Genomic DNA, 55898 nt, shown 5'->3' with positions numbered 1-55898 from the left:
GCGGGCGGATCAGCGTGCGCTCGACAATTCCGGGCACACCCTTTTTTTGCAGCATCGAGGTGACAGCTTCGCCGACGCCGACTTCACGAATTGCTGCCTCGGTGTCGAAGGCGGGGTTTTCGCGATATGTCTCCGCGGCCAGACGCAGATTTTTTCGATCCCGTGCAGTGAACGCACGCAGCGCATGTTGAACGCGGTTTCCAAGCTGCCCAAGAATATCCTCGGGGATGTCAGCAGGGTTCTGCGAGATGAAATACACTCCCACACCTTTGGATCTGATCAGGCGTGCGACTTGCTCGACCTTGTCGACAAGGATCTTTGGCGCGTCTTCAAACAGCAGATGCGCTTCGTCGAAAAAGAACACCAGCTTAGGCTTTTCGGGGTCGCCGACCTCGGGCAGTTCCTCGAACAACTCGCTGAGCAGCCACAGAAGGAATGTCGCATAAAGGCGGGGCGACCCCATCAGCTTGTCCGACGCCAGAATGTTGACCATCCCCTGCCCCTGTGCGTCGGTGCGCATTAAATCCGCCAACTCGAGCGCTGGTTCTCCAAACAGATTGGTCCCGCCCTGATTTTCAAGCACCAAGAGGCGTCGCTGAATAGCTCCGATCGATGCCGTCGAGACATTTCCGAACCGAAGTGACAGTTGCGACCGGTTCTCGCCGATCCAAACAAGCAACGACTGCAGGTCCTTCAGGTCCAAAAGGGGCATTCCTTCATCGTCTGCCACTCGGAAAGCTATATTCAGGATGCCTTCCTGCGCCTCACTCAGATCCATCAGGCGGGACAAAAGCAGCGGGCCCATTTCGGTCACTGTTGTACGGACCGGATGGCCCTGCTCGCCGAACAAATCCCAAAAAGTAACCGGGCAAGCGCCGTAGACGTAATCCGTAAACCCAATACGCTCGGCGCGTTCCTGAAAAGTCCGGTGAAGCTTATGAGTTTCGCTTCCCGCCTTGGCCAACCCGGACAAATCCCCTTTGACGTCGGATAGGAAAACGGGAACGCCGGCTTGCGAAAATCCCTCGGCCAAAATCTGCAACGTCACTGTTTTGCCAGTTCCCGTCGCTCCGGCGATCAGGCCGTGCCGGTTGGCGTATTTCAATGCAAGGGCCTGCGGCTGCCCATAATCCTCACCACCACCGCCCAAGAAGATACTGTTTTCCATAGATTTTCAGCCTTGATTTGAACCGATCTGTCCTCACCATACAAATTTAACATTTGCCTGCGATAGTCTAATCGCTGCCTTCGCGTTTAAGCGCGTGGGTGGCAATCTTCCTCCCTGTCGACTGGCCGCGCCTTATGGCGCGGCTTTTTTGGACAAATCACGCTTTTGAGATTAAAATTTCAGGTTAGCAGTTGACCGTTGCGCTCCCCTTTCGTAACGTCTGCGCATAACTAAGTCGGCCAGTCCGACGGGGAGAAAATTCTATGAAAGGGAGCCGCTCCACCGGCTCCCTTTCTACATCTGGTGCTGGTTTCACGATATCGTATAAACCGGCAAAAATCCGACCAGATTATCGGCTTGGTCCACCTTAGCGACTGACACTGCCGATTAGGGATGCTAGACGAGAAAAAAAGATCAATCACCTGACCGAGGCATTCATGATCAAGAACACTCTATCTTATAGCTTGCTTGCGACCGCGCTCTGGTGCGGTGCTACTTTTGCACAGGAAGCCGCGCAAGACAGCGAAACGCCACAAACACAGGTCGGAAGCGATCTGGACCTGGGCGAAGCCGGCCCGCGCGTGGGCGAGCAATATGTCAAGGAACAATCCGGCGACTGGGATATCACTTGCCTGAAGACAGAAAACGGAGACGATCCCTGCTTGATGCGTCAGGTTCTGAACGGTCAAGAAGGGCAGCCCATTGCCGATATCACGGTCACCAAACTGCCCGAAGGTTCCGCCGCGATTGCCGGCGCAACCGTTCTTGTCCCTCTGGAAGTTCTTCTGCAGGCGCAGATTGCGCTATCAATAGATGGTGCCCCAGGCCGCCGCTATAATTACCACCACTGCAACCCTGTGGGTTGTCTGGCGCAGCTAGGGTTCACGCAAGGCGATGTCGACGCGATGAAAGCCGGAACCAAAGCCGTGCTCTCACTGGTATCTGTGGTAGCGCCGACGCAGTTGTTGGAACTAGAAGTTTCTCTGGCCGGGTTCACTGCCGGATTTGACGGACTGCAAGCGCAGCAGAATTGATACCCGATACAAAAAAGAGGCGGCTTTTCAGATCAGCCGCCTCGAATGTTTAGGGCCTTAGACCTGCTTCAAGGCCAGCACAGCGTTCAGACCGCCGAATGCAAACGCATTGCTGAGCGCGACATCAACCTTAGATTCTCGCGCCTCGTTTGGGACTACGTCCAGTGCGCATTCAGGATCGGGTTCTTCGTAGCCGATAGTCGGAGCAATGACGCCGTCGCGCAGCGCCATTATACAGGCCAACAACTCAACCGCACCGGTTCCGCCGATCAAATGGCCATGCATGGACTTGGTGGATGAGATCATCAGATCATCCGCATGCGGGCCGAACACATCCGCAACCGCCGCGCATTCTGTTTTGTCATTTGCCGCTGTTCCGGTGCCGTGGGCGTTGATATATCCCACCTGATCCGCGTTGATACCCGCATCGGACAAAGCACCCGAAATCGCACGTGCAGCCCCTTGTTTGCTGGGCATGACGATATCGGCCGCATCCGAGGTCATGGCAAAACCGACCACCTCGCACAGGATGTCAGCGCCGCGCGCACGTGCGTGTTCGTATTCTTCAAAGACAAAGACGCCCGCGCCTTCGCCTTGGACCATTCCGTTTCGGTTGGCACTAAAAGGACGGCAGGCATCTTTGGACATCACCCGCAGCCCTTCCCATGCCTTGACCCCGCCAAAGCATAGCATGGATTCCGCGCCACCGGTCAACATCGCCGGGGCCGCTCCGCTGCGGACCATCTGAAACGCCAACGCCATGGCATGGTTGGACGATGCACAGGCTGTCGATACGGTAAAGCTGGGCCCCTTAAGGTTATACTCCATTGAAACATGGCTGGCTGCCGCGTTGTTCATCAACTTGGGCACGACGAATGGATGAACCCGGTTTTTACCATCCTCATAGACCGAGCGGTAATTGTCATCCCAAGTCGATACACCGCCCCCAGCGGTTCCCAGAACAACGCCTGAACGCGCGGCCAAGTCGCCGTGGAACTCGATGCCAGACTGTTCTATCGCCTCTTTCGCAGCGGTCAGAGTGAATTGCGTGAACCGGTCATACAGGCTCATTTGTTGACGGTTAAAACGGCCCTCGGCCTCGAACCCGCGGACTTGACCGCCAATTTTGATGGCCAGCCGTTCGACGTCACGAAACTCGAGATCCGAAATTCCGCAACGCCCTTCGCGCATCGCCTCAAGCGTCGCGGGAACGGAATGGCCCAACGAGTTGATCGTTCCGGCCCCGGTAATAACAACGCGTTTCATGATCCTGTGTCAGACCTTTTCCGACACGAGTTTTTCAATGCCCGCAATGATTGCCGCCACGTTCGAGATGTCAAAATCGCTGGCCGACGGTTCGTTCGCATTGAACGGGACCGAGACGTCAAACTCTTCCTCGATGGCGAAAATGCTCTCGACCAGTCCAAGGCTGTCGATTCCCAGATCCTCGAGCGTACTATCGGGCGTCACATCCGAAGGTTCCAGCACGGCCTGCTCGGCGATGATGGCGATGACGCGGTCGGTGATGCTCATGTCGATCCTCTGATTATCACATTGAGGATGATTTAATCGCTCGGCGACTGTTTGAAAACAGCCTTTTTCAGCGCCTCGACGTCACGCGCCATGCGCGGTAAACGCCGTTGAGCTTTGTAAACGTCCGTATGAGTTTCCATCTTGATACCCGGATACCCCATGATCACACGGCCTGCTGGTACGTTGGACAAGATTTTTGTACCGCCGCCTGAGATCACCCCGTCACCGATAAATATGTTGTCGACAACGCCGGTCTGACCGCCCAGAACCACGTTATTTCCGATCTCAACCGATCCAGATACGCCGGTCTGACCGCACAGAAGGCAATCGCGACCAACCCGCGTATTGTGGCCGACATGCACAAGGTTATCCAGTTTTGAGCCATCGCCGATCCGGGTGTTCCGGATTGTGCCATTGTCCACGGTGCAATTCGCTCCGACCTCGACATCATCCCCAATCTCGACGGCACCAAGCGAGTGGATGCGCAGCCAGCTTTGCGCGCGCGCATCGCCCTTGTCGCCCATAGTCTTGCGTACGTTTTCGACGTCCGAGACCTCGGGGGTCACAAAGCTGAACCCGTCCCCGCCAATCCGTGCACCTGGTTGCGCGATAAAACGGTCCCCAATGACAGCACGGGCCCCTATGCTGACCATCTCGCGCAGCAAGGCGTTTTTGCCAAGAACAGCGTCCATACCAATGACGCAATGGCTGCCAATCACCGAGCCTTCGCCGATCTTCACACGCGCTCCGATCACTGCAAGAGGGCCAACCGATACATCTTCACCCAGCTCTGCCGACGGGTCGACAACGGCTGAGGGGTGAATGCCCGGTTCAATCCCCTGCCCGCGATCCAACATCGCAGTAATACCAGCCATGGCCATACGAGGGCGTGGAACAAAGATCGCGGCGGACAATCCCAAAGCCTGCCAATCGGCTCCTTCCCACAACACCGCCGAACGGGCCGCTCCGACACCAAGTGCCTCGGCATATTTGGGCGACATTGCCATTGCCAGATCATTCGAGCCCGCATCTGCGGGTTCCGCGGCGCGTTGGATCGTCAGCGATGTGTCGCCCTCGCAGGTCGCGCCCAAAGCGTCGGAAATCTGCTGGATGGTATAGTTCATGTCGGGTTCCCCGGATTAAGGATAACCCGGTGATTACCCCTGAACGTCCGGCAGGGCTACCCCTGCTTTCTGCAGAGCCTCCCAGATTTTCTGATCGCGGCCGTAAACGTCACGGCGATACTGCACATCCCCTTTCGGGCCGATATAGGCTGTCCGGTAAATCAAGTGAACCGGCACGTGCTGTTCGAGCGGAACGGTTGTTTCCTTACCGGTGGACAAAACACGTTGAAAGAATGCCTTGGGATCTTCTTCCTGCTTGGCCAGCAACGCATAGGCAAACTCGAACGGTTGGGCCAGTCGGATGCACCCATGCGAGAACGCGCGCGTTTCCCGGGCAAACAGGCTTTTCTGCGGCGTATCATGAAGGTAGATGTTGTACTGGTTGGGGAACATGAACTTCACCAAGCCCAACGCATTGCTTTTGCTGGGGGGTTGACGCATCGCGAATGGGAAGTTCCGTGCCGTGTATTGCGAAAAATCAACTGCTCCACGATCGACCTGACGACCGCTGCGATCTGTAATGTGGATATGATTAACTGCATTCGGGTTGGATTGCAGTTGCGGTAAATATTCCTTGGTGATGATCGAGCGCGGCACATACCAGCTGGGGTTGATCACCATATGCTCCATCTTATCCGAGAATTCCGGGCTCCGACGATCGTGAACATTTTTGCCAATAACTGCGCGGGTTTCGAAGGTTGCCAGCCCATCATCCACAATTTTGGCGGAAAAATCCGCCTGATTTACCAGGATGTGACGCTGTCCCCGCTCGCGGGGCAACCAGCGTTCGCGTTCGAGTGCGACGTATACGGATTTCAGACGGTCTGACGCGCTTCGGTTCAACTCGGTGATCGTGCCCTGCCCGACCACCCCATCCGATGCGAGACCATGCGCGGTTTGGAAAGCCTTCACTGCTGCAAGTAGTTCTTTGTCAAACTTGGGGCTTGCCGACGGTTTCATATACCCCATCGTGATCAGCCGATTGCGCAGCTTGATGACGTTTGGCCCGGTGTCACCGAATTCCAACTTGTCGATGGGCACACCAGCGCCCCATCCGCCCTGATCAACCAATGTCTGCAGGGCTAGCTTTTGCTTCATCAATGCGCGGTATTGCGCAGTCTGGGGCGGCAAACCGTCTATATAGGACGCACCGCCAGCAATGACGCCGCGCAAATGATCCTTGGTTGATCTTCTCTGGACTTTACGCACCAGACCGTCGTCAATTTCGGAAGGGCGCAACGCCCCCGAGTGCATGTCATTTGCATAGCGAACAAAAGCACGGGTCAACGAGATCTCGATCGCGCCGATTTCGCGCAGAGAACGAGCATCTTCCATTTTGGCCATAAGGCCCTGCGCGCCATATTTATCTTCCGGCAACCCGTGTAAATGCACCGAAGACAATGCCCGCATCAAATGCGCGCGGCGCGCTTGGTGTTCTTTCGACGTCCCTGTCCAGATTGGCGCGAACCCGGTTTCTCGATAGAAGTCCGCAATACCAGATCCCGCAGGTGCAAACTCGGCAACGGCCATTTGAAAGCTGGTCGCGGGCGCACGTTCCGCATGCGCAAAGCTGACAGATGCGGTGACACAAGCCGCGATTACTAAACCGGTACAAGTACGAAAAAACGTTCGCATGGGATGACCTTGACTAAACAATGACTTATGCGTCGCACTGGACGCGTTCAGACAATATGGTTTTCCTCATAACCTTATGTCCATTCACAAATACCTCAATTTGACGCTTCTTTATCCGCGTGATGCGCGTTTGCATCGGACACCCAAAAACCGAAGTAACCTGCCCTAAGTTTAAACAGAAAAGCGTCATCTGCGCAAAAAACTGCCGAAAATTCCCCCTTGAAAAGATGAATATGAAAGACTTCTTGGCGCTCTTCCGCGACTGTGCCATAAATTCGCCACCTGGGATGGGAAAAAATTAAGAACGCGCGCGTAACATCGTGTGCAGGCAGGAACAGTACGGGACGAAACATAAAATGACGACGAGCAGTTCCTCGGGCATGACCCGGCGGGCCCTATTGGGCGCATTTGCGGCAACAGCAGTAGTTGCAGCACCGACATATTCAAACGCAGCAGGTTTCCTCCGCGGTGGCGGCGATATTCGTCGTATCCGTATGTATTCCGGTCGCACAGGCGAGCGGATTGATATGATATATTGGGTTGATGGCAAGTACATCAAGGACGCTGTCAAAGAAGTGAATCACTTCATGCGTGACTGGCGGACGGACCAAGTCAAAGACATGGACCTGCGCACTATCGACATCATGGCCGCTTCGCATAATCTACTGGACGCAAACGAACCTTATATGCTGCTGTCGGGATACCGGTCGCCACAGACTAATGCGATGCTGCGGTCTCGCTCGCGTCGCGTGGCAAAGAATTCCCTTCACATGAAAGGCCAGGCTGCAGATTTGCGTCTTGCTTCTCGGTCGGTTTCGCAGATGGCGAAGGCTGCGATTTCATGCCGTGCGGGCGGTGTCGGTAAATACTACCGTTCGAACTTTGTTCATATGGATTGCGGCGAAGTCAGGTCCTGGGGCGGTTGATACCTGCTAAAGACCATGTCTTCTCTAGCTGGCAGGCGCGATTCTTTCGCGCCTTTGTCTTTGCCGGGTCATCCAACCGAGATACCGACCAAGTGTTTGGCCTAAGTTGTTCTGGTTGACGTAAAACCGGCCCCGTTGAGCCTTTTTCGACGCTACAAACAAGTTACTTGCCGATGATTCAGCGCGGGGGTGCTGGAATCTGCACATCGAAAACCGGCCACCTCTCGCAAAAGGTTTCGACAAAAAAACGGCCGCAATTTCTTGCGACCGTTCGGAATTCGGGGTTCGAAACGATTAACGTTTTGAGAACTGGAACGAACGACGAGCTTTTCGCTTACCGTATTTCTTACGTTCCACAACGCGGCTGTCGCGGGTCAGGAAGCCAGCGGCTTTCAGAGCACCACGCAGCGAGGGATCGTACAGTTGCAGCGCTTTCGAGATGCCGTGCTTGACCGCACCGGCCTGACCGGTCAGGCCACCGCCTTTTACGGTTGCGACAACGTCGAACTCACCTTCAACACCAGCCACCTGGAATGGCTGGCGCAGGATCAGCTGCAGAACGGGGCGAGCAAAGTACTTGTCCTGATCTTTGCCGTTCACGGTAACCTTACCGGAACCCGGCTTGATCCAAACGCGGGCAACAGCGTCTTTACGCTTGCCGGTGGCGTAGGAACGGCCCAGCTCGTCACGGACGGGCTCGCGCACGATGACTTCCTCAGCCACGGTTTCAACGCCTGCGACGGCGCTCAGCTCTTCGAGAGTATTGATCTGATCAGCCATCGGTCATTAGCTCCGGGTGTTTTTCTTGTTCATGGACTTCACGTCCAGAACTTCGGGCGCTTGCGCCTCGTGGGGATGCTCGGCACCAGCGTAAACGCGCAGATTGGTCATCTGCTTGCGCGCCAGACGGTTGCCCGGCAGCATGCGCTTGACTGCTTGGGTTACGACGCGCTCGGGGTGTGCACCTTCCAGGATTTGCTGTTTGGTGCGCGACTTGATGCCGCCCGGGTGGCCAGTGTGCCAGTAGAAGTTCTCTTCGCGCTTCTTGCCGGTCATCTGGATTTTGTCAGCGTTGATCACGATGACATTGTCGCCCATGTCCATGTTCGGGGTGAACGACGCTTTGTGCTTGCCACGCAGGCGCATGGCGACGATCGAGGCAAGACGGCCCAGAACAACGCCCTCAGCGTCGATCAGGATCCATTTCTTGTCGATGTCTGCAGGTGTTGCAGAAAAGGTTTTCATGGCAGGATATTCCTGTTTGATGTGAAAGACCGCCCCAAGTCAGAGCGGTCCGAATTCGATGGAGCGTATGTAGAGGGGAGTGTGGCGCAGGTCAACAACAGCAATGTCTTTTAAATTACGCAATAACAAAGACTTATAAAATAGGTATTATTTTACCCCAATCTAAACGCTGATTTGCTCGGGCGGATTGTCTAGTAGGTTGCGCAGGCGTTGCATTGCGTCCTCGAACCTTTCCAATGAGACATGGCCGTTCATTGCAATACGCACTGCGTTCGGCGCACGACCATCCCGTAAAGCAAATTCATCAGCCGAACGCAGTTGGATGCCTTCCCGCTCCGCCGCACGACTGAACGCTGCGGCGCGCCAACCGGAGGGCAGGTTTAGCCAGACAAAAGGCACGTCTGGTGCCCAATTCAAGTCAAACCCTCCCAAAGCATTGACAGTCACGCGAACGTATTCACCCATTTTCAGTCGAACATCGCGTGCAATGCGCCGTGTGCGAGGATCGGACAGCATTAACCGGGTCAACTCGGCAAGCGGCTGCGCAAGACCGAAATAACCGTATTCAGCCGACCGACGCAGATCTACACTTCGTTCGCGCGGGGCAATCGCAAAGCCCACGCGCAGCGCAGGTGTCAGTGTTTTTGAGATGGACGACACATGCCATCCCCGCTCGGGAGCCAAGGCACGGTAACTGGGCTCGCGTGCATCGCCCATTCGGTAACAGTCATCTTCGATGATCTGCAGATCAAAGCGGCGGGCAACCTCAACAACCTCTTTGCGCCGCTCTAACGGCGTATGCGCGCCAGTCGGGTTCTGAACTTCCGGAGATACGCAAACAGCTTGGGCTGGGTTCTGGCGCAGAACGTGCTCCATTGCGCTAGGGTCGATTCCCCACTTGTCCATCTTTACGCCGACCACTTCAGAGCGCATGAGTTCCCCGGCTCTGCGGAATCCCGCGTAAGACAAGTCTTCCACCAAAACGATGGGCTTGGGTCCCCGCAGGATGGTTTGGAAGACAAGGCAAAGGCCGTTCTGCCCCCCGTGCGTAAGTACAATGTCATCATGGGACAATGCGCCCAAGGGAAGATCTGACAACCACTCGACCACCGCCTGACGCATGGGTTTGTAAGCATCTCGGGTGGGATAGTTCAGAAACAATCCCGGATCCGCATGCGAAACTTTTTGCAAGCACTCGCGGATCAGGGCCACCTGCCCCACATCGGCCAAGCGGGGGCTGAACAGGCTGACATTTGCGCTATACTTGTCCTCGCGCAAATGCAGTTGCCGTGCCCAAACGTCGTCCAGTATCGGCGATTTTGGAGGGGCAACAAATGTACCACGCCCCACCTCGGCGTGCAGCAACCCCTCATCGGTCAGAATAGTATAGGCGCGCGCCACTGTACCCGGTGTGATTTGTAACCGATACGCCAGCTCCCGGACCGGAGGCAACTTGGCTCCGACTTCCAGTAAGTTGTTATCAATAGCTTTTCGAATTGTATCGGCCACCAGAGTATACTTGGGGCTTTTGGATTTCGGCAGTGATTCCGGCCAAATTGTATCCATTACAATTCTTCCTTTGATTTTGACACAATGCGGAATGTATCAATCACTCATACCGAACATATTACGTTTGTGTCAATACAATTTGAAAGGATACCCAAGATGACACGCGCAATGCACACCCCCGCCCTTTTGTTGCTGAACGACAGCCCTCGGCTGCCGCTGATCGCATCGCTGGCCGTGCAGTTTGCGGCGACTGTCACCAAGTGGGAGCGACAGCGCCGCAGCAGGGTAAATTTGTCAAAGCTGGATGATCGGTTGCTGCGTGATGTCGGGTTGACCCGCCATCAGGCCGACCGCGAAATCAATCGCCCGTTCTGGCACGGGTAACAAATCCCCAGTCCCATTTGGGACCTCTTCCTTGGCCGGGCTTGACCCGGCCATTTTTTATCCGAATGCTGCTGCAGCCGAGCCTTCTGGGGGCAGAGAATAAGTCATTGTTGCACGGGCCACAGGTTTATCTGAGCCCTCCGAAAACATCAGCACATCACCAACGGCCAAAGTTTTTCCAAGTTTCAGCAAGGTGCAATGTGCGATCATGTCCCGCGCTCCATCTGGTTTGCGCATAAAATCCATCGAGCAACCTGTCGTAACAGCCAGAGACTGTCGGCCTTTGCGTGCAAGAATAATCGCGTAAACGCAGACATCCGCCAGACCGAACATCGACGGACCCGAGACAGTTCCCCCCGGCCGCAAATGACGGTCTTCAACGACCAGCCGCATGGTGATTTTGTCTTCGGTCAGATCTTCGACTACGAAATCGCGATGAACTTGCGGAAAGATCTGATGCATGTAGTCGCTTAACTCTTCCCGGTTCAGAACCAATGACATACTTCCCCTCCTCGATTTGCCGACCTAGAGTTGGCCCAACATCAGATCGGAGGGCAAGATGAGAATTCTGGAACGTCGCGACACGGGTGCGGTTGCAAGGTTGAAAATGAACGCACCAGAGCGGCTTAATGCCCTGAGCGACGAAATGCTGGCCGCCTTGCAGGTTGAGTTCGACACGTTGCGCGAAGACCAGACGATCCGCGCTGTGATCCTGTCGGGCGAAGGCAAAGCGTTTTGCGCAGGGCATGACCTAAAACAAATGACTGCTGGTCGTCAGAGCGAAGACGGAGGCAAAGCGTATTTCCAGGATCTTTTTGCCAGATGCGCGCGGATGATGTTGTCGATCCAGTCCCTACCCCAACCCGTCATTGCGCAGGTTCATGGCATTGCGACAGCAGCCGGGTGCCAATTAGTGGCCACCTGCGATCTTGCCGTCGCCGCTGAAGGTACAAGGTTTGGCGTAAATGGGGTAAATATCGGGTTGTTCTGCTCGACGCCGATGGTGGCGCTCAGTCGCAATATTCCGCGAAAGCAGGCGTTTGAAATGCTGACCACAGGCGATTTCATATCCGCTGAGCGCGCAACAGAGCTTGGGCTGGTCAACCGCGTCGTCCCTGAAATGCTGCTTGAACACGAAAGTCAGGCACTGGCGGAAAAGTTGGCAGACAAGCTTGGGTCGGCGGTCAAGATCGGCAAACAAGCTTTTTACCAACAACTCGATATGCCAATCGAAAAAGCCTATGACTATGCCGGTGAGGTAATGGCGCAGAATATGCTGCATCGGGATACCGAGGAAGGAATATCAGCATTTATCGAAAAAAGACCGCCAAATTGGCAGCAATAACGCAAATGTTCTTAAGTATTTTATACACTGTTCGCATTTTTGGACTTTTCAAAAGGGCAACACTGTGGCAATGCTGAGACAAGGCTAAGGCCGATTTACTTATTTTGGGTCGCCGTAGGCGGAAGGTCCCTCCGAGCTGGTCTCTCTCACCAGCGTTGACATTCCCGCAGCGGCGACCCCAAAATTTCCCATAAAATGTAAAAACTCCGTGCCTTGAGGGTTTGCGTTGCTGTGTGCTGTGCCCTATGTGGCAGCGCATGACACAGAAATTGCATATCGTGGGCGGCGGCATGGCCGGGTCCGAGGCGGCCTGGCAGGCTGCGGAAATGGGCGTTGACGTGGTGATCCATGAAATGCGACCCAAAGTGGGCACCTTTGCGCATCAGACTGGAAATCTGGCCGAAATGGTGTGTTCGAACTCGTTCCGGTCCGACGATGATGAGCAGAACGCTGTGGGTCTGTTGCATTGGGAAATGCGGGCAGCCAACGGATTGATCATGACAACCGCGGACACTCATCGCTTGCCTGCGGGCGGAGCGTTGGCCGTGGACCGCGACCCTTTTGCCGAGTCTGTCACAGACAAGCTGCACGCCCATCCACGCGTAGAAGTGACCGGAGAAGAAGTTACTGCCCTGCCCGATGACGGCCACTGGATCATTGCAACCGGTCCACTGACCTCGGCCGCGCTTGGCGAGTCGATCCGTTCTGAGACAGGGGCCGAGTCACTGGCGTTTTTCGATGCAATTGCGCCTATCGTCTACGCAGACAGTATCGACATGAGCAAAGCCTGGATGCAGTCGCGGTATGACAAGGGCAAGACCGAGGAAGAGCGGACCGCATATCTCAACTGCCCCATGGACCGAGACCAGTATGAGGCATTCATCGACGCTCTGCTAGCTGCCGATAAGACCGAATTCCACGAGGGCGAAACGGCGGGCTATTTCGATGGATGTCTGCCGATCGAAGTCATGTCTGAGCGTGGCCGGGAAACGCTGCGCCATGGCCCGATGAAGCCGGTCGGTCTGACCAACCCGCATCAGCCCGAGGTCAAGCCGCATGCGGTTGTACAATTGCGTCGGGACAATGCGCTGGGGACGTTGTTTAACATCGTCGGCTTCCAGACCAAGATGAAATACGGCGCGCAAACGGACGTCTTTCGGATGATCCCCGGGCTTGAGAATGCCAGTTTTGCCCGTCTGGGCGGCATTCATCGCAATACGTTCATCAACTCTCCAACCCTTTTGGATGAGCAGATGCGTTTGAAATCACGTCCCAATATCCGGTTTGCAGGGCAGATCACCGGTGTCGAAGGTTATGTCGAAAGTGCGGCCATGGGGTTGTTGGCGGGACGGCTCGCTGCAGCCGAGATGCTGGGTCGCACCCTTCCGGACGTTCCACAGGACAGCGCCATGGGGGCCTTGATCCACCACATCACCGGTGGGGCCGAGGCCAAGACGTTTCAGCCTATGAACGTGAACTTTGGCCTGTTCCGTCCTGTCGACGGTCTTAAGGGCGGACGTCGGGGGCGCAAAGATCGCTACAAGGCTTATACAGATCGCGCCAAGGCGGCTTGGACTGACTGGCTCACCCAATGCTGACTGGACGTGTGACGCTGAACGAGCCTAACATGGTGATATGAGCGATGATTATCTAAAAGACGTCTATGGCCTCGACACGCCCGAGGCCACGCGCGATCACTATCAGAAGTGGGCCTCATCCTATGATTCCGAAGTCGAGGCGCACGGGTATGCAACCCCCGGCCGCGTGGCCGAGGCGCTCTGGTCCAAGCTTCCCGAACCTCAGACGCCAATTCTGGATTATGGATGTGGAACTGGCCTGTCTGGCGAGGCCCTGAACGCTGTCGGATTTCAGGTGATTGACGGCATCGACCCGACGCCGAAAATGCTGGAAGGTGCAAAGGCCAAAGGCGTTTACCGAACCCTAAGCACTTTTGATATCGCGGATCCGAACCCGCTGAAAGCCGGAGGCTACAAAGCCATCGCTGCAATTGGTGTAATAAGTGTAGGCGCCGCGCCGCCCGAGACGTTTGATATGCTGATGAATGCATTGCCCACAGGCGGTCTACTCGCATTTTCCTTTAATGATCTAACGCTTGAGGATCACACCTACACCTGCCGCCTGAACGATTGGCTTGATATGGGGGCCGCGCGGCTGCTATTTCGCGAATATGGTCCGCACCTTCCTGGAATGGACCTTAAATCCGACGTCTACATTGTTGAAAAAGCGTGACATTCACAACCAGGTTTGCACCTTCTCCGACCGGCCCATTACATCTTGGGCATGCCTATTCGGCGCTGCTGGCCAGCGATATGGCTACGGATCAGCAAGGCGTATTCCTGTTGCGGATCGAAGATATCGACCGATCCCGCTCTAGAACGCATTGGGAAAATGAGATTTATGATGATCTTGAGTGGCTTGGATTAAGCTGGCCAAGCCCGGTTCTGCGTCAGAGCGAACGCTTGCACGTATATGAAGCAGCACTTGAGGACCTCTGGTCGCAAGGCCTGCTGTATCCTTGTACATGTAACCGCAGGGATATCGCCGCAGCCGCCAGCGCACCGCAGGAGGGTGCTCCTCTCTTAGGGCCGGACGGGCTTATCTATCCCGGAACCTGTCGTAACGCAGCCATTCGGACGGGTGCTATGCCGCGAAATGTTCCTCTGCGGTTGGATATGGAACAAGCCGGTAGGGTCGTCCCCCCCGAAATCGAGATGAATTTCCTGGAAACCGGCTTTGGACCGAACCGTGAAACCGGGCAAATTTCATTCAGCCGGGCAGATTTGGCTAATACGATTGGAGATGTCGTTCTCTCGCGCCGAGATATGGGTACGTCTTATCACCTGTCGGTGGTTCTGGATGATGCCGAACAGGGAGTAACGCGGGTCTTGCGTGGGCGCGATCTGTTCGAGGCAACTCGAATCCATATTCTTCTACAAATTCTTCTGGGGCTGCCGCGCCCCTCTTATCACCACCACAGCCTGATCCGCGACGATATCGGTAAAAGACTGGCCAAGCGGGATGATGCCCGCGCTATTTCCAAATACCGGGCTGATGGAGCCAGCCCGGAAGACATTCGTGAGATGGTGGGCCTACACCATCGGTGACATCAGCTCGACCTCATCACCGTCACGAACTGCAGTGTAAAAACAGCTGCGCCTGTTCGTGTGGCAGGCCGGTCCCGTTTGTCGCACGACGACCAGCAGGCAATCCCGATCACAGTCGACGCGAAAATCAACCAACTCCTGCACATGGCCCGAGCTTTCGCCCTTGATCCAGAAGGATTGCCGGGATCGAGACCAATAAGTTACGCGCCCGGAGGACAGCGTTTTTTCAACCGCCTGCATGTTCATCCAGGCCATCATCAACACCTCGCCCGAGTTTTCGTCCTGGGCGATGGCGGGGATTAAACCGGCCTCGTTGTATTTTAAGGTGGAAGGGTCGAAGGCGACTGTTCCTGTCATGGTAAAAACCTTTTGCATCCCGATGGATGCTGACTATGTATGGGGAACAGTCAATGAGGGAAAGCCATGTCCGGCGAAAATGACCTGATCAAGCTCTACTCCGGCCGCATTCTTGCTTTGGCTTCCGATATTCCGCATTTGGATCGGTTGGAAAACCCGGATGCCACGGTGAAAAAACGCTCGCCTTTGTGCGGGTCAACCGTAACGGTTGACGTCAAGCTAGAGAATGGGCGCGTCTCCGAATTCGGGCAGGATGTTAAAGCATGTGCTTTGGGCCAAGCCTCTGCTGCTGTCGTCGGAGCTGGCGTTATCGGAGCCACACGGGCACAGGTCGAAACTGCGCGCGATCAGTTGTCGGCAATGTTGAAGAAAAACGGCCCTGCCCCAGACGCGCCATTTGATGGCCTAGAGGTTCTGATCCCCGCGCGGGATTACAAGAACCGGCATGCCTCAATCTTACTGGCGCTGGTTGCCACCGCCGAGGCAATGGAACAGGCCGAACAAGCCAATTGCGCCTAAGCGTAGCGTTTTCTTGTGATCCGGTCTAACTTCCTGTGAAATCAGCGGAGCGACCGATTTGAATAATCTGCTCGAACACTTTGTGACGCTTTGGGTCGTTATTGATCCCATCGGTACTATTCCCGTCTTCATCGCAGTCACCGCAGGGCTCGAGGCCGCGGCTCGGCGCAAAATGGCGCTGCTAGCGTCAGTTATCAGTGCCGGTGTTCTGCTGTTCTTCCTTGTCTTTGGCCAGTTGTTGATTGAGGCGCTGGATATCGGCCTTAATTCCTTCCAAGTGGCCGGAGGGATCATCCTGTTTTTATTCGCACTCACAATGATATTCGGCGAAAGTAAGCAGGACGTTGAACAGAAAGCGGCCGAGGACGACGAGCAGGACAAGTTACATCAGCACAATCCCGCGATATTTCCTCTGGCAGTTCCATCTTTGGCCTCGCCTGGCGCGATGTTGGCTATCGTCATTCTAACCGACAATAACCGCTACAGTGCCACGGATCAGGGCATCACTGCGCTGGTCATGCTTTCAGTTGTAGCGGTTGCGTTTGTGCTGATGTTGTTGGCCGAGCCTATTATTCGCCTGATCGGACATTCCGGAGCAGCGATAATCAGCCGCGTAATGGGCATGATACTTGCTTCGGTCGCGGTGAATTCCGTCCTGTCGGCGATGTTGGAAATCATGAAAACCGGTCAGCTATAAAAAAGCCGCCGCACCTTCCGGGCGGAAAGGGCGGCGGCAGACTGTGCGTGTCTCATGTGGGGTCCGGAGGTCCGCGCAGGGCCGAGGCATGGCCCTTCAAGGGAATTGGGACAGGCAGGTCACCCTTGATTCAGATGGGGATGACAGCGCGGGATATTCGGCACGAGATCGCAGGCAGAAAGGGTCAGAATACTGCAGGAAGGTGAAGAGCGACCATCAACATGACCACCAAAGACACCGCACCCACCACATCTTGCAGTAAAGTTGTGTGCGAGCGGCTTATCGCGGTCTTGATCTGGGTCAGCATGGGTCACCTCCGGTCGGGGTTTTAATCCTTTGTTGACCTTTTGTTCCCATATTTCCCCGAGTCGGTAAAGAACTTTTTGAGAACATTTGCGAACTTTATTGTTAACCCACTGAAATTAAAAGGATCGCTTCATCCTGCTTCATTAACCACAATAGAACGCGAACGGCATTGCCCCGTTTAGTCGTAAGTTTTGGATCCTTACCCAGTAAATTCCGGGCATCGCTTTGGGCGATCGCCATCAACCCGGCTTGCCGCTCAAGATCGGCAATTCTGAACTTAGGCAGACCAGACTGCGCCGTGCCGATCAGATCACCGGCGCCGCGCATTTGCAGATCGGTCTCGGAAATTCGAAACCCATCTTCTGTCTCGCGTAGTACCTCTAGCCGCTTGCGTCCCCCGTCGCTCAGCGGCGCTTGGTACATCAACAAGCAAGTCGAATCCGCCTCTCCTCGCCCGACTCGACCCCGCAACTGATGTAGCTGGGCGAGTCCAAAAATTTCAGCGCGCTCGATCACCATGATCGAGGCGTTCGGGACATTCACCCCGACTTCGATAACAGTCGTCGCCACAAGAACTTTGGTGTGACCCTCTTGAAAGGTTTTCATCGCGGCGTCTTTTTCGGCAGCGGGCATCTGGCCATGTACCAGACCGACCACATCTTCACCCAGTAGGTCGCGCAGCCGCTTGAACCTTTCTTCAGCCGCAGTCAGGTCTGAGACCTCGGATTCGTCTACCAATGGACAAACCCAATAGCATTGACGACCTTCGTCGATGGCACGGCGCAGATGGCTGACAACTTCCTCCATCCGATCGGTGCTGACGATGGCGGTTTTGATGGGCTTTCGACCCGGTGGTTTTTCGTCAAGAACCGAAACGTCCATGTCGCCATATTGCGCCAAAGCAAGGCTGCGCGGGATAGGGGTGGCCGTCATGACCAATACATCCGCGCCCTGCCCTTTCTCAGACAGTTCCATTCGCTGACGCACCCCAAACCTGTGCTGTTCATCCACAATCGCCAACCGCAGCGCGTTGAACTCTACATCACTTTGAAACACCGCATGTGTACCAACAAGGATATGAATGTTCCCCTGTTGCAGCGCCGCCAACTTGGCGCGCCGCTCGGCCCCTTTGTCGCGTCCGGTCAGGATTTCAAGCACGATACCAGCCTGTTCCGCCAGCGGGCGCAAGCCTTCCAGATGCTGTCGCGCCAAGATTTCGGTCGGTGCCATCATGACACCCTGACCACCGGCTTCGACGGCCACCAACAACGCCATGAACGCCACCAGTGTCTTCCCGGCTCCGACATCGCCTTGCAACAGTCTGTTCATACGCGCATCAGAGGCCATATCGGCAGTGATTTCGTCGATCGCCCGCATCTGCGCACCAGTCGGAGTGTATGGCAGGTTTTGCAGAACCTTGGATTGTAATCGCCCTGTGCCGATGCTCACAATACCGCGGGCCTTGCGTTCGCGTTGCCGTGCCAGTGCCAGCGTTACCTGATGCGCAAACAGCTCATCATAAGCCAGCCTTTGCCGCGCGGGAGCATGCGCGGACACATCGTCGGCCCCGTTTGGTCCATGCGCAGCTGTTATTGCATCGATCCAACTTGGCCACTCCTGCTGTCCCACCTGAGCCGGGTCGATCCACTCGTCCAAAGCGGGAGCGCGGGACAAAGCACTACGGGTCGCCTTGAACGCGACTTTTTGCTTCACGCCTTGCGTCAAATGATATACCGGTTCGAACTCGGGAATGTCACCAGCGCTTTCGATGGGCAGGATATGGTCGGGATGAACCATCTGAGCCATTCCATCAAACAACTCCAACTTACCCGAAATGATCCTGCGCGCGCCCTCTGGCAGCACCTTCTTGAGGTAATCGCCACGTGCATGGAAAAAGACCAACTGGAATTCCGTTTGCGCATCCTCGACATGGATGCGGTAAGCACCGCCCTTGTTGCGCGATGGGCGGTGCACACCAACGGTTACCTCAACCGTCAGTGTAGTTGGCAGATCGACACCCTGAATCGTTTTCCTTCTGCGCCGGTCGACAACCGCGTAAGGCAGCCCGAATAGAACATCGCGCGGAGTTTCGACACCAGATTGCGTTAGATTTTGCGCAATTTTGGGGCCGACACCGTCTAAAGTTTCCAAACGGGCAAATAAGGGAAACAGAAGTTCAGGACGACCACTCATGCCGAACCAATCAGTTGCAACCAGCCATCTTCATCAAGGGTCTGAATGCCAAGTTCGGCAGCTTTCTTTGCCTTCGATCCGGCTCCTGGTCCCGCCACAAGAATATCGGTCTTTTTACTGACAGACCCAGATACTTTGGCACCCAATGCCTCTGCCCGGGCCTTGGCCTCGGCTCGGGTCATTTTTTCCAACGTCCCTGTGAAAACGACAGTTTTCCCGGCGACGGGGCTGCCACTTGTATCGGGGCGTTTTGCATCCTCAACGTCCAGCTGGGCAACGAGTGAATCAATCGTTTCACGTTCTGCCACTTGCGCGAAAGCTGAGACCAGAGCCCTGGCCATGACCTCACCCACGCCATCAATGGCCAACAGGTCTTCCCACTCAGGCCCGTCAAAGCTGCTGGCTGCCGTGATTGCAACTTCGAACTCATCCCAAGCGCCATAATGGTTCGCCACAAGATTCGAGGCGGCCTCTCCCATATGTCGAATACCGAGCGCGAATAGCAGGCGACCAAACGGAATGCGCCGCTTTTCATCAATGGCGTCCCAAAGATTACCGACGCTTTGTGCGCCCCAACCCTTTCTGTTTGCCAGCTTGTTAAGGTTCGCAGAATCCCGTTGTTGCAATGTAAAGATATCGACCGGAGTTTTGATCGGCAGATCCGGGTCATCATAGAACATTTCTATTTGCTTGGCGCCCAACCCCTCGATATCGAACGCCTTGCGAGATACAAAATGTTTCAATTTTTCAACGGCCTGCGCGGGACAAACGATTCCACCTGTGCAGCGCCGGACGGCATCCCCTTCCTCACGCACTGCATCACTGTCGCACTCGGGGCATCGCGTCGGGAAGATGAATTTTTCCGCGCTGGCTGGTCGTTTAGCTATATCAACGTCAGCCACTTTTGGAATGACATCCCCAGCGCGATAGACCTGAACCCAATCTCCGACGCGAATATCCTTGCCGTCGCGAATGGTCCCTCCTTTTGCATCGCGCCCAGCGATATAGTCTTCATTGTGCAAGGTCGCATTGGACACGACCACGCCGCCCACGGTGACCGGATGCAGCCGAGCGACCGGGCTAAGCGCCCCAGTGCGTCCAACCTGAATATCGATAGCCTCTAACCGGGTCCAAGCAAGTTCCGCCGGAAACTTATGCGCAATTGCCCATCTTGGTGTGGTGGATCTGAACCCAAGACGCGCTTGCAGCGAGAGGTCGTTTACCTTGTAGACAACTCCATCAATGTCGTAGCCTAAAGTCGATCTCTGAGCCTCGATATCGCGATAGTGGTCCAGCATCTGCCGGGTTGTGTCGCATAACGCGGTCAACGGGTTTGTTGAAAAACCGTAAGCGGCCAGTTGCTCAATCGCCGCCATCTGCGTCGTCGCCAATGGTTGAGACAGATCGCCCCATGCATATGCAAAAAATCGCAACGGTCGTGCGCGCGTGATCGATGCATCCAACTGCCGGAGAGACCCGGCGGCCGCGTTCCGAGGATTGGCAAAAGTCTTGTCCCCTGCCTCGGCCTGCCGTGCATTCAGTGCGTCAAAATCAGCGTGCGACATGTAAACTTCGCCGCGTACCTCCAGAATCTCTGGTGCATTTTTTAGAACATGCGGAATGTCTGCAATAGTACGCGCATTGGCCGTAACATTTTCACCAACCTCGCCGTCGCCACGCGTCGCCGCCTGAACCAATTCCCCATTCTCGTAGCGCAGTGATAATGACAACCCGTCGATCTTCGGTTCGGCAGTAAATGCCACGGGTACAGCATCGTCGAGTCCGAGATATTTCCGAATCGAGCGTGTAAAATCAGCGACATCCCCGTCTTCGAAGGCATTTCCAAGGGACATCATGCGAACCGCATGTGTCACCTTTGAGAATCCATCAGCCGGGCGCGCACCGACCTGCTCTGACGGGCTGTCGGAACGTTTTAGATGTGGGAAACTCTGCTCAATGGCAGAGTTTCTTGCTTTGAGCGCGTCGTATTCCGCATCGGAAATATCCGGCGCATCTTCTGCATGATATTTTTGGTTTGCCTGTGCAATCAGCTCTGCCAACCGCGCAAGCTCTGCCTGCGCCTGACCTTCTGTCAGCTCTGAAACCGGAATTGAATTGCTCATGGCCTCGCCCCGTCACGTCTTCTTGGACCTCAGTGATAGGGCGAGGCCATGGTCAGGTCCAGATGTGCTGTTCAGCGAGTGAGCAGGCCGCCCCGAACCAAAGCGGCTGATGTTTTGGGAAAAGTCAGGCCCCGACGGCAAGTCGGCGGTCATCCATACTGTTGCTTTGCGGATCGCGAAGCACATAACCCCTGCCCCAGACGGTTTCGATGTAGTTTTCTCCGCCGGTTGCATTGCTCAGCTTCTTGCGGAGTTTGCAGATGAAGACGTCAATAATCTTAAGTTCCGGCTCGTCCATTCCGCCGTACAGATGGTTCAGGAACATCTCTTTGGTTAACGTCGTGCCTTTACGAAGGCTCAGAAGCTCCAGCATTTGGTACTCTTTGCCTGTCAGGTGAACGGTTTGCCCTTCGACCTCTACCGTTTTCGCATCCAGGTTAACGGCGACACGTCCTGTATGGATAACGGATTGCGAATGTCCTTTTGAGCGCCGGATGATCGCGTGGATACGGGCCACCAGTTCTTCCCGATGGAATGGCTTGGTCATATAGTCGTCAGCACCAAATCCGAAGCCTTTGATTTTGCTTTCGGTATCGTCGGCACCCGAGAGGATCAGAATAGCCGTTTCCACCCGCGCAATGCGCAGCTGCCGCAAAACTTCGTGGCCATTCATGTCCGGTAGGTTCAGGTCCAGCAAAATCAGATCATAATCGTAAAGCTTGGCCAGATCGATCCCCTCTTCGCCCAGATCCGTCGCATAGACATTCAGGTTCGCGTGGGTCAGCATCAACTCGATGCTCTTCGATGTTGTGGGATCATCCTCGACAAGAAGTATACGCATTTACTGCTCCAATCCGGTTCAATTTACCAATTCAAATCAAACCTGCTCAAAAATGGTTAATCCGACGTTACCGTTGAATCATTTATTCACTTTCATCTTTAGGTTGTCGATATTTTTTTAATGCGGTCGCCTTCAAAGCATCTGTTCCGTGTTCTGCGACCGCGGAAACCCACGAATTGAATTCTTCATCACTAAGCCCATAGCGTTTTTTGGCATCGGCCAAGGTGATCAACCCATAAAGGACGCCACGTACAACAATCACTTTTCGCGACGCGACCCAACGTGTGGTGGTTTCCGGAGGTAGGTCCGATCTGGATAAAACCGTTCCATCCGGCAGGGTTACGGAGCGTGGCCCTTCAACTTTGTGCAAATACATCTTTCCAACCTTTTCTGCTGCAACAAAGCTGACACCACCCTACTTAATGTGCGGTGAAACCGCCCCTTGAGAATGTGTAGAATTTTCCTATATTCTGCCGGTCTTTCTTAACCCGCACTGGAATCGTCATGGCCCTCGATACCGAGACCCCGCTGAACTCGCTTGGCTTTGCCAAACCGCCCTCGGAAACGCGGGTGGTTGTCGCTATGTCAGGTGGCGTGGACAGTTCCGTTGTGGCAGCGCATCTGGCCGATCAGGGCTATGACGTGGTCGGCGTCACCTTGCAGCTCTATGACCATGGCGCGGCCTTGGCCAAGAAAGGCGCCTGCTGTGCGGGTATCGACATCCACGATGCGCGGCGTGTGGCGGAAGAACGTGGCTTTCCCCACTACGTCCTGGACTATGAGAACATCTTCAAGGACGCGGTGATTGACGAATTCGCCGACAGTTATTTGGCCGGTGCCACCCCGGTGCCCTGCATCCGTTGCAATGAGCGGGTGAAGTTTAAGGACCTGCTGGAAACCGCCAAGGACCTTGAAGCCGACTGCATGGCCACCGGTCACTATATTCAGCGCAAAATGGGCCCCAACGGCCCGGAACTGCACAGCGCCGAGGATGCGAACCGCGACCAGTCCTATTTCCTGTTCTCGACCACACCCGAACAGTTGTCGTTTCTGCGCTTTCCCTTGGGACACTTGCCGTCCAAGGACGCCACACGTGACATGGCTGCGCAATATGGGCTGGCAGTAGCGGATAAGCCCGACAGTCAGGACATCTGCTTTGTGCCCAATGGCAATTACGCAAGCGTCATCGAAAAGCTGCGCCCCGGTGCGGCTGAACCCGGCGAGATTGTTCATGCCGATGGCCGCGTGTTGGCGCAGCATGACGGTGTGATCCATTATACGATCGGGCAGCGGCGCGGCCTGGGTATAGGTGGTCTGACTGAGCCGCTTTATGTGGTTAAGCTGGACGTGGACAAAAAGCAGGTCGTCGTTGGACCCAAAGAGTTGCTGGCCACCCGCACCATCCCCGTGCGCGAGATCAACTGGCTGGGGGATGAGCCCTTTACCTCGCGCGACGAATGGCACCTAAAGGTCAAAGTCCGCTCGACCCGTCCCCCGCGCGAAGCGATCCTGCGCCCGCTTTCGGACACGACGGCCGAGGTCGAGTTGCTGACCCCCGAAGAAGGTGTCTCGCCGGGGCAGGCCTGTGTGTTTTATGCGTCCGAGGGAAGCCGGATTTTCGGCGGCGGTTGGATCTGGCGCGGGTACTGATTGCTAAAGTACGTCGGTTGGCGTGTTAAGCAAAATATAAAGACCGACCAAGATCATGACATAGGGTGTGATCCTCTCAAGCCGTGCGAAACGTGGCGCAAGGCTTTGCGCATGCGGCGCCCCTATCACGGCGATTGCGGAAACCCCCAGAATGGCGACAACCGCTCCGATCAAAGCAGCAAGTCGAAACGTCGTGGTTGAATCGGCAAGTAACGGGGTCATTGCAGCCAATGTGTCGATGGATAGGCTGAGGAACAGGGCAATGATTGACGAGACGTGACTGTAATCCTGCGTCTCAGTCGAGCCGTGTAGGGTGAATTGCCGCCAGAGACCGCGCAGGCCCAAAACCAAGGGAATGACGCCCAGATAGCCGATCCACGACAGTATGCCAGTTTGGCTCAGCCCGCTGGCAATGGCGAGCGACACGATCAGAATACCGAGTTGGGCGATAATAAAGCCCATCGCAGCGCGACGCGCGCTGACCACCACGATCAGACCAAGTAATACCGCCAGATTGTCCAGATTGGTCGACACCGTGACCAAAGCCGCGGAAATTGCGAATAGCAGATGCTCTAGCATCGGTTCAGCGCATTCTTTCTAAGACGGCACGGGCAGCGCGCAGGCCGGGTGCCTCGCCGCCTCGCCCAAGCCGGTCCATGGTCAAATCCATCGCATGTTTTTGCGCCTCCGGAGCATTGGCCACGCCTGACAATGCCGACGCAATTTTCTCTGGCTGACACTCGTCCAGCAGGCACTCAGGCACCGTGCGGGTTTCAGACACCAGATTAACCAGCGTAACCGTATCAAGTTTCACCATCCGTTCGGCCATTTTCTGCGTCAACCAACTGAGCCGGTAGGCGATAACCATGGGCGTCGCCTGTGCCGCCAGTTCCAGCGATACGGTGCCTGACGCGGCCAATGCCAGATCGGCAGCGGCGAAGGCAGCCCGTTTCTGAGAGACCGCCTTGTCCGATGGTATGTCACGCGGGTCGACAACGACCGGGTTGCCCGGCCAGTTCTGGATATGGGTTTGGACGGTATCAACCATATGCGCCACAGCCGGCACCACGATGCGCGAATCTGGGCGGTCCTGCAAGTACAGGGCCAAAGCCTGACCAAAGACCGGAGCCAGCCTGTCAACCTCACCGCGCCTGGAGCCGGGCAAAGCAAGCACCAGCGGCGAATTTGCTAAATCATAGGCGTTGCGAAACGCCGCGATCTCGTCGTTGGTTGCAACAGGTTCGCTGGCGACAGGGTGCCCGACGAAATCGCATTCCATACCCGCGCGTTCCATATAGGGCGGCTCGAACGGTAACAGCGCCAACACGTGGTCGATCACCTTGGCCATCTTGTCCGCACGCCCCGGACGCCACGCCCAAACACTGGGAGCCACATAGTGAACCGTGCGGATGTTGCTTTGCGCCTTGACCAACTTGGCGACACGTAGCGAAAAGTCTGGGCTGTCGATGGTGATCAGAACATCGGGTTTTGTATCCAGAACCGCCTGCGCAGTCTCGGCAATACGGCGTTTGAGATGGAAGAATTTGGGCAGCACTTCGACCAGCCCCATCACCGACAGTTCCGACATTGGAAAACGGCTGTCCAAACCCTGCGCTTGCATCAAAGGGCCGCCAACCCCGTCAAACTGTACCTTAGGTTCAAGGGTGCGCAGCCCCTCCATCAAAGCGCCGCCCAAGCGGTCGCCCGAGGGTTCACCGGCGACCACGAAAACACGCATCAGATGGTCCGCTCGCGCACGTAAAGGAACAGACCCAACCGGTCACATTCGGCAATGACCTGTTGGCGTTGCAGCACCATCACCCCACCCTTTTCGATGACAATCCCCGCTAAACCGGCGGCGACCGCGTCCGAGACCGTATCCGGCCCAATCGCTGGCAAATCCGCACGACGGTCTTGATCGGGTTTTGGGGCCTTGAACAGAACACCCCCGCCTGCATCCGGTCGTTGCGTCAGAGATTGCAGCATCCAGGCTGTGCCGAAAATCCCCTCAACTGCGAGCGCTTGTCCCTTCGAGACAACGCAGGCTTGCCCAATATCCGCAGCGCCCATGGCACGCACAATGCCTGCTGCGCGATCGGCATCGGTTAGGTCCGCCTCTGATGGCCGGGCCTCGGTCAGTGACCCAAGTCCAGGCAGCAGATTGGGGGCTATTTCATGTGCGGCGCGGACCTCAAGGCCCGCATCCTCGAAGATCCCGATCACGGCGCGCAACGCGCCATCATCACCAGACATGATGGCCTGCTGCAAAATGGGCACCAAAGGCATGGTTGCAGCATCGATACGGCTGGGATCAATCGCTGGTCGTTGGACCGCGCCAGCCATACAGATTTGCGTTACGCCACGCGCTTTCAAATCTGCAATGAAAGTCCCCAACTGCTCGAGCGGAAAGGTGACATTGGTATCCAGAACATCTGGTGGAAACCCTTCCATCGCACAGATGACAGGACGTTCAGTCAGTTGGGCAACCACCTCGGCGGGCAAAGCACCTGTTCCCGCGATCAATGCCAGCATCGTTTCATTTCCTCGGGGTCAGGAAGGAACGATCTGATTGCCCGGTTACGAAATCCACGATCCGCTGGACATATTCACTCTCATTTTCGGAACCGACGCGATGCGCGCGCTCCATGAACGTCCCGTCTCCGGTCGACAGCTCTTTGAACGCGGCACGCAGAGCCGAGATATCCTCCCGCGAAACGCCTTTGCGTTTCAGGCCGACCAAATTGAGCCCGTCCAGTTCGCCCCGCGGTGCCTGAACCAAACCGTAGGGAATGACGTCATTTGGCACCATGGTCAGCGCACCAATAATGGCCCCTCGCCCGACACGCACCCATTGATGCAAGCCCGAGATACCGCCCACGATCACGTCATCCTCGATGATGCAATGTCCGGCGGCTCCTGCGTGGTTCACCATGATGACCCGATTGCCAATCTGCACGTCATGCGCCACATGAACACCGGCCATCAACAGGCAGTCATCGCCGATCCGGGTTACGCCGCCACCGCCCTCGGTTCCAGTGTTCACGGTCACATGTTCACGGATCCGGTTACGTTTCCCAATTTCCAGCCGCGTGTTCTCGCCGCCGAACTTCAGGTCCTGCGGGATCTCTCCAATGACCGAGAAATTGAACACAACGGTCTCATCACCGATGACTGTGTCGCCTGTGACAACAACATGCGATTTCAATTCAACGCGCTCGCCCAGCTTGGCTTGCGCACCGACATAGCAGAACGGACCGATGATACAGCCTTCACCAATCTGCGCGCCGTCTTCGATAATTGCGCTTGGATGGATGCCGTTCATGTCGTCTTTTCCATGTCCCAGTCTACATAGGCCGAGAATTCAGCTTCGGCGGCCACTTCGCCATCTACAGTCGCGCGACCTGCAAACTTAAAGATCTTCCCGCCCTTTTTGCCCCGCACGGTTTCGACATGCATTTCCAGCACATCGCCCGGAACCACCTTGCGGCGGAATTTGCACTTGTCGATGTTCATGAAGTAGATCAACAGCTCGCTGTCGATCACATCCATACCCACCCCCAGCATTACACCTGCAGTCTGCGCCATCGCTTCAACAATGGTAACGCCGGGCATGATCGGAGTGCCGGGAAAGTGACCCTGAAAATGGGGTTCGTTCATTGTGACATTCTTGATCCCGACAGCAGACTGATAGCCGGAAATATCAACGACTTTGTCAACCAGCAAAAACGGATAGCGATGCGGCAAGATCCGTTGGATCAGCTGTATGTCTGCGCTCTTGGTTTCCGTCGTCATCGTATCGTCGTCCCGTACTGGATTGCTGTTTGACGCGTGGTTAGCAACACCGCGCCTTGAGGGCAAGCAAACCTATTCGTCAGTTTGGCTTTCTAGCGCTTGACCGTCTCCGATCGCGGCGTTTATCCGCGCGATGGCTGTCTCGGTCACATCCGTACGGTCCGAGCTGAGAAAAACGCTCGACCGTTCGATGATGACCGTGGCCCCGGTCTCACGCAACAGGTCGATCAGGACTGGTTGGATCGTTTCAAAGAACAATTGCTGCGCTTCTTCACTTCTGCGAGACAAAGCGTCCAGCTTGGCGCGTTGTCCATCGCGGTGTGTCTGAACCTTGTTGTCGAACGCCTCGGCCAAGGGACGGAACTCTTCTGGAGTCACTTGCGTGCGCAGTTCCGTCAGATCCTTTTCCTCTTTACTAAGTTCGACGACGATCCGCTCATTCTCCTCCGCCAGCAAAGTTCCTTCGGCCTCGATCTCACGCAAAACGCGCTGACCGAATTCCGAGTCCGCAAACAACCGCTCGCTTGAGATGGTCAAAACCGTCGACGATGGAACCGAGAGTTGCTGTGCCTGTGTCGCAGAAACGAAAAATGCACTCAGCAAAACGCACAGGGCCCATAAAGGGCCCTGCAGCTTAGACTGTATCAAGTCTGACATCGCCTTATCAGAACCGCGCCTGAATGGTCAGGTCAAAGCTCTGCTCTTGGTCAAAGTCCTCTTTCACCAGTGCCTTCGAGAAGTTGAAGCGCAGCGGACCAAACGGGGTGTCCCAAAGAACGGACACACCGATGACATGTCGGATCGACCCGTCCTCACCCACAATGTCGGCGCCGGCTGTGTTCACGTCGTCAAGATTGTACAGGTTGCCCACGTCGTAGAATACACCACCCCGCAGACCTAGCTCTTCAGGCAGGCCAAGGGGAAAATCGGATTCAAACCGCGCGACCCAGTAATAGTTCCCACCGATCGCGTCATCTTGACCATTGGACAGGTCACGTGGGCCAATACCCGACGGCTCGAAGCCACGGAACGTGCTTGGGCCTAAGACAAAGCGGTCAAGTGTTCGGCTGAAGTCATCTCCGGTCCAATGAAGCGCGCCCAGTTCAAGCGATGCCCGCAGCACCACTTCTTCACTCAGAACTCTGGTCTGCGCGATTGCACGTGCGGTGGTTTTGTAGAACTCATTGTCTCCGCCCAATCCCGCAGCATCGACACCAACTTCAAACAGTACGCCCGCGTTGGGGTTCAAGCCACCAAGGCGGCTGTCATAAACATAAGACACGCCCAAAGAACTGGTCGAACGCTCACCCTGAGCGATCTCCGACGCAATGACAGCTCCGTTTATTTCATCGTCCTGCTGCGTCATTTCGCTGTTTTCCCAATTATAGCGAAGGCGCAACGACGACAGTTCACCGATTGCGTAGCTTAGCTGAGGGGCAAAGAAGAGACGCTCGGTGTCAAAGCTGGCAAAGCTGGAATTGGTTGTTGCCAGACCAAGCCCCAAGTCAAAACGCAGCCTACGCCCCAGCAAGTAGGGTTCGGTAAAGTTGACAACGTATTGCTCCGAGTCCTGAGCCGTTGAAAGGGTAAGGCCAAGGTTTTGACCCCGTCCCAGAAAGTTAGACTCGTTCAAGCCCACGGCGATACCAAAGCCATCCGAGACCGAGAAGCTACCACCGAGGCTAAGCGACCCGGTAGGCTGTTCCTCCACATCAACGTCAACAATGACCTGACTTGGAGTAGACCCTTCGCGGGGTTCAACATCAGCCACAGCAAAGAACCCAAGGGCGCGGATACGTTCAGCGGCCTGCCGGATTTCACGGGGATTGAACGGATCACCTTCCACTGTGTCAAACTGCCGGCGGATAACCCGATCCAGCGTGGTTGTATTCCCTTCGATATCGATCCGTTCAACAAAAATGCGCGGCCCGCGGGTGAGTACAAATTGCACATCCAGGGTCAGATCGCTTGGATTGCGTGTGACGCGCGGTTCGACCCGCAAGAAATCAACACCCTGCTTGATCCCCAGACGCTCTTGCCGGGCAATCGAGTTTTCGATCAGTGAGGGTGAATAGGTGACACCTGGCTTAATCTTCAAAGCAGCCTGATAGTCTGCGGCGTCAACGCCGGGAATTTCACTGACCGTCGAAATCTGTCCAAACGAGAATTTTTGTCCTTCGGTGATGTTCATCACCAGAAAAAACGCGTCCCGTTCCTGAGTGAATTCGACATTTGTGCTGTTGACGCGAAAATCGACATAGCCCCGCGACAGATAGAAATCGCGAATGACCTGCTGATCAAACTCGATGCGGTCCGCGATGAAGGTGTCTCCGCGCAGGAAGGTACGCAGGAAGTTTGCCTGTTTTGTTTCCAACACACGGCGCAACCTGCGGTCGGTATATGCCCGGTTGCCTACAAAACTGACGCGCTCGATCTCAATGGTTGTACCTTCAGCGACCTCGAACACCAGATCGACCCGGTTATCACTGCGGCGGATAATGCGCGGGATCACCGTGGCAGATACACGCCCTTGGGCTGAATAGATCTGAGCAATCAGGTCCGCATCTGCTTCGGCGACCTGCGGCGTAAACACCCGACGCGGCTCAGACGATATGGCTTCGATCAAAACGTCATCTTTAACGCGACGGTTCCCCTCGATGCTGATCTGATTAATGGTCGGATATTCCTCGACCTCAATCACCAGAGTATTGCCGCGCGGAGTCAGCTCGACTGTTTCAAAAACACCACTGTCAAGCAAACGCTGAAAGGCATCGTTCAGTTCTCCAGCAGTGACAGTCTGTCCGGGTTCGATTCCTGTCCTGGTAATAATCGTCGAGGTTTCGATGCGCCTGTTGCCCTCGACCTCGAACGAATTGATGGTAAAGCTTTGGGCGTGCGCGGACTGCGGTGCAGCCATCAAACCCAACAAAACACAAAAAGAAATTACGGATAGCGCTCGCCACAAAATGTTGTCTGCTTGCGTCTGCCCCCCGCAGGATGTGCCTGCGCCTCGCCTATCAGTCATATTTTTCTCTACCCAAAAATTTAGGACTTTAATGCTGAGTAGCGGGATTAATATTCCTTGTCAAAAGGCCAAAAAGCAAAGCGGCCCGATGGGCCGCTGTGATATTAATTCTGATGCTGGTTAAGAATCACAACAACGTGTCGCAGACCGCGCAAAGATTGGCTGCGAGAAGGAGATACCAGCATGCCAGCAGCGCTAATGCAGTCGCTCCAAAAAACAAAATTGAATCCCAGTTCAGCGTGAACAGACAGCTGAAGCTTCTGTACGAATCTTTCAATACACGTGTCATGGCTACCTCTGCGGCATTCAAACTCGTCAGAAAGTTAGTCGCAAAATGAGGCAGGAATGGGGCTTTCGCAGGTCGGTTGCGCCTTATTTAGCAGAACAGATCATTGGTGACGGAAAAGACCATCAAGCCAAGGATCAAGGAAACGCCCACACCCATCAGTACTCGCAAAGCACCGTCACTGGGCGGCTTGCCCGCCACGGCTTCGTATGCATAGAAAACCAGATGTCCGCCGTCCAAAGCAGGGATTGGGAACAGATTCAGCAATCCAACGGCCGTGGACAAAACCGCAATGAAGAAGATGAAACTTTGCGCGCCCTGACTGGCCATCGCGCCAGATGTTTCGGCAATTCCGATAGGACCTGACATGTTACAGGTGCTGATTGCGCCCGTAATCATGTGCCACAGACCCGACAACGACCCGTCAATGATACGCAGTGTTTGCTGTACTCCGCCGCTAAGGGAGGTGATGAGTCCAGCCGGCTCGCGTTCGGGTTCCAACATCATGCCGCCGACAATTCCGATACGCCAATGAGTCACGAACCCGCCTTCTTCCTGCGGTTCGTCCGTTCTGCGCGGCGCCAAAGCAAATTCCAGTTCGGCCCCGTCGCGCCACACATCCAGCAAGAGAACCTTGCCGTCGGACCGCTCCACGTGTTCTTTAAGTTGCTCAAAGGCATAGATGGGGTCGCCGTCGACTGCGTAGATGACGTCTCCGGCTTGCAGGTCGATATCCATGGCAGCACTGCGCGGTGCAACTTGCTGGATAAGGGGCGGATACAACCAAGGACCGACAACATCCAGCGTCTGATCATCCCGAAGGACTGTGTAATCCAGAACAGGTTTGACCGGCAATGTATCCGTAAAGTCCGTCCACGATTCACCCTCATCAAACGCAGGCAGTGGCTGACCTTCGATGGCCAAAATCTCATCGCCTTCACGCAGTTCCTGAACAGTGCCAGGAAGCGGGTAGAGCTTTCCGATGGTCAATGGGCTTTTGGTAACACCTTGTGACAGGAATATTAGCCCGAACACCAATATCGACATAACGAAATTGAACACCGGTCCGGCCGCGACGGTTGCTGATCGTGCCCAAAGCGGTGCGCCATGCATTGTGCGTCGAAGCTCTTCTGGGCTTTGTTCCCGGATTTCAGACATAGCAGTCTCGTCCTTGCCGGACGCCGCGTTGGCGTCCCCAAGGAATTTGACATAACCACCAAAGGGTAAAGCCGCGAATTGCCACCGGGTGCCGCGCTTGTCTACCCTGCTCCAAAGAACCGGACCGAAACCGATCGAGAAGACCTCGGCGTGTATCCCCGACCAGCGACCAACGATATAGTGGCCATATTCATGAACAGCGACAATCGCCGACAGAGCGATCACAAACGCACCGATGGTGTACAGCAAATTACCAAACTGAGGGATCAGCGAAAATACGTCCAAAATTCTATCCTGCTCTTTGGGTCACGGCTTCATCTACCCACTTACGTGCCAAATGGTCCGTTTGCTGTATGTTATCAAGTGTCATAGGGGCATCAATAAGGCCATTTTCGGCGTCAAACCGGTCCAGCACTGCAGCGACCAAGTCTGCCATGGCCAGAAAACCGATATGACGCGCGATAAAGTGATCAAGCGCCCGCTCTTTCGCAGCGTTGAATACAGCACCTGCGAGGCCACCGCGCTCCATCACCTGTCGCGCCAATGCCAGCGCGGGATACCGCGTTTCGTCCGGTTCAATAAATCTAAGCTGACCAAGTTTAGCGAGGTTCAGGCGATCCACCGGAAGGTGACGTCGGTCTGGCCAATGTAACGCATATCCGATGGCATGGCGCATGTCGGGCGCGCCCATATGCGCCATAACGGCCCCGTCATCGAAACCCACCAACGCGTGGACGATAGATTCCGGGTGCACAACTACTTCTATCTGATCAGGCGAGACGCCAAAAAATTCTTTGGTTTCTATCACCTCCAACGCCTTGTTGAACATCGAGGCGCTGTCGATCGTGATCCGTTGACCCATGTTCCAGTTGGGATGGCTTGATGCCTGTTCGACCGTGGCACCTGCAAGATCTGCGATCTGCCAATCCCGAAATGCACCACCGCTTGCTGTAATGACAATACGCTCGACCGTCGCCATGTCCTCGCCGACAAGAGCTTGAAAAACGGCTGAGTGCTCGCTGTCGACCGGCAACAAACGCGCGTTGTGGTTCTGGGCCGTCTGCATCACCAAAGACCCGGCACACACCAGAGTTTCTTTGTTCGCCAAAGCCAACGTAGCGCCTTGTTTCAGCGCCTCTAAACCCGGCGGCAAGCCTGCCGCCCCGACAATCGCCGACATCACCCAATCCGATTTTCGCGCAGCGGCTTCGATCAGAGCGGTCGCGCCTGCGGCGACTTCTACACCGCTTCCGTCCAGCGCGGCCCGCAAGTCGTCCAGTTTGTCTTCATGGGCGGTCACCGCAATATCGGCATTCAGTCGGCGCGCATCCTGCGCGAGACGCTCGATATTCGCGCCTCCGGTCAACGCCACGATATCGTAGGCTTCGGGGTTGCGGTTGATCAGATCAATTGTGTTCTGACCGATAGAACCGGTCGCCCCGAAAATGGAAATCTTGCGCATTACATGGCTCCTGGCGCGTAGAGCATCCCAGCGATCAAAACAAACAGCGCAGCGCCCATCATACCGTCAAAACGGTCCAGAAACCCTCCGTGACCCGGAATAAGGTTCGAGCTGTCCTTGACGCCAAATTTCCGCTTTGTGGCGCTTTCGATGATGTCTCCGGCCTGACTGGCCATCGAAGCCAAGACCGAGACAACCACAAACAACAAGCCAAACCCGGCATAGCTGGCAAAGATAACGCCGACAATAGCTGCTGCAACCCAGCCTCCAGCCGTGCCGGACCACGTCTTCTTTGGGCTAACTTTGGGCCAGAACTTGGGGCCACCTACAGCTTTGCCAACGAAGTACCCAGCCACATCCGTGGCAACGACAACGGCGATCAGCCAGATCATCCAACCAAAGCCCATATTCTCGCGGATCGAGATGAACCCAAGACCTGCTGCTGCAATCCAGAAAGCGAACAGCGCATAGGTTCCCTTGGATCGACTAACCTGCCCTGCCCCAACCAAAGCCGGCGCGGCCAAAAACGGCAATGTGTATAAGGGTGGTAAGTGATAGCTGAGAACGACCGCTGCGCCTGTCAGGACGCCAAGCTGTACCGCAACACCGGGTTTGCCGGGGTCAACCATACGGACCAGTTCCCACGTCATGAGACCACAGGCTACCGCGATGAAGGCTTCGAACCAAAGCCCGCCCAGCCAAACTTCGACAGCGCCTATGGCGACCAAAACAGCCGCCGACAGCACACGCGCGGTTAAATCAGACCATCGGCCTTCGCTCATGCTGGGATCGCTCCGAACCGGCGATCGCGTGCGCCATAACTTCGGCACAGCCGTTCCAGTTCTTCGGCCGTAAAATCCGGCCACAGAGTGTCAATGAACTCGTATTCGGAATAGGCAGACTGCCAGAGAAGAAAGTTAGAAATCCGAGCTTCTCCGCTGGTGCGGATGACAAGATCCGGATCAGGAAGAACGTGCGTATCCAAATACTTGGGTAGCGTCTCTTCATCCACGTCTTCAGGCTTCAGGCGCCCTTCAGCCACATCCAATGCCAGGCGTTTCGTTGCGCGCGCAACTTCATCCCGCCCACCGTAATTCAAAGCGATGGTCAGGTGTACCAGGTCGTTGTCCTTCGTTGCCTCTTCGAGCGTGTCCATCAAGTCGACCAACTTCGAATCCAACCGCAAACGGTCACCGATAAAGCGAACCCGAATCCCGTTTTGGGCCAACGTTTTGGTTTCTTTGATGATATACCGCTTGAACAAGCTCATCAGGCCAGCAACTTCGGCCTGCGTCCGTTTCCAGTTTTCGGTCGAAAAGGCAAAGACAGTCAAATATTTGATCCCGAGACCCGGGCAAGCTTCGACCACATCCCTCACACGTCGTGCACCGGCCTGATGCCCGAAAAGTCGCGGCCTACCCCGTGCCTGTGCCCAGCGTCCGTTGCCATCCATAATGATCGCAACGTGATGAGGGCCGTCAATCGGCGCTGTATGAGGGGTATCAGGCATGGTTCCGTCAGACCTGCATGATCTCGGCTTGCTTGGTTTCAAGCGCAGCGTCGACGGCCTTGATCATCTCATCCGTCAGGTCCTGAACTTCACTTTCCCAAAGCTTCTGGTCATCTTCCGACATCCCATCCGATTTGGCTTTCTTGATCTGGTCCATCCCGTCGCGGCGCACATTACGAATCGAGACCCGTGCGTGCTCGGCGTATTGGCCGGCGACCTTGCCCAGTTCGCGGCGGCGTTCCTCGTTCAGTTCCGGAATAGGCAGCATGATGATCGTGCCGTTCAGTTGCGGATTGATCCCCAACCCGCTTTCGCGAATGGCTTTTTCAACTTTACCGACAAGGCCCTTGTCCCAAACGTTTACCGTAACCATCCGCGGTTCAGGAACGTTCACGGTCCCGACCTGATTGATCGGTGTCATCGAACCATAAGCATCGACCATAACAGGTTCCAACATTGATGCTGATGCGCGCCCGGTACGCAAAGACGCAAATTCGGTCCTGAGGTTCGCCATCGCGCCGTCCATGCGGCGTTTCAGATCATCGGTGTCCAGTTCGAAATCGTCAGACATTCTGCTCACTCCCCGTCTTCAGGTGCTGTTTGAAAGGCTCATAAGCCATCACAATCGGGATGTATAGCAATGATGCTCGGGAATTGTGCCAATGACCAGAGGTGTTTCCGGCTTTTTCTCGGTCATTAAATGGCAGGTGGCCCGGCCAGTGGCGTGTCCGGCCGGGTCGCAGGATAAAGTTCCGGATCAGGCGTTTACGTCAATCACAACGCGGCCTTTGACCTGACCCTTGAGGATGTCAGCGCCCAATTGTGGCAGATCGCTCAGCGTGGCGGGGTGCACCATTGCCTCAAGCTTGTCCATCGGCAGGTCGGTTGCGACGCGTTGCCATGCACGAACACGGTTTTCGTAGGGCTGCATGACGCTGTCGATGCCCAGCAGGTTCACACCGCGCAGCAGGAACGGAATGACGGTTGCTGGAAGCCCGGCGCCCCCCGCCAAACCAACAGCCGAAACCGACGCACCGTATTTCATCTGCCCCAGAACGCGTGCCAGCATATCACCTCCAACGGCGTCAACACAGCCTGCCCAAGTCTCGCTTTCCAACGGGCGCTTGGTTGTCTCGTTCAAGTCATCACGGGGGACAATTGTCGTGGCCCCCAGAGATTTGAGATAGCCGCCCGCTTCAGCCCGGCCTGTAACTGCCGCGACCTCGTAACCCAGGTTCGCCAAGATCGCCGTCGCGACCGAGCCAACGCCACCCGCAGCACCGGTTACCAGAACCGGCCCGTTGCCAGGCTTAAGGCCGTGATCTTCAAGCGCCATAACGGCAAGCATCGCGGTGAAACCGGCGGTTCCGACTGCCATTGCCTGACGCGTATCCAGCCCGTCCGGCAGCGGCACCAGCCAGTCCGCTTTTGCGTTAGCCTTTTGGGTATACCCACCCCAATGGGCCTCACCCACACGCCAGCCGGTCAGCACAACCTTGTCGCCGGGCTTATAGCGATCGTCCGAGGACGCCTCGACCGTACCGGCATAGTCAATGCCGGGCACATGCGGGTAATTGCGCACCAGACCGCCACCCTTAGGCGACATGCACAGTCCGTCCTTGTAGTTGACCGTCGAATATTCGACAGCCACCGTGACCTCACCCGAAGGCAGATCATCGGTTGAAAGTTGTTTGACCACGGGGCTGGCCAGCCCGCTCTCGTCGTCTTTTTCCATCACCAATGCATTAAACATCTGATTTCCTCTCGTTTCAGAAAAGCCAGGCCCAATTCTTCACCTGGCGAAAAATATCTCGGGGGAGCCGCGTAGCGGCGGGGGCAGAGCCCCGACCCCTTTAGATCCAGAACTTTTCCTGCACCTTGGCGCGGCGCATTCCGTCCGGCGTTTCCACTTCGACAACCGAACCCGCGTCCCAGTGGCTCAGCCGCAGCATGCCAATGGCGACGTTTGTCTGAAAGTCGGGGGACCACGCCGCCGAGGTTACCTGACCTACGCGCTTACCACCGGCCATCACTGACCACGGTTGATCGCAAGCAGGAACCGCATCGCCATCAATCGCAATGGGGCGAATTTGCTGAACGGGCCCTTCTTTCGCGACGCGTAGGAGCGCATCCCGCCCGATACAACCGATCGCCGTGTGCGTGTTGCAGAACTTGCCCAAACCGCACTCATGTGGCGTGTTGTCGTCTGTCATATCGTTGCCATAAGACAGCAGCCCACCTTCGATCCTCTCGATCAGGTTCGGGCATCCTGCGCGCACGTTCAGGTCTTCTCCGGCTGCAAACAGTGCGTTCCAGAGGGGCATCCCGATATCCGAGCCCTCGACATAGATTTCGAAGCCACCCTGCTTGGAATAGCCCGACCGCGCGACCGCCAGATCGCGGCCTTTGAATTCGAACATGTCAAACTTGAAGAAACGGATATCGCGCACGCGATCACCGAAGACACGGGACATCAGTTCATCCGCTTTGGGCCCCTGCACTGCCAGTGGCGACACATCGGGTTCATCCACTAGCACATCCAGCCGATACCCGTTGGCAATCCCCTTGACCCAGAGCAGCAGATCGCTGTCCGCAATGGAAATCCACCAGCGGTCATCCGACAGCTTTACCGCCACAGGGTCATTCAGCATACCGCCTGTCTCATCGACGATTGGCACGTAATAGCACTGCCCTGGCAGCATCCCCCGCAGATCACGCGGGGTCAGCATTTGCATAAGCCGCGCCGCATCTGGCCCGCGCAGTTCAACCTGACGTTCGCAGGACACGTCCCAAACCTGAACATGTTCCTTCAGGTGGCGGTAATCTGCCTGGACACTTTCGAAAACCGTGGGCAAGCGCATACGGTTGTAGATGGTGTATGCTTTGACACCAGCTGCCTCGACACCTTCCGAAAACGGTGTGCGACGCAACCGGCGCGAGAGCGAAACTTGCGGCATTCAGGCCTCCTGCAAGATGGGGACCGGATCGTTGACAGGCCGCGTTGATCCATTTTCGGTCAACATCTTCTGGACCTGCCCGCGATGGTGGGTCTTGGGGTTAAGAGTGTAAGAATTCCATTGCCACCACAGCAATGTAGTGAAACATTCAGGACCCATTGGCGCTTGGGAGGATCAGCCTTGACCGCCCCGCTGCGCCATCAGGATCATCACTTTGGGCCAGTCCAATCAATCGGGCAAATTTCAGCCGACTTACCACCGAAATCCCATACGCGTCCGTAGTCGCGCACCTTGGATTTCGTACCCCGCGCAACGATGATGTCAGGTCCCATCCAGTATTTCGAATTTGATACCATAACAGGGTGGTCAGCGTCTTTCCCGGCCAGCATCTCGACCTCGCCCTGAATCTTTCGACCAATCGAAATGCGGCGTTTATTTCCGTCGCGCTCGATCTGGACCGGCGCTTTTTCGGCGCCAATAATCTCGCTCACCAGCATGGTGAACAAACCCGTGGTTCCGCCAGCTTGACCGCTGAAGATCTGTAGAAGCCCGTTATAGGCCTTGCCGCTTGCTCTTTCGTCAACATACGCAGCAACTTTCCACTGACCTTCACCCATCCGTCCGGGAATATCGACCAAAAGCCCAACATTCAGCCCCGACAGATCTTCGCCCTCATAGTGCCCTTCGTCGATAATGATACCCATCCAAGCATGACAATGCCCTTCGGTCGGAGGGTGCGCGCCCAGCGACACAACACACGGACAAAACACGTCGCAGGAACAATTCAGGATTAGCTCACCCTTGATCGCCCAGTTCGTTGGCGACATCTCACGCCGCTTGGGATTTGGCATACGACTGTCAATACGTTGACTGATCGGCAACCTATCAGCTTCGGGTTTTCTGTTTTTTGCCATTAGCTTATCCTCCGAAATTATAGGGATAGATCAACAGGATTATACCGCCCGTGATCAGTGCAAACCCCAGCGGACGCGTGATCGCGTGCCCGATTTGGGGAAGTTTTTCGAGTACCATGAAGAAGGTCGCAAGACCCATCCACAACAGGCTCATGACGCCGCCCACAAAACCAAGCGCCATAAAGCCCCAGCAACAGCCGACACAGAATGCGCCAAGACCCAGACCCATGCGCAAGCCGCCAGTAAAGCCGGTTTTCCAATGCCCAAGGAAATAGGTCATGGGGGCGTGACAGACGCCGTGACAGACCTCTTTCGCGCGGGTGAACTGAAAAGCTCCGACCGCAATCATCAAGCCGCCTGATACAAGCCCGGATTTGGCAATGCCCAGCATGTCCACGACGCCGCCGAACAACAAAGCCAATTGCACCCCGGTGATCAGGGCGGCAAATCCGACCCAGACCACGAAATATCCGGTCAGGACACCCAACCACCCCGTGCGCGAGCCGTTTGCGCTGCGGATCAGATCGTCATAGCTGCGCAAGGTCGGGACCAAAGTTGGCAGCATCATCGCGGCCATCATGATTGCCCACATCCAGAACAAGGGGCCGAATTCGGCCATGGGCATATACATGTCCATTCGCGGGTCCATGGCGGCCATCGCCTGCCCCATCGGACCGGGGCGGCCGATAAAATCCACATCCATATTGCGACTCATGGTGAACATCATCCACCACGCCCACAGGATCAGAATGTAGAATCCCAGCCACAAGCCACTGCGAAGTACAGCGCGACTCATATGCTCCTCCCGACTCAGTTCTTGCTTTTCAAATGTCAGACTTTTAAATGTCAGACAAATAAAAAAACACAGGCGGTCACAGGATTATGAAAATCGACCCTCGGAAACCTGCAGATTTATCTGCACAAATCGCGCAAGCGATACGCGACGCCATTGTATCAGGCGAATTGATCGTTGATGAGCGTCTGCCGTCCGAAGCCGAACTTGCCGATCAGTTTGAGGTCTCGCGCCCCACGGTTCGTGAAGCGCTGAAAAGACTTGCTGCTCAGTCTCTTATTCGTACGCAACGTGGTGCTACCGGTGGCGCTTTTGTCAATCGCCTGAGTTTCGAAGACGCCTATTCCCAGCAGATTACAACCTCAACCTTACTGTTGTCGATGAACACTGTCAGTTTCGATACTGCTTGCGAAGCGCGCTATGCACTGGAACGCGCCTGCGCTCGCCTTTCGTCGGAACGTCGGACGGCCGATCAGCTGGCCACGATGCGCGCCGAAATCTTCAGACAAGCACAGCCGGGCCTGACGGACGAAGCCTTCTGCGCCTCAGACGTGGCCTTTCACCGCGCTTTGGTCGACGGCGCCGGAAACCCCGTCCTGTCCTATCAGCTGGCCGGAGCAGTCGAGGCGATGCAACCGCTTATGAACATGATCACCTTTACGGCCAGATCCCGAGAAGAGATCATTTCGCTGCATACGCAGATCGCGGATGCCTTGGAGCGCGGTGATGTGGAAGAAGTTGACGATAGCCTTTTAAGGCTCGAGAAATACACAAGAAAACTGGCGCGCGATGTCGCCGAAAAAAAGCGTAAACCAGCTTGATGAGGAACAGATGGTACCGGTCCTTAATGTTGTCGCAGCCTTACTAACTATTGCCTTTGGTCTGTTCGGCTTTCTTGCACCGGCGTGGACAGCTGCTTCGTTGGATTTAGCACCAACAAGCAGCACCATGGGCCTAAGTGAGATGCGCGCGTCGGTGGGGGGGCTTTTCGTCGTAACCGGGATAGCAGTTCTGTGGCTTAACGCACCCATGGCTTATACGATGCTGGGCGTTGTGTACGCGGGCGCGGCACTCGGGCGGTTTGTGTCAGTCCTTTTGGACAACCCGCCTTTGGTCAAAGCAGTGACATTCGGTGGAATCGAAGCCGTTCTGGCTATTTGGTTGATTTTGGCCAACCTAAACAAAGCAACGTAAGTATTTGTTTTGGCGCGCTTCACCCGAAAAACTCGGGAATTGCATCCCGATTGCACCTCACCTATATAGAACAGGTCCTTCGGGACTATGGACATAAACGCGCTCGTAATAAGCGGATCGGACCCGGGGGCGGTACCCGGCGGCTCCACCATAAACCTTCGTTTGGGGTGTTTGGGGCCGAAATAGGATCGACGAACGTCTAAAGGGGTTAGCTTTGTCTCGGCTGTCTGCCACCGTTATCGGCGAAACTAGTACAATTGCAAACGACAATCGTGCTCCGGTTGCAGTTGCTGCGTAAGCAGTAGCAAGACCGAAACTTAAGCCCTTGCGCCTAGCCGCGTAAGGCGGGGTTCGCAGGTACCTGGCAACAGAAACCTGCATTTTCCCCAAGATGTTTTTCTGCTGTCTGTCTAGCGTTCAGACTTTTTTCACTCCTTTTGTGCATGCTTGACCAACAATAAAGGAGAGCTGAGATGTCTCACGCAAAGGTGCTCAGAGAGTGGTATTCCGAAGTCTGGGAAAAGGGGAATACCGATGCCATTGATACCTATTTTGCGCCGGAAACAATGGCCGAAGGGCTGATTCCTGAAATGCAGGTAGGTGCTGACGAATTCCGGGACCTCGTGATAGCTTTTCGGCATATCCTAGGTGACATCGAAGTCGACATGCCCAAAATCGTTGAAGATGGGGATTGGGTGTCAGCTATCATTCACCTGCGTACCACACGCGCCGACAACGGCGCTCCGTTGCAGGCGACCGGTAGTATGATGGGCCGGATTAGAGATAATCGTGTGGTTGAGGTCTATAATCAGTTCGACTTCATCTCACTGTTTGAGCAGCTTGGTCAGTTTCCTCAGGATACCTTACCCATATGTATGACGGGTCAGAGGTTGGATTGGGCGTAAACCGCAGTTCCAATCCTTAAGCTGCGCTGTGTCCCCAACAATCCTGAATCCGCTCTGACAATTCTTGTCTGATCCCTGCTAAAAGCCTGTAACGCATGACGGTATCCGGATAGAAGACCCGCATAACAGGTCAGCGGATCGAAAACCATGGCGCCAAACACAGCGGAAATGATCAAAGTGTTCGGGCGCATCGGTCTTTTATCTTTTGGCGGCCCTGCAGCGCAGATTTCCCTAATGCATCAGGAGTTGGTCGAGGAACGTTCATGGTTGGACGAGCAAACATTCTTGCGCGCGCTCTCGTTGTGTATGTTGCTGCCCGGCCCAGAGGCAATGCAGTTGGCAACCTACGCAGGCTGGCGGCTGCGTGGCGTTTTGGGCGGGTTGATTGCCGGCTTTCTGTTCGTTTTGCCCGGAGCTCTGGTTATTGCAGTGCTGGTATCACTTTACGCGAGTTACGGCGCGCTTCCGCTTGTGCAATCCGGGTTCTTGGGGATCAAAGCTGCGGTGATCATCATTGTTTTGCATGCCCTTAGAAACCTGTCCCGAAAAGCGCTGAAAAATACCGAGCATATTGGCGTTGCCGCTCTGAGTTTTCTGTCGATCTTTCTTCTTAACCTGCCCTTTCCACTGATAATCGTGGCCGCCGCGGTTTGGGGGTTTTTTAGGTTCCAGAGCGACAGCCCAACTCGGACAATGAATAAGGTCGACACTCCCACAGGATATATCCGAACCGGACTGACCTGGGTGACACTTTGGTTGGCGCCTTTGATTTTGCTTAGTCTGACGGGTCAGAAACTACTGGCGGACCTCGGCTGGTTCTTCGCACGTCTTGCAGTTGTGACCTTTGGCGGCGCTTACGCAGTGTTAGCGTATATGACCCAAACGGTCGTGGACAAGTATCAATGGATCAGCACACCGCAGATGATTGATGCACTTGGATTGGCCGAAACGACTCCAGGTCCGTTGATTTTAGTGACCCAATTCGTGGCTATGCTTACCGGTCAGGCGGATGGAGGGTTTCCACTTGCCCTTGCGGCCGGTGCAGTTGCGCTTTGGGCAACATTCGTCCCATGCTTTTTATGGATTTTCATGGCCGCACCTTATCTGGATCACCTCGCAAGCCGCCCAAGATTGTCAGCGGCTCTGAACGGAATCACAGCAGCGGTCGTAGGTGTGATTCTCAATTTGTCGGTGTGGTTCGGCTTAAATGTGCTGTTCCACAATGTCCCGCAGAAAACATGGGGTTTCTTTTCGTTTCCTTGGCCTGACTATGCATCCGCGCACCTGATCGCTTTGTGTCTTGTAGTGCTGGTTTGGGTGTTGATATTTAAATTCAAATTTGGCATGGGGCGAACATTGGCCATGATGGCGGCGGCCGGAATGGCCTCTCACTTCCTATGAACAATCCGCCTAATCGTGGTCTTTCGTTTCCGGCGAAATCGCTTATGCTTAGAACATCAATTTTGAGGAAGACACATGTCGCAGGACATTGATTACGGGAACCTTATGCACACGGCGATGCGTGGGCTAATCAAGAAGGTTCTGACAAGCGTTTCGAAAAACGGCCTGCCAGGGGCGCATCATTTCTTTATTACCTTCGACACCCAACAAGATGGGGTGGAATTGGCTGACTGGTTGCGCGACAGATATCCCGATGAAATGACAATCGTCGTGCAGCACTGGTTTGAAAACCTAGAGGTCGGCGACAAGGGGTTCGCGATCACACTGAATTTTGGCGACGCGCCTGAGCCGCTTTATATCCCTTATTCGTCTATCAAAACGTTTGTTGACCCCTCGGTCGAGTTTGGTTTGCGCTTCGAAAGCCCGGAAGAGGAAGAGGTTGCTCAATTCATCGAAGACGCTATCGAAGTTGAGGAAGAAGAGGAGCAACACGACGCCGACGTCGTTTCGCTCGACAGCTTTCGCAAATAACCGCTGGATTATTGACGCTTTAGAAAAGTCTCGACTGATCGGGACTTCACTCCGTTTCTGAACCGCGAAAACGACAGATTCAGACCGCCTTCGGTCAGCGTTCGATCGTATTGCTGCAGCTCGTAGCCACCGTTTTCGTCGATGAACAAGGAAAAAACTGTCATTGTTTGCCCATCGATCCGGCCCCATACGAACGGTTCGCCCTGCATCGGATCCAAGGGCACTTCGTGTCCAAAGACATTACGTCTCATTGCGGCAGAAAATACGTCTGTACGCTCGGACTCTTTGAAATCAATGGAAAACGACTGCTCTTTTATCCGACCGTCTGCTTTGTAGGTCGTTGTTTTCCAACTGACATTAAACCCATCTTTAAGTTCGTGGATCGAGACGCTCATGTCCCTGGGGACTTCACCTCCATCCGCGTCCACCATGTTTGCAGAGCCAACATAGTCACCGACAAAGGGGGCGATTTCGTCAGCAAGAACAGGTTGAGACGAAAGCGTAACGCACACGAGCGCAACAACAGAGAACGTGAGCATTTTTAGGGCAAGTAGCCGTTCTGAAAGTAACACGAGACTCTCCGCAACATTGACTAACTTATTCTAGCCCACCTGTTAGCACGCACAATGGGTCGAATTGTAATCCCCTAAATAAAATGAAGCATTTGTCGATCTATACCTTTGTGAACCATAAGTTTAAGGTGCGCGAAACTGCCCGATTGCACGGTGGCGTAGCGGCAGGTAAATGGCATACGACAGTATACAAGACGGAGTGACAGATGTCCCAGACCCGCACAGAATCCGACAGCTTTGGCCCGCTGGAGGTTCCTTCGGATAAATATTGGGGTGCGCAGACCCAGCGCTCCATCATGAATTTCCCCATTGGATGGGAGAAACAGCCTGTGGCCATCGTGCGGGCCTTGGGCGTTATCAAAAAAGCCTGCGCAATGGAGAACAAGGCGACCGGTAAACTGGACGCTCGGATCGCTGACGCCATCATTCAGGCCGCCGGAGAAGTCTTCGAAGGCAAGTTCGACGACAACTTCCCACTGGTCGTGTGGCAAACCGGGTCGGGAACTCAGTCCAACATGAATTCGAACGAGGTCATCGCGAACCGTGCGATCGAGATCCTGGGCGGAGTTATCGGATCCAAGGATCCCGTGCACCCCAATGACCATTGCAACATGGGACAATCTTCGAACGACACCTTCCCCACCGCCATGCACATCGCAACAGCCATGAGCGTGCGTGACGTACTGTTGCCTGGGCTCGAGAAGCTAGCCTTGGGGTTGGAGCAGAAATCCGAGGAATTCAAAGATATTATCAAGATCGGTCGAACTCATACCCAAGACGCAACGCCTCTGACGCTGGGTCAGGAATTCGGTGGCTACGCCCATCAGATCCGTCAGGGGATCGAGCGCATAAAGGCCGCTATGCCCGGTATCTATGAGCTAGCTCAGGGTGGCACAGCCGTGGGCACCGGTTTGAACACTCAAAACGGCTGGGGTGAAGCCGTTGCAGCAAATATGGCCGAGATCACCGGCCTGCCCTTCGTGACAGCGCCTAACAAGTTTGAGGCGCTGGCCGCGCATGACGCCATGGTCTTTTTGTCGGGCGCTTTGGCGACAATCGCGGGTAGCTGTTATAAAATTACCAACGATATCCGTCTGTTGGGATCGGGTCCTCGATCGGGTCTGGGCGAATTGATCTTGCCGGAAAACGAACCGGGTTCGTCAATTATGCCGGGCAAAGTGAACCCCACACAGGCCGAAGCACTGACACAGGTCGCGGCGCATGTCATGGGCAATGACGCCGCAGTAAAGTTTGCCGGTAGTCAGGGCCACTTCGAGTTGAATGTTTACAACCCGATGATGTCCTACAACCTGTTGCAGTCAATCCAGCTTTTGGGCGACGCAGCCGATAGCTTTACCGAACGGATGCTACTGGGCATTCAGGCAAACGAGCCGCGCATTGAAAAGCTGATGAAGGAATCGCTGATGCTGGTGACAGCTCTGGCGCCCACCATCGGCTATGACAACGCCACGACGGTTGCAAAGACTGCGCATAAGAACGGCACGACCCTCAAGGAAGAGGCCATCGCCCTGGGTTTTGTGGATGAAGCGACATTTGACGCCGTGGTCCGCCCCGAGCAAATGATCGGTCCAAAGGACTGATGAGTAAGCCGGTCAATCTGAACCGGTATCGAAAGGAAAAAGCGCGGGCTGAAAAGAAGGCCCGCGCCGACCAGAATGCTATCACCTTTGGGCGTAAAAAGTCAGAAAGAGATGCAGCCGAAAAAGTACTGAACAAGCAACGCCGCGACTTGGACAACCATGAGTTGGACGAATGAGCGGCCGCCCCGTCAAACGGTCCCTGACCCTGAAGGGACACCGTACTTCGGTATCGCTCGAGGATGAGTTCTGGCAGGCATTCCGAGACATTGCCAAAATAAAGGATATTCCAATCAATGCGCTAGCGGCTGAAATTGACGTGTCTCGTGATCCCGAAATCGGCTTGGCATCTGCAATTCGTGTATACATTTTGAACTGGTATCGTGCCTGATATTGGGTGCTTGATTTAAAACTACCGGGGTGTGTATGCTCAACCGGAACAAAAGCGGTACATACATGAGCCAGACTACACAAGGACCGGACGGTCAGCCTCGCTGCAAATGGTGCCAGGCCGCGCCTGAGTTTTTCGATTATCATGATAACGAGTGGGGATATCCCGTTGCGGATGACCAACGCTTGTTCGAAAAGCTATGTCTCGAAAGTTTTCAATCCGGGTTGAGCTGGCGGACAATCCTATCCAAGCGTGAGAACTTTCGGAGAGCGTTTAAACAATTCGAAATCAACGCTGTAGCGGCGTTTGATGACGCAGATATTGAACGTCTTTTGCACGATGAAGGAATTGTCCGACATCGCGGCAAAATTCAAGCCGTCATAAATAACGCCCAATGCGCACAATGTCTGATCACTGAGCACGGATCACTTGCTGCTTATGTCTGGCAGTATGAGGCGGATATGCCACCCGAACCTCAGACAGCATCAACCTCGGCTGAGTCTGTGGCCATGTCCAAGGATCTCAAAAAGAGAGGTTGGAAATTCGTTGGGCCAACCACTGTTTTTGCGTTCATGCAAGCGATGGGGCTTGTAAATGATCACGCAAATGGATGCGTAATGCGCGAAAAAGCGGCGCAGAATCGCCGCGATTTCATTGTTCCAACGTAGATCTGTTTAAATCGACGCGCGGTAGATTTTCTCGATATTCCCACTCAGAGCCGCGTTGAACTCATCATTCGATTGCTGTTTGGACAGTCCCTCGGTCAGAGCACGCGAGAAAGATGCGATCATTTTACCGTTCTGACCCAACAGATCGCAGGCTTGTTCTGTCGAATATCCGCCCGACAAAGCAACCACACGCACCACGCGTGGATGATCGGCAACGGCGTCATACAGGTTCGCATTGGTGGGGATCGTCAATTTCAGCATCAAATCCTGTCCCTCATCCAATTGATCAAGGTTTTTAAGGATTTCAGCCTTCAGAATGTCTTCGGCTTCGGCCTTGGTTGCCGAGTTAATATTCACCTCAGGCTCGACAATCGGAACCATATCAGCCGCAATCACTTCCCGCGCAATGTCGAATTGTTGCGCAACTACAGCTGCGATGCCCTCGGCATTGGCTTCATGAATAACCGAGCGTTCTTTAGTTCCAAACACGCCCGACGCTTTCGCTAGGGTGTCGGCTAGACCAGGGATCGGCTTCATCATCTGAACACCATTCGCCTCGTCCTCTAACCCTTTGTCGATCTTGAGAAAAGGCACGATGCGCTTTTCCGACCAAAGGAAATCAGCGACTTTTCGGCCATCAATTTCTTCACCCAGTGTCCGCTCGAACAGGATGGCTCCGATAACTTTTTCATTGGTGAAATCATCTGCCAGGATAATCCGGGCGCGCATCTTCTGAATTTCCCCAAACATCTCCTCGTCCGAGGAATAGTCTGATGCCTCAACCCCATAGAGTGCCAGCGCTTTGGGTGTCGAGCCGCCGCTTTGATCCAGTGCTGCAATAAAGCCAGCTCCATTGGACATTTGCTCGCGCTGTTCTGATTTGGACATATGATATTCCCGTTCGAAATGATTCCGCTGTTTTCAACCGCATACAGCATGGCGCATCACGATGGTAGTTTGTTAGCGCTCAACGATGCGCAACCAAATTCCGTCCTTCGATCGGACAGTCAGATGCGCTACCGGAATCGGCGTTTTGCCCTCGATTAACTCTAACCGGAAGTGCTGCAGCAATTTGGACAGGATCAATGGGCCCTCGATCATGGCAAATCCAGCGCCCGAACACACACGAGGACCAGCTGAGAACGGAATGAAGGCTTCTCGCTGGCAACGCTTGCCGTTTTCCGTGGCCCATCTGTTCGGATCAAACTCATCCGGATGATCCCAAAGGCGTTCGTGCCGGTGAAGATGCCACGGGCTGATAACGAGTTGAGCCCCTTTTGGAACGTCGCGGTCGCGAAAGCGTTGGGGGCACGTAGTTTCGCGCACCATCATGGGGACAGGCGGATAAAGTCGAAGCGTCTCGCGAAAGACATCTCTGCTCAGCTTTAGCTTCGACATTTCCGAGATATCGGAGAGATTTACAGCCCGAGCTTCGGCAGCAAGCTTATCTTGCCACTCTGGGTATAAGGCCATCAGGTACAACGCCCAAGCCAGAGCCGAGGCGCTTGTTTCATGGCCTGCCAGAAAGAAAATCGCAACTTGGTCGACCATCTCATTTGTGTCGAAACATGTCCCGGTCTCAGGGTCCGGAGTCGTCATGATTTTAGTTGCCAGATCGTTGGGCGCACATCCTCGAGCAATTAATTCAGCACGTTGTTGCGTCAGCTTCCCAATCAAAGCCCTTATTTCATTTGCGTTTTCTCGAGTTCTTGAAGAATGGAACCGAGGCATCCACCGTGGTAGCGGAACAAATGCGGCCAGGTTCAACAAGGGTTGCTGGCGTTGGTAAGCCCTGAACTTCTGAAAGACTTGCGCCGCGACTTCATGTTCGATCGGCACTGAGAATAAGGTTCGAAAGATAACATCGGCGGCGGCATGGCTTGTTAACTCTTCACATTCGATGTCGGTGCCGACCAGAGGGCGTATTCGTCGCACTGCTGCTTCCGCGGCCTGAAGCATCGCAGGGAACGTATCTTTTAGCCGCCCCCCCTCAAACGCCGGGTCGATGATCCTGCGTTGTCGTTTCCACGTTTCACCATTGGTTAAGAAAACAGACTCTCCTAAAAGTGGTCGTAAGCCTTCGCTGATGCGTTCAGATTTAGGAAAACCTTCCGCTCGTTTTTTCAAAACAGTTTCAACAAGTTCAGGCTGGTTCATCATGTACGATCGGAAGAACGGAGTCCGAAACTCGGCCATCCATGCGCGATACAGGCGTTGCGGTTGTGCGGAAAGGATATCTTGACGAAACAGCTTGAGGTACCGCCACAGCGAAACATGGTTTGGGCGTGAGGGCGGCTTTGGCGGTATCACAGCATCACCGTCCGGTGCTTTGAGACTGCGATATCGATACGGGACTTAGACGAACTACGACCACGGAATCTCTGGGCCAAAGACTGAGGTCCGGCCGTGATGCGGAAATAGTCGTACGCCCCGACACGATCGAAGGCGCACAGATACTGAAAATGAAGACGAAAGAAACGCCACCGCAAAGCCTGCCAACGCTCTGGCGAAAGTGTTTGCGTGAATGCTGCCGACAAGACCAAGGGCCATTTTTTACTTTCGGTTGCGACGCCGGAAACGCCGACAGGGTCGCAAAGAGCAAAAGAACATCCGTCACCCGGAGCCGATACGTCCACCCAGGTGAGATTGTACTGAACGGAAAGAAATTGAAGATCCGTCCGCAACTCTTTGGCATTTGGGAGAAACGACACCATTGGCACGACCTGACCCAAGGATAGGAAAGACAGAGCTGGTCGGAAACCTGTGTCCGGTGCACTCCTGATTACATCAGCCAGAACTGAGACCCCGATATGTGCGCCGGAACTGTGGCCAACAACCAAGACTTCATCCACGTCCGTAGCCAGCGCCTGCCTAATCAGTTCGGTGAATTCAGTCATGCGTTTACGCAAAGCGGCGGGCGTTTCACCCTTTAAGCTCGCCGAATAAGCGTAGTCGTGCATCAGATAATAAGCGAATAGCTTGTTGTCGATCTTTTGAAACCAACGCAAAAGCAGGCAGAACGTCAGAATGGCTGGAGCAATGACAAAGAGGTCAAAGAACTGGCTGCCGCCTTTCCAGATACCCCAGGCTATGGCCAGTGCTGCGGCCAGCTGAAACACAAGCATCGCAAGCGGATAGAGTGCAGCGATTACAGGCCCTTTGCGTAAACGCATCAGCCGTCTAAACGTCCCAGTAGCAAGGTAAATCCACGCGGTTCTAACCAGTTGCACATAAGTCGCAACAACCGAGTTGGACATGCTGTCCCTGACAATATCCGACCAGACCAACACCTGAATCTGTGTCTCAACCTCGGTTCCGTCTTGTTCTGAATGGACATGCCATCCAAAGGGACCGTCCCCCATTTTGGCTGAAACCGATATCTGATATCCTGACAACGCGGACTGCGCCGCCCCTTCCGAGCGGTACAGTTCGCGGTATCTGCGAGGATGTATGGGATCATAACCGGGAATGTAAAACACCCGGCGCCGTTTGACCTGCTCTTGGTTTTCGTGACTGTTCATAGTCTTACCTTCTGCTGAGCAGATTAGCGCAGCGTTATCATCAAGGTAAGTCAGATCAGTACTTTAGCCAAAATTTGCCAGCGCCGGGAAAGCTTCCAGCAACCACCAGCTAAACTCGGTGAACAACCCGGTGATCAACATGATGCCAACGAACAGCAACAACCCACCCATCACTTTTTCGATTGTCGCCATATGAGGCTTGATCTTGTTCATAACGGTCATCGAGCGGTTAAGGAACATTGCAGCCAGCAAGAACGGTATGCCGAGTCCCGCAGCGTAAACACCCAAGAGCAACGTTCCACGGGCCACCGAGGCTTCAGACGCCGCCAAGGACAGGATCGCGCCAAGCTGAGGACCGATACACGGCGTCCATCCAAAAGCAAAAGCCAGTCCGAGGATGTAAGCTCCAAAAACAGAACCGCCCGAATCTCCGGTTTCGATCCGCGCTTCACGGTCCAGGAACGGGATGCGGAAGACATTCAGAAAGTGAAGACCGAACACAATCACCACAGCACCTGAAAGCTTCGCGAAAAGCACTTGGTTTTGCAGGACAAACGCGCCAAAGGCCGAGGCCGTGAAGCCCAGTAACAGGAAGACAGTCGACAAGCCCAGCACAAAGAACAATGCGGTCAGCGTCGCTTTGCGCCGCGCCGCAGTCTGGTCCTGCATTTCGTTGATCGACACACCGCTCATATAGGCAAGATACGGTGGCACGATCGGCAAGACACACGGCGAAAGGAAACTAATCAGTCCGCCCAGCATCGCGATGAACATGGCAGGCAGCAGGCCCGCGTCGATGATATCTATTCCAAACATAATTCAGCACATATGGTATGATGTGGCGAACGTCACGAGGCCATTCAGTCACATCCTCGTGGTTGCACGCTGGACACCCGGTCAAAGTGGAAATATTTCATCTCTATGTCAAACCCAACTGAAACTCTCGACGCATTGGGCCTGCTTTGTCCCCTGCCCGTTCTGAAAGCTAGAAAACGTTTGAAATCAATGCCCTCCGGGGCAGTTCTGCGTGTTCTGGCCGACGATCCTGCTGCGATTATTGACGTCCCGCATTTCTGCAGCGAAAGCGGTCACCACTTGCTGGCGCAAGAAGAAACCGAAGGCCATCAAGTCTACCTGATCCAGAAAAAAGGCTAAGTTTAAGTCGCGAATGTTACAAAAAAGGCGGGCTCTTTCGCCCGCCTTTTTGTTTATTGCCCCAGTGACCACCATCCGCGCCGCTTGGGCTTCGTAGGTTCTGCAGGTTCCTCGGCGACGACCTCAAGTACCGGCTCTTCTGTTACTGGTTCCGGTTCCGGCGCTACCTCCGGTTCCTGACTTTCCTCTGCGACTGCTGCTACAGGCTCTTCCGCCTCCGCCTCGGGTGACTCAGTGCTTTCAGCAACAATATCGTCAGCGAGTTCGACTTCATTCGATTCCGCTGGTGCAGCCGATTCCTTTACGGTTTCTTCGACCACTTCAGTTTGCACCTCAGCAGTCTCAACTGACTCGCCTTCGGCATCAACCGGTGTGGTTTCCTTCTTTTTACGACGTGGCGCTCGGCGGCGTTTAGGCTTAGCCTCTTCCTCGCTGCTTTCCGCCGGAACGGACTCTGCAGCGTCGGTTTCGTCTACTTCGACCGGTGCTTCTTCTTCTCCAGTGGGCGCCTCTGCGGCCTCAACGTCATCTGCGCTCACCTCAGCCGTTTCGCCATTTCCATTTCCCTTCTTGCGGCGGCGGCGGCGGCGCTTGCGCTTGGGCTTGGCTTCTTCGTCTGTCTGAGGCGTTTCGTCTTCGACCTTTTCCTCTTCATCTGCGTCGACAAGATCCATCAGCGATGCATCTACGGAAACGACTGGCGCTGTCGCTTCGGGCACAATCCGACTTGCAGTCTTAAACTTCTCCATCGAGAAATCGGGGCTGACCAGATGGATATCCCCTTCCACACGAACCGAAAGACCATAGCGCGACTCGATTTGGGCGATATGCTCACGTTTCTGGTTCATCAGGAAATTCGCGATGCTGACGGGGCAGCGCACCAAAACCTCGCGCGAGCGGCGCCGCGTACCTTCTTCTTCGATCTGACGCAAAATGGTCAACGCCATGTTGTCGTCCGAACGGATCAGCCCGGTTCCATGACAGGATGGGCAAGGCTGCGTCGTTGCTTCCAGCATACCCGGGCGCAACCGCTGTCGACTCATCTCAAGCAGGCCGAAGCCGGAAATACGACCAACCTGAATGCGCGCCCGATCCGTTTTCAACTTATCCTTTAGACGCTTTTCGACGGCCGAGTTGTTCTTGCGCTCGTCCATATCGATAAAGTCGATGACAATCAGACCGGCCAAGTCGCGCAGTCGCAACTGGCGCGCCACTTCTTCGGCAGCTTCGAGATTGGTCTTGAGCGCGGTTTCCTCGATCGAACCTTCCTTGGTCGCGCGACCCGAGTTCACGTCGATTGCGACCAACGCTTCGGTTACACCGATTACGATGTAGCCACCCGATTTCAACTGCACAGTCGGGTTGAACATCCCGGCCAGATAGCTTTCCACTTGATAGCGCGCAAACAGCGGCAGAGCATCCTCATACCGTTTCACGTTCTTGGCATGGGACGGCATGATCATCTTCATGAAGTCCTTGGCGATGCGGTACCCGCCCTCGCCTTCGACCAGTACCTCGTCGATATCGCGATTGTACAAATCGCGGATCGAGCGTTTGATCAGGTCGCCCTCTTCATAGATCTTAGCCGGCGCTATGGATTTGAGCGTCAACTCGCGGATCTGCTCCCACATACGCTGCAGGTATTCGTAGTCACGTTTGATCTCGGATTTGGTCCGTTTGGCCCCAGCGGTCCGAATGATCAGGCCGGCACCTGTCGGCACGTCGATATCTGCCGCGATCTCTTTCAGTTTCTTGCGGTCCGGCGCGTTGGTGATCTTGCGGCTGATACCGCCACCCCGCGCTGTGTTTGGCATCAAGACGCAATAGCGACCGGCCAACGAGAGATACGTGGTCAGCGCTGCGCCCTTGTTGCCACGCTCTTCTTTGACGACCTGAACCAGCAAAACCTGCCGGACCTTGATCACCTCTTGGATTTTGTACCGGCGCGGGCGCGGCTTGCGCGGAGGGCGAATGTCTTCGCTGTCATCCTCATCCGCAACAGATTCGATCGTGTCGTCTTTTGCGGTAGCATCCGCGCGGGCTTCGGTATCGTCCGGCTCATCGGAGTCAGCCTTGCTTTCAGCTTGCTCAGTGTCAGCATCCGACGGCGCGTCTTCCGACGCAACAGCGTCGACGTCGGGTTGAGTATCAACCTGACCCGCCTCGTCGGTGGAGGATGTTTCCAAGTCCTCTGTTTGGGTCTCTTCACCCTCCGTATCCGAGGCAACTTCTTCCTCTACAGTGGGGTCGGCACTTTCCGGTTCGTCTGCGGCTGCTACAGTTTCCGCATCTGGTGCTTCCACGTCGTCGAGCGGTTCCTCAACGGGAGTGTCCGCGACGTGATCCGCTGGGGAAGTCCCTTCGGGCACAGCCATCTCGGGTTGTTCGTCGCCCTCATCCAGATCAATCGTTTCCATACCCGAGGGTTCCGAAGACACCTCAAGCGTCTCGACTGCATCATCCGTTTTGACGTCGGCAGCCTTGGTCCGCGACCGCGAACGGCGTTTCTTGGGCTTGGATTCTTCCGCCTCATCCCGAGCCCTCATGGCCTCGGCATAAGCGCGTTCTTCCTCCATCAGCGCTTCACGATCGGCAACTGGGATTTGGTAGTAGTCGGGATGAATTTCGGAAAACGCCAGAAAACCGTGCCGGTTTCCGCCGTAATCCACAAAAGCCGCCTGCAAAGACGGCTCAACCCGCGTTACTTTTGCTAGATAGATGTTGCCAGCAAGCTGACGTTTGTTTTCGGACTCAAAATCGAACTCCTCGACCTTGTTTCCATCGACCACCACAACCCGAGTCTCCTCGGTGTGGGTGGCATCGATAAGCATTTTCTTAGCCATGTGTCCTTGGTGCACCGCGCCAAACGCGTTGTCCTGACCCGTCCAGGCGGACAGGCACTTTTGGGGAGGTGTCTTGTACGGGCGATTTCGGACGGCGCGCGGCAGGGTCTGGCGCTGTGGCCCCCTGCCCGTATAGTCAATCGTTGCGCGCGCGTCATCGCGTTTCTTCTCCGACAGACACGCCTTGACGCTGTCTGCCCATTATATTCCTTTCGCCCGCATCCACGGGCTCAGGCGTTCAACTGCCCCGGTTCGGGGCACAATCGGTCTGCGCGGCCTGTGTGGGATTAGGTCACCACCTGCGGCGTTGCAGCGAAACTCAAAGATTCGGGACTTTTGGGCACCAAAAACGGCCCGGCCCGTTCAGGTACAATAAAAGCAGTCCTGTGGAAAAGACAATGGGCAAACTGCAATCCCTGCACTTCTGACAACAGGGATCGCTTCATCTGGCCAAAATTATCTCGGGGGTGAATTGAGCTGAAGGCTCAAGAGGGGGCTGCCCCCCTCTCTTCCCTCACAAATAGTCCGAACGTTGTAGCCCGTATTTGGCCATCTTTTCGTTCAACGTTCGCCGCGGCAAACACAACTCGTCCATTACAGATGCGATCGAGCCTTTATGACGGCGCATGGTATTGTCGATCAGCATCCGTTCGAACGCCTCAACATATTCCTTCAGGGGCTTGCCTTCCGTTGTCATGACGGGTTGCATTTCTTCATGATCCGACATCAGTAACGATGCAATCGTTCCAGAGCCGCGACGCGATTGCAAAACTGCGCGCTCGGCGATGTTGATCAGTTGTCGCACATTCCCCGGCCAAGGCGCCTGCAACAACTGCGCGGCCTCTTGAGCGCTGACTTGCGGCGCATCACAGCCATATTCTTCGGCAAATTGTTCGCTCAGGCGGGTGAACAGCGTCAGGATATCTTCGCCACGCTGGCGCAGCGGCGGCATGGTTATACGCAACGCCGCCAGCCGATAGAACAAGTCCGGCCGCAGAACATCTTCAGAGGTCTTACCGGCTTCCTGAAGGTTCGAGATCGCGATAATCCGCGTCTCGGCAGGCGTACCCTGATCATTCATCACGCTCAGCAAGCGCGCTTGCAGCGTATCGCTTAGCGCTTCAACGTCTTCCAGAACCAAGGTACCGCCGCGCGCTTCTTCAACGGCAGGCAGTTGTGCATCCTCGGGCATCATGGGGCCGAACAACCGTTTGGAAAGCGCCTCTTCTTCCAGGGCCGCGCAAGAAATCAGAACGAATTTCTTACCGGCCCGGCTACCCACCGCATGCAGGGCGTGCGCCACCAAGGTCTTGCCGGTACCGGTCTCACCGTCGATCAGCACATGACCATCGGCCTGCCCCAGATCCAGAATATCCTCACGCAGGCGTTCCATGACCGGGCTGGCCCCGATCAGCTTGCTCATGATCTGCGTGCCATCCGACAGCTCTCGCCGCAGTGCCCGGTTGTCCAAGGTTAGGCGCCGAGCGTTACTGGCACGCTTAGCCAGT

At 55.2% G+C, this 55898-nt stretch carries 58 protein-coding genes and 1 other RNA gene (2 of these 59 only partly in view); 21 read left to right on the top strand and 38 right to left on the bottom strand.

The features are described from left to right. A protein-coding gene (locus tag ACR0DX_RS11890; protein ID WP_480846239.1) for a helicase HerA-like domain-containing protein crosses the window boundary here: on the bottom strand, nt 1–1168 show its 5' portion. It extends 374 nt beyond the left edge of the window; the window shows 1168 of its 1542 coding nt (coding positions 1–1168); the start codon lies at nt 1166–1168; its stop codon lies beyond the left edge, outside the window. 437 nt (nt 1169–1605) lie between these two features. Here ACR0DX_RS11890 and ACR0DX_RS11885 point away from each other — a divergent pair, with 437 nt between their 5' ends. Next, the gene (locus tag ACR0DX_RS11885) at nt 1606–2202 is read left to right on the top strand and encodes an invasion associated locus B family protein (RefSeq protein WP_170354153.1); all 597 of its coding nucleotides are present in this window, start codon (nt 1606–1608) and stop codon (nt 2200–2202) included. A 57-nt stretch (nt 2203–2259) separates the two neighbouring features. Here ACR0DX_RS11885 and ACR0DX_RS11880 read toward each other — a convergent pair whose 3' ends face one another. The 4 genes from ACR0DX_RS11880 to ACR0DX_RS11865 are packed head-to-tail and all read right to left on the bottom strand — an operon-like array spanning nt 2260 to nt 6494. Continuing rightward, nucleotides 2260–3468, bottom strand: a complete 1209-nt coding sequence (locus tag ACR0DX_RS11880) for a beta-ketoacyl-[acyl-carrier-protein] synthase family protein (RefSeq protein ID WP_170354152.1) — start codon at nt 3466–3468, stop codon at nt 2260–2262. Between the two features lie 9 nt (nt 3469–3477). Further along, nucleotides 3478–3735 (bottom strand): acyl carrier protein, encoded by a 258-nt coding sequence (locus ACR0DX_RS11875; RefSeq protein WP_480846236.1) that lies wholly within the window; start codon nt 3733–3735, stop codon nt 3478–3480. A gap of 32 nt (nt 3736–3767) precedes the next feature. Next, on the bottom strand, nt 3768–4859 hold the full coding sequence (gene lpxD / locus ACR0DX_RS11870; protein ID WP_170354150.1) for a UDP-3-O-(3-hydroxymyristoyl)glucosamine N-acyltransferase: 1092 nt from the start codon (nt 4857–4859) through the stop codon (nt 3768–3770). A gap of 33 nt (nt 4860–4892) precedes the next feature. Then, nucleotides 4893–6494: a L,D-transpeptidase scaffold domain-containing protein gene (locus ACR0DX_RS11865; protein ID WP_170354149.1), complete on the bottom strand. Its 1602-nt coding sequence runs from the start codon at nt 6492–6494 to the stop codon at nt 4893–4895. Between the two features lie 356 nt (nt 6495–6850). On the opposite strand from ACR0DX_RS11865, the gene mepK reads away from it, so the two are divergent. After that, on the top strand, nt 6851–7420 hold the full coding sequence (gene mepK, locus ACR0DX_RS11860; protein WP_170354148.1) for a peptidoglycan L,D-endopeptidase MepK: 570 nt from the start codon (nt 6851–6853) through the stop codon (nt 7418–7420). Nucleotides 7421–7714: 294 nt separating this feature from the next. On the opposite strand, the gene rpsI is transcribed toward mepK, so the two are convergent. The 3 genes from rpsI to ACR0DX_RS11845 form a co-directional block, all read right to left on the bottom strand. Next, nucleotides 7715–8200 (bottom strand): 30S ribosomal protein S9, encoded by a 486-nt coding sequence (gene rpsI / locus ACR0DX_RS11855; RefSeq protein ID WP_039535473.1) that lies wholly within the window; start codon nt 8198–8200, stop codon nt 7715–7717. A 6-nt stretch (nt 8201–8206) separates the two neighbouring features. Next, nucleotides 8207–8665, bottom strand: coding sequence for a 50S ribosomal protein L13 (rplM, locus tag ACR0DX_RS11850; RefSeq protein ID WP_170354147.1), 459 nt, complete (start codon nt 8663–8665; stop codon nt 8207–8209). Between the two features lie 162 nt (nt 8666–8827). Beyond that, nucleotides 8828–10231, bottom strand: coding sequence for an aminotransferase-like domain-containing protein (locus ACR0DX_RS11845; protein ID WP_480846232.1), 1404 nt, complete (start codon nt 10229–10231; stop codon nt 8828–8830). A 99-nt stretch (nt 10232–10330) separates the two neighbouring features. Here ACR0DX_RS11845 and ACR0DX_RS11840 point away from each other — a divergent pair, with 99 nt between their 5' ends. After that, entirely contained in the window at nt 10331–10558 is a 228-nt protein-coding gene (locus tag ACR0DX_RS11840) for a DUF1127 domain-containing protein (RefSeq protein ID WP_170354145.1), read from the top strand. 57 nt (nt 10559–10615) lie between these two features. On the opposite strand, the gene ACR0DX_RS11835 is transcribed toward ACR0DX_RS11840, so the two are convergent. After that, nucleotides 10616–11059, bottom strand: a complete 444-nt coding sequence (locus ACR0DX_RS11835) for a PaaI family thioesterase (protein ID WP_170354144.1) — start codon at nt 11057–11059, stop codon at nt 10616–10618. 58 nt (nt 11060–11117) lie between these two features. On the opposite strand from ACR0DX_RS11835, the gene ACR0DX_RS11830 reads away from it, so the two are divergent. From ACR0DX_RS11830 to gluQRS, 4 genes are all read left to right on the top strand, one after another. Continuing rightward, nucleotides 11118–11903, top strand: coding sequence for an enoyl-CoA hydratase (locus ACR0DX_RS11830; RefSeq protein ID WP_170354143.1), 786 nt, complete (start codon nt 11118–11120; stop codon nt 11901–11903). Between the two features lie 257 nt (nt 11904–12160). Further along, complete coding sequence (trmFO, locus tag ACR0DX_RS11825; RefSeq protein ID WP_170354142.1) at nt 12161–13501, top strand: methylenetetrahydrofolate--tRNA-(uracil(54)-C(5))-methyltransferase (FADH(2)-oxidizing) TrmFO; 1341 nt, start codon at nt 12161–12163, stop codon at nt 13499–13501. A 37-nt stretch (nt 13502–13538) separates the two neighbouring features. Then, a complete protein-coding gene (locus ACR0DX_RS11820; protein WP_170354141.1) occupies nt 13539–14153 on the top strand; it encodes a methyltransferase domain-containing protein in 615 nt (204 codons plus the stop codon). Beyond that, the gene (gene gluQRS / locus ACR0DX_RS11815) at nt 14150–15028 is read left to right on the top strand and encodes a tRNA glutamyl-Q(34) synthetase GluQRS (RefSeq protein ID WP_480846228.1); all 879 of its coding nucleotides are present in this window, start codon (nt 14150–14152) and stop codon (nt 15026–15028) included. The genes ACR0DX_RS11820 and gluQRS overlap by 4 nt, the downstream gene beginning before the upstream one ends. On the opposite strand, the gene hisI is transcribed toward gluQRS, so the two are convergent. Next, the gene (gene hisI / locus ACR0DX_RS11810) at nt 15014–15403 is read right to left on the bottom strand and encodes a phosphoribosyl-AMP cyclohydrolase (RefSeq protein WP_170354139.1); all 390 of its coding nucleotides are present in this window, start codon (nt 15401–15403) and stop codon (nt 15014–15016) included. The genes gluQRS and hisI overlap by 15 nt on opposite strands. Nucleotides 15404–15451: 48 nt before the next feature. On the opposite strand from hisI, the gene ACR0DX_RS11805 reads away from it, so the two are divergent. Together ACR0DX_RS11805 and ACR0DX_RS11800 are read left to right on the top strand one after the other, a co-directional pair. After that, nucleotides 15452–15904 (top strand): iron-sulfur cluster assembly scaffold protein, encoded by a 453-nt coding sequence (locus ACR0DX_RS11805; protein ID WP_170354138.1) that lies wholly within the window; start codon nt 15452–15454, stop codon nt 15902–15904. 58 nt (nt 15905–15962) lie between these two features. Next, complete coding sequence (locus tag ACR0DX_RS11800; RefSeq protein ID WP_170354137.1) at nt 15963–16601, top strand: MarC family protein; 639 nt, start codon at nt 15963–15965, stop codon at nt 16599–16601. A gap of 184 nt (nt 16602–16785) precedes the next feature. Here ACR0DX_RS11800 and ACR0DX_RS11795 read toward each other — a convergent pair whose 3' ends face one another. The 5 genes from ACR0DX_RS11795 to sciP all read right to left on the bottom strand — a co-directional run bounded on the left by ACR0DX_RS11795 (nt 16786) and on the right by sciP (nt 22440). Beyond that, on the bottom strand, nt 16786–16908 hold the full coding sequence (locus ACR0DX_RS11795; RefSeq protein ID WP_480846226.1) for a hypothetical protein: 123 nt from the start codon (nt 16906–16908) through the stop codon (nt 16786–16788). Between the two features lie 101 nt (nt 16909–17009). Beyond that, nucleotides 17010–19100: an ATP-dependent DNA helicase RecG gene (recG, locus tag ACR0DX_RS11790; protein WP_480846224.1), complete on the bottom strand. Its 2091-nt coding sequence runs from the start codon at nt 19098–19100 to the stop codon at nt 17010–17012. Beyond that, nucleotides 19097–21223: an NAD-dependent DNA ligase LigA gene (gene ligA, locus ACR0DX_RS11785; protein WP_170354135.1), complete on the bottom strand. Its 2127-nt coding sequence runs from the start codon at nt 21221–21223 to the stop codon at nt 19097–19099. Before ligA ends, recG begins: the two co-directional genes overlap by 4 nt. Nucleotides 21224–21347: 124 nt before the next feature. Continuing rightward, a complete protein-coding gene (ctrA, locus tag ACR0DX_RS11780) occupies nt 21348–22064 on the bottom strand; it encodes a response regulator transcription factor CtrA (protein ID WP_480846222.1) in 717 nt (238 codons plus the stop codon). Between the two features lie 82 nt (nt 22065–22146). Then, nucleotides 22147–22440 (bottom strand): CtrA inhibitor SciP, encoded by a 294-nt coding sequence (gene sciP / locus ACR0DX_RS11775; RefSeq protein WP_170354133.1) that lies wholly within the window; start codon nt 22438–22440, stop codon nt 22147–22149. A gap of 128 nt (nt 22441–22568) precedes the next feature. Between sciP and mnmA the strand changes: the two genes are divergently transcribed. Further along, nucleotides 22569–23714, top strand: a complete 1146-nt coding sequence (gene mnmA, locus ACR0DX_RS11770; RefSeq protein WP_170354132.1) for a tRNA 2-thiouridine(34) synthase MnmA — start codon at nt 22569–22571, stop codon at nt 23712–23714. A 3-nt stretch (nt 23715–23717) separates the two neighbouring features. Here the strand turns inward: mnmA and ACR0DX_RS11765 are convergent, their stop codons facing one another. The 16 genes from ACR0DX_RS11765 to ACR0DX_RS11690 form a co-directional block, all read right to left on the bottom strand. Beyond that, nucleotides 23718–24293 (bottom strand): hypothetical protein, encoded by a 576-nt coding sequence (locus tag ACR0DX_RS11765; protein WP_170354131.1) that lies wholly within the window; start codon nt 24291–24293, stop codon nt 23718–23720. A gap of 4 nt (nt 24294–24297) precedes the next feature. Then, nucleotides 24298–25452, bottom strand: coding sequence for a lipid-A-disaccharide synthase (gene lpxB, locus ACR0DX_RS11760; RefSeq protein WP_170354130.1), 1155 nt, complete (start codon nt 25450–25452; stop codon nt 24298–24300). After that, nucleotides 25452–26246 (bottom strand): LpxI family protein, encoded by a 795-nt coding sequence (locus tag ACR0DX_RS11755; RefSeq protein ID WP_480846219.1) that lies wholly within the window; start codon nt 26244–26246, stop codon nt 25452–25454. Before ACR0DX_RS11755 ends, lpxB begins: the two co-directional genes overlap by 1 nt. Nucleotides 26247–26250: 4 nt before the next feature. Next, nucleotides 26251–27036, bottom strand: coding sequence for an acyl-ACP--UDP-N-acetylglucosamine O-acyltransferase (gene lpxA / locus ACR0DX_RS11750; protein ID WP_170354128.1), 786 nt, complete (start codon nt 27034–27036; stop codon nt 26251–26253). Beyond that, on the bottom strand, nt 27033–27506 hold the full coding sequence (gene fabZ, locus ACR0DX_RS11745) for a 3-hydroxyacyl-ACP dehydratase FabZ (protein WP_170354127.1): 474 nt from the start codon (nt 27504–27506) through the stop codon (nt 27033–27035). Before fabZ ends, lpxA begins: the two co-directional genes overlap by 4 nt. Before the next feature lie 72 nt (nt 27507–27578). Continuing rightward, on the bottom strand, nt 27579–28163 hold the full coding sequence (locus ACR0DX_RS11740; RefSeq protein WP_170354126.1) for an OmpH family outer membrane protein: 585 nt from the start codon (nt 28161–28163) through the stop codon (nt 27579–27581). Nucleotides 28164–28170: 7 nt separating this feature from the next. Then, nucleotides 28171–30531 carry an outer membrane protein assembly factor BamA gene (gene bamA, locus ACR0DX_RS11735; protein WP_170354125.1) on the bottom strand — a complete coding sequence of 787 codons (2361 nt, stop codon included), beginning with the start codon at nt 30529–30531 and terminating at the stop codon, nt 28171–28173. 376 nt (nt 30532–30907) lie between these two features. Beyond that, the gene (rseP, locus tag ACR0DX_RS11730) at nt 30908–32260 is read right to left on the bottom strand and encodes an RIP metalloprotease RseP (protein ID WP_170354124.1); all 1353 of its coding nucleotides are present in this window, start codon (nt 32258–32260) and stop codon (nt 30908–30910) included. A 4-nt stretch (nt 32261–32264) separates the two neighbouring features. Then, on the bottom strand, nt 32265–33437 hold the full coding sequence (gene dxr, locus ACR0DX_RS11725) for a 1-deoxy-D-xylulose-5-phosphate reductoisomerase (RefSeq protein WP_170354123.1): 1173 nt from the start codon (nt 33435–33437) through the stop codon (nt 32265–32267). Next, a complete protein-coding gene (locus ACR0DX_RS11720; RefSeq protein ID WP_170751126.1) occupies nt 33437–34219 on the bottom strand; it encodes a phosphatidate cytidylyltransferase in 783 nt (260 codons plus the stop codon). Before ACR0DX_RS11720 ends, dxr begins: the two co-directional genes overlap by 1 nt. After that, the gene (locus ACR0DX_RS11715) at nt 34216–34947 is read right to left on the bottom strand and encodes an isoprenyl transferase (protein ID WP_170354121.1); all 732 of its coding nucleotides are present in this window, start codon (nt 34945–34947) and stop codon (nt 34216–34218) included. The genes ACR0DX_RS11720 and ACR0DX_RS11715 overlap by 4 nt, the downstream gene beginning before the upstream one ends. A 7-nt stretch (nt 34948–34954) precedes the next feature. Continuing rightward, nucleotides 34955–35518: a ribosome recycling factor gene (frr, locus tag ACR0DX_RS11710; protein ID WP_170354120.1), complete on the bottom strand. Its 564-nt coding sequence runs from the start codon at nt 35516–35518 to the stop codon at nt 34955–34957. A 186-nt stretch (nt 35519–35704) separates the two neighbouring features. Next, the gene (gene acuI / locus ACR0DX_RS11705) at nt 35705–36700 is read right to left on the bottom strand and encodes an acryloyl-CoA reductase (protein ID WP_170354119.1); all 996 of its coding nucleotides are present in this window, start codon (nt 36698–36700) and stop codon (nt 35705–35707) included. Nucleotides 36701–36800: 100 nt separating this feature from the next. Next, nucleotides 36801–37904, bottom strand: coding sequence for a dimethylsulfoniopropionate demethylase (locus tag ACR0DX_RS11700; RefSeq protein ID WP_170354118.1), 1104 nt, complete (start codon nt 37902–37904; stop codon nt 36801–36803). 209 nt (nt 37905–38113) lie between these two features. Continuing rightward, nucleotides 38114–38818 carry a DUF1326 domain-containing protein gene (locus tag ACR0DX_RS11695; RefSeq protein WP_170354117.1) on the bottom strand — a complete coding sequence of 235 codons (705 nt, stop codon included), beginning with the start codon at nt 38816–38818 and terminating at the stop codon, nt 38114–38116. 4 nt (nt 38819–38822) lie between these two features. Then, nucleotides 38823–39614, bottom strand: coding sequence for a DUF2182 domain-containing protein (locus ACR0DX_RS11690; protein WP_170354116.1), 792 nt, complete (start codon nt 39612–39614; stop codon nt 38823–38825). A gap of 86 nt (nt 39615–39700) precedes the next feature. Between ACR0DX_RS11690 and ACR0DX_RS11685 the strand changes: the two genes are divergently transcribed. The 6 genes from ACR0DX_RS11685 to ACR0DX_RS11660 all read left to right on the top strand — a co-directional run bounded on the left by ACR0DX_RS11685 (nt 39701) and on the right by ACR0DX_RS11660 (nt 43642). Then, on the top strand, nt 39701–40432 hold the full coding sequence (locus ACR0DX_RS11685; RefSeq protein WP_170354115.1) for a FadR/GntR family transcriptional regulator: 732 nt from the start codon (nt 39701–39703) through the stop codon (nt 40430–40432). A gap of 10 nt (nt 40433–40442) precedes the next feature. Next, a complete protein-coding gene (locus ACR0DX_RS11680; protein WP_170354114.1) occupies nt 40443–40805 on the top strand; it encodes a DUF4345 family protein in 363 nt (120 codons plus the stop codon). A 35-nt stretch (nt 40806–40840) separates the two neighbouring features. Then, nucleotides 40841–41187, top strand: a transfer-messenger RNA (tmRNA) gene (gene ssrA, locus ACR0DX_RS11675). A 91-nt stretch (nt 41188–41278) separates the two neighbouring features. Next, nucleotides 41279–41710, top strand: a complete 432-nt coding sequence (locus ACR0DX_RS11670) for an ester cyclase (protein ID WP_170354113.1) — start codon at nt 41279–41281, stop codon at nt 41708–41710. Nucleotides 41711–41857: 147 nt separating this feature from the next. Continuing rightward, on the top strand, nt 41858–43111 hold the full coding sequence (gene chrA, locus ACR0DX_RS11665) for a chromate efflux transporter (protein ID WP_170354112.1): 1254 nt from the start codon (nt 41858–41860) through the stop codon (nt 43109–43111). Between the two features lie 75 nt (nt 43112–43186). Then, nucleotides 43187–43642, top strand: a complete 456-nt coding sequence (locus tag ACR0DX_RS11660) for a ClpXP protease specificity-enhancing factor SspB (protein ID WP_170354111.1) — start codon at nt 43187–43189, stop codon at nt 43640–43642. A gap of 8 nt (nt 43643–43650) precedes the next feature. Here the strand turns inward: ACR0DX_RS11660 and ACR0DX_RS11655 are convergent, their stop codons facing one another. Continuing rightward, nucleotides 43651–44214 carry a hypothetical protein gene (locus ACR0DX_RS11655; protein WP_331251804.1) on the bottom strand — a complete coding sequence of 188 codons (564 nt, stop codon included), beginning with the start codon at nt 44212–44214 and terminating at the stop codon, nt 43651–43653. 206 nt (nt 44215–44420) lie between these two features. On the opposite strand from ACR0DX_RS11655, the gene fumC reads away from it, so the two are divergent. The 4 genes from fumC (at nt 44421) to ACR0DX_RS11635 (ending at nt 46871) form a co-directional block, all read left to right on the top strand. Continuing rightward, complete coding sequence (gene fumC, locus ACR0DX_RS11650) at nt 44421–45815, top strand: class II fumarate hydratase (RefSeq protein WP_170354110.1); 1395 nt, start codon at nt 44421–44423, stop codon at nt 45813–45815. Further along, a complete protein-coding gene (locus tag ACR0DX_RS11645; protein ID WP_170354109.1) occupies nt 45815–45991 on the top strand; it encodes a DUF4169 family protein in 177 nt (58 codons plus the stop codon). Before fumC ends, ACR0DX_RS11645 begins: the two co-directional genes overlap by 1 nt. Continuing rightward, complete coding sequence (locus ACR0DX_RS11640) at nt 45988–46203, top strand: ribbon-helix-helix domain-containing protein (protein WP_170354108.1); 216 nt, start codon at nt 45988–45990, stop codon at nt 46201–46203. The genes ACR0DX_RS11645 and ACR0DX_RS11640 overlap by 4 nt, the downstream gene beginning before the upstream one ends. Nucleotides 46204–46268: 65 nt before the next feature. Next, nucleotides 46269–46871, top strand: coding sequence for a DNA-3-methyladenine glycosylase I (locus tag ACR0DX_RS11635; protein WP_170354423.1), 603 nt, complete (start codon nt 46269–46271; stop codon nt 46869–46871). 6 nt (nt 46872–46877) lie between these two features. Here the strand turns inward: ACR0DX_RS11635 and ACR0DX_RS11630 are convergent, their stop codons facing one another. From ACR0DX_RS11630 to ACR0DX_RS11615, 4 genes are all read right to left on the bottom strand, one after another. Further along, nucleotides 46878–47759, bottom strand: a complete 882-nt coding sequence (locus ACR0DX_RS11630; RefSeq protein ID WP_170354107.1) for a fructose bisphosphate aldolase — start codon at nt 47757–47759, stop codon at nt 46878–46880. Nucleotides 47760–47831: 72 nt separating this feature from the next. Beyond that, nucleotides 47832–49181 (bottom strand): cytochrome P450, encoded by a 1350-nt coding sequence (locus ACR0DX_RS11625; protein WP_170354106.1) that lies wholly within the window; start codon nt 49179–49181, stop codon nt 47832–47834. Beyond that, on the bottom strand, nt 49178–50392 hold the full coding sequence (locus ACR0DX_RS11620) for a hypothetical protein (protein ID WP_480846210.1): 1215 nt from the start codon (nt 50390–50392) through the stop codon (nt 49178–49180). The genes ACR0DX_RS11625 and ACR0DX_RS11620 overlap by 4 nt, the downstream gene beginning before the upstream one ends. A gap of 63 nt (nt 50393–50455) precedes the next feature. Beyond that, nucleotides 50456–51208: a cytochrome c biogenesis CcdA family protein gene (locus ACR0DX_RS11615; protein WP_170354104.1), complete on the bottom strand. Its 753-nt coding sequence runs from the start codon at nt 51206–51208 to the stop codon at nt 50456–50458. 105 nt (nt 51209–51313) lie between these two features. Here ACR0DX_RS11615 and ACR0DX_RS11610 point away from each other — a divergent pair, with 105 nt between their 5' ends. After that, nucleotides 51314–51547 (top strand): sulfurtransferase TusA family protein, encoded by a 234-nt coding sequence (locus ACR0DX_RS11610; RefSeq protein ID WP_170354103.1) that lies wholly within the window; start codon nt 51314–51316, stop codon nt 51545–51547. A 53-nt stretch (nt 51548–51600) separates the two neighbouring features. Here ACR0DX_RS11610 and ACR0DX_RS11605 read toward each other — a convergent pair whose 3' ends face one another. Then, a complete protein-coding gene (locus tag ACR0DX_RS11605) occupies nt 51601–54390 on the bottom strand; it encodes an Rne/Rng family ribonuclease (RefSeq protein WP_170354102.1) in 2790 nt (929 codons plus the stop codon). 514 nt (nt 54391–54904) lie between these two features. Beyond that, a protein-coding gene (locus tag ACR0DX_RS11600; protein WP_170354101.1) for a sigma-54-dependent transcriptional regulator crosses the window boundary here: on the bottom strand, nt 54905–55898 show its 3' portion. 341 nt of this gene lie beyond the right edge of the window; 994 of the gene's 1335 nt are visible here — the last part of the coding sequence; the start codon falls outside the window, past its right edge — the gene reads right to left on this strand; it ends in the stop codon at nt 54905–54907.

This window comes from Ruegeria sp. D3 (genome assembly GCF_056534465.1).
Note: the sequence above shows the minus strand (reverse complement) of the source record. Positions and strands in the feature narration are given on the sequence as shown.

Bases quoted from the DNA above. Each gene is read 5' to 3' on its own strand.
- ACR0DX_RS11885 (WP_170354153.1), top strand. From the start codon at position 1,606: ATGATCAAGAACACTCTATCTTATAGCTTGCTTGCGACCGCGCTCTGG.
- ACR0DX_RS11880 (WP_170354152.1), bottom strand. From the start codon at position 3,468: ATGAAACGCGTTGTTATTACCGGGGCCGGAACGATCAACTCGTTGGGC.
- ACR0DX_RS11875 (WP_480846236.1), bottom strand. From the start codon at position 3,735: ATGAGCATCACCGACCGCGTCATCGCCATCATCGCCGAGCAGGCCGTG.
- lpxD (WP_170354150.1), bottom strand. From the start codon at position 4,859: ATGAACTATACCATCCAGCAGATTTCCGACGCTTTGGGCGCGACCTGC.
- ACR0DX_RS11865 (WP_170354149.1), bottom strand. From the start codon at position 6,494: ATGCGAACGTTTTTTCGTACTTGTACCGGTTTAGTAATCGCGGCTTGT.
- mepK (WP_170354148.1), top strand. From the start codon at position 6,851: ATGACGACGAGCAGTTCCTCGGGCATGACCCGGCGGGCCCTATTGGGC.
- rpsI (WP_039535473.1), bottom strand. From the start codon at position 8,200: ATGGCTGATCAGATCAATACTCTCGAAGAGCTGAGCGCCGTCGCAGGC.
- rplM (WP_170354147.1), bottom strand. From the start codon at position 8,665: ATGAAAACCTTTTCTGCAACACCTGCAGACATCGACAAGAAATGGATC.
- ACR0DX_RS11845 (WP_480846232.1), bottom strand. From the start codon at position 10,231: ATGGATACAATTTGGCCGGAATCACTGCCGAAATCCAAAAGCCCCAAG.
- ACR0DX_RS11840 (WP_170354145.1), top strand. From the start codon at position 10,331: ATGACACGCGCAATGCACACCCCCGCCCTTTTGTTGCTGAACGACAGC.
- ACR0DX_RS11835 (WP_170354144.1), bottom strand. From the start codon at position 11,059: ATGTCATTGGTTCTGAACCGGGAAGAGTTAAGCGACTACATGCATCAG.
- ACR0DX_RS11830 (WP_170354143.1), top strand. From the start codon at position 11,118: ATGAGAATTCTGGAACGTCGCGACACGGGTGCGGTTGCAAGGTTGAAA.
- trmFO (WP_170354142.1), top strand. From the start codon at position 12,161: ATGACACAGAAATTGCATATCGTGGGCGGCGGCATGGCCGGGTCCGAG.
- ACR0DX_RS11820 (WP_170354141.1), top strand. From the start codon at position 13,539: ATGAGCGATGATTATCTAAAAGACGTCTATGGCCTCGACACGCCCGAG.
- hisI (WP_170354139.1), bottom strand. From the start codon at position 15,403: ATGCAAAAGGTTTTTACCATGACAGGAACAGTCGCCTTCGACCCTTCC.
- ACR0DX_RS11805 (WP_170354138.1), top strand. From the start codon at position 15,452: ATGTCCGGCGAAAATGACCTGATCAAGCTCTACTCCGGCCGCATTCTT.
- ACR0DX_RS11795 (WP_480846226.1), bottom strand. From the start codon at position 16,908: ATGCTGACCCAGATCAAGACCGCGATAAGCCGCTCGCACACAACTTTA.
- recG (WP_480846224.1), bottom strand. From the start codon at position 19,100: ATGAGTGGTCGTCCTGAACTTCTGTTTCCCTTATTTGCCCGTTTGGAA.
- ligA (WP_170354135.1), bottom strand. From the start codon at position 21,223: ATGAGCAATTCAATTCCGGTTTCAGAGCTGACAGAAGGTCAGGCGCAG.
- ctrA (WP_480846222.1), bottom strand. From the start codon at position 22,064: ATGCGTATACTTCTTGTCGAGGATGATCCCACAACATCGAAGAGCATC.
- sciP (WP_170354133.1), bottom strand. From the start codon at position 22,440: ATGTATTTGCACAAAGTTGAAGGGCCACGCTCCGTAACCCTGCCGGAT.
- mnmA (WP_170354132.1), top strand. From the start codon at position 22,569: ATGGCCCTCGATACCGAGACCCCGCTGAACTCGCTTGGCTTTGCCAAA.
- ACR0DX_RS11765 (WP_170354131.1), bottom strand. From the start codon at position 24,293: ATGCTAGAGCATCTGCTATTCGCAATTTCCGCGGCTTTGGTCACGGTG.
- lpxB (WP_170354130.1), bottom strand. From the start codon at position 25,452: ATGCGTGTTTTCGTGGTCGCCGGTGAACCCTCGGGCGACCGCTTGGGC.
- ACR0DX_RS11755 (WP_480846219.1), bottom strand. From the start codon at position 26,246: ATGCTGGCATTGATCGCGGGAACAGGTGCTTTGCCCGCCGAGGTGGTT.
- lpxA (WP_170354128.1), bottom strand. From the start codon at position 27,036: ATGAACGGCATCCATCCAAGCGCAATTATCGAAGACGGCGCGCAGATT.
- fabZ (WP_170354127.1), bottom strand. From the start codon at position 27,506: ATGACGACGGAAACCAAGAGCGCAGACATACAGCTGATCCAACGGATC.
- ACR0DX_RS11740 (WP_170354126.1), bottom strand. From the start codon at position 28,163: ATGTCAGACTTGATACAGTCTAAGCTGCAGGGCCCTTTATGGGCCCTG.
- bamA (WP_170354125.1), bottom strand. From the start codon at position 30,531: ATGACTGATAGGCGAGGCGCAGGCACATCCTGCGGGGGGCAGACGCAA.
- dxr (WP_170354123.1), bottom strand. From the start codon at position 33,437: ATGCGCAAGATTTCCATTTTCGGGGCGACCGGTTCTATCGGTCAGAAC.
- ACR0DX_RS11720 (WP_170751126.1), bottom strand. From the start codon at position 34,219: ATGAGCGAAGGCCGATGGTCTGATTTAACCGCGCGTGTGCTGTCGGCG.
- ACR0DX_RS11715 (WP_170354121.1), bottom strand. From the start codon at position 34,947: ATGCCTGATACCCCTCATACAGCGCCGATTGACGGCCCTCATCACGTT.
- frr (WP_170354120.1), bottom strand. From the start codon at position 35,518: ATGTCTGACGATTTCGAACTGGACACCGATGATCTGAAACGCCGCATG.
- acuI (WP_170354119.1), bottom strand. From the start codon at position 36,700: ATGTTTAATGCATTGGTGATGGAAAAAGACGACGAGAGCGGGCTGGCC.
- ACR0DX_RS11700 (WP_170354118.1), bottom strand. From the start codon at position 37,904: ATGCCGCAAGTTTCGCTCTCGCGCCGGTTGCGTCGCACACCGTTTTCG.
- ACR0DX_RS11695 (WP_170354117.1), bottom strand. From the start codon at position 38,818: ATGGCAAAAAACAGAAAACCCGAAGCTGATAGGTTGCCGATCAGTCAA.
- ACR0DX_RS11690 (WP_170354116.1), bottom strand. From the start codon at position 39,614: ATGAGTCGCGCTGTACTTCGCAGTGGCTTGTGGCTGGGATTCTACATT.
- ACR0DX_RS11685 (WP_170354115.1), top strand. From the start codon at position 39,701: ATGAAAATCGACCCTCGGAAACCTGCAGATTTATCTGCACAAATCGCG.
- ACR0DX_RS11680 (WP_170354114.1), top strand. From the start codon at position 40,443: ATGGTACCGGTCCTTAATGTTGTCGCAGCCTTACTAACTATTGCCTTT.
- ACR0DX_RS11670 (WP_170354113.1), top strand. From the start codon at position 41,279: ATGTCTCACGCAAAGGTGCTCAGAGAGTGGTATTCCGAAGTCTGGGAA.
- chrA (WP_170354112.1), top strand. From the start codon at position 41,858: ATGGCGCCAAACACAGCGGAAATGATCAAAGTGTTCGGGCGCATCGGT.
- ACR0DX_RS11660 (WP_170354111.1), top strand. From the start codon at position 43,187: ATGTCGCAGGACATTGATTACGGGAACCTTATGCACACGGCGATGCGT.
- fumC (WP_170354110.1), top strand. From the start codon at position 44,421: ATGTCCCAGACCCGCACAGAATCCGACAGCTTTGGCCCGCTGGAGGTT.
- ACR0DX_RS11645 (WP_170354109.1), top strand. From the start codon at position 45,815: ATGAGTAAGCCGGTCAATCTGAACCGGTATCGAAAGGAAAAAGCGCGG.
- ACR0DX_RS11640 (WP_170354108.1), top strand. From the start codon at position 45,988: ATGAGCGGCCGCCCCGTCAAACGGTCCCTGACCCTGAAGGGACACCGT.
- ACR0DX_RS11635 (WP_170354423.1), top strand. From the start codon at position 46,269: ATGAGCCAGACTACACAAGGACCGGACGGTCAGCCTCGCTGCAAATGG.
- ACR0DX_RS11630 (WP_170354107.1), bottom strand. From the start codon at position 47,759: ATGTCCAAATCAGAACAGCGCGAGCAAATGTCCAATGGAGCTGGCTTT.
- ACR0DX_RS11620 (WP_480846210.1), bottom strand. From the start codon at position 50,392: ATGAACAGTCACGAAAACCAAGAGCAGGTCAAACGGCGCCGGGTGTTT.
- ACR0DX_RS11615 (WP_170354104.1), bottom strand. From the start codon at position 51,208: ATGTTTGGAATAGATATCATCGACGCGGGCCTGCTGCCTGCCATGTTC.
- ACR0DX_RS11610 (WP_170354103.1), top strand. From the start codon at position 51,314: ATGTCAAACCCAACTGAAACTCTCGACGCATTGGGCCTGCTTTGTCCC.
- ACR0DX_RS11605 (WP_170354102.1), bottom strand. From the start codon at position 54,390: ATGGCTAAGAAAATGCTTATCGATGCCACCCACACCGAGGAGACTCGG.